Annotated in this window: 57 protein-coding genes and 3 pseudogenes; 35 read left to right on the top strand and 25 right to left on the bottom strand. The window is 64.8% G+C overall.

Annotated elements, in window-relative coordinates; genetic code table 11:
* Positions 1-81 precede the first annotated feature (81 nt).
* Both RM2_RS17670 and RM2_RS17665 read left to right on the top strand, forming a co-directional pair.
* On the top strand, positions 82-375 hold the full coding sequence (locus tag RM2_RS17670; RefSeq protein ID WP_072690860.1) for a putative quinol monooxygenase: 294 nt from the start codon (positions 82-84) through the stop codon (positions 373-375).
* Positions 376-495: 120 nt separating this feature from the next.
* Positions 496-1,896 carry a DUF7159 family protein gene (locus RM2_RS17665; protein WP_139277818.1) on the top strand — a complete coding sequence of 467 codons (1,401 nt, stop codon included), beginning with the start codon at positions 496-498 and terminating at the stop codon, positions 1,894-1,896.
* A gap of 63 nt (positions 1,897-1,959) precedes the next feature.
* On the opposite strand, the pseudogene RM2_RS25340 reads toward RM2_RS17665, so the two are convergent.
* Positions 1,960-2,082, bottom strand: a pseudogene (locus RM2_RS25340) (histidine phosphatase family protein); the annotation flags it as partial.
* Between the two features lie 21 nt (positions 2,083-2,103).
* Between RM2_RS25340 and RM2_RS25335 the strand changes: the two are divergent.
* From RM2_RS25335 to RM2_RS17650, 4 genes and pseudogenes are all read left to right on the top strand, one after another.
* Positions 2,104-2,220 (top strand): annotated as a pseudogene (locus tag RM2_RS25335) (acyl-CoA thioesterase); the annotation flags it as partial.
* A gap of 17 nt (positions 2,221-2,237) precedes the next feature.
* A complete protein-coding gene (locus tag RM2_RS17660; protein WP_072690842.1) occupies positions 2,238-2,735 on the top strand; it encodes a hypothetical protein in 498 nt (165 codons plus the stop codon).
* Positions 2,736-2,812: 77 nt separating this feature from the next.
* The gene (locus tag RM2_RS17655; protein ID WP_072690841.1) at positions 2,813-3,115 is read left to right on the top strand and encodes a putative quinol monooxygenase; all 303 of its coding nucleotides are present in this window, start codon (positions 2,813-2,815) and stop codon (positions 3,113-3,115) included.
* 10 nt (positions 3,116-3,125) lie between these two features.
* Entirely contained in the window at positions 3,126-3,809 is a 684-nt protein-coding gene (locus RM2_RS17650; RefSeq protein ID WP_072690858.1) for a dienelactone hydrolase family protein, read from the top strand.
* A 100-nt stretch (positions 3,810-3,909) separates the two neighbouring features.
* Here RM2_RS17650 and RM2_RS17645 read toward each other — a convergent pair whose 3' ends face one another.
* From RM2_RS17645 to lysX, 3 genes are read right to left on the bottom strand one after another with little or no spacing between them, the layout of a single operon-like run.
* Positions 3,910-4,509, bottom strand: coding sequence for a histidine phosphatase family protein (locus tag RM2_RS17645; protein ID WP_072690857.1), 600 nt, complete (start codon positions 4,507-4,509; stop codon positions 3,910-3,912).
* 38 nt (positions 4,510-4,547) lie between these two features.
* Positions 4,548-5,384, bottom strand: a complete 837-nt coding sequence (locus RM2_RS17640) for an alpha/beta fold hydrolase (protein WP_245814027.1) — start codon at positions 5,382-5,384, stop codon at positions 4,548-4,550.
* A gap of 40 nt (positions 5,385-5,424) precedes the next feature.
* Entirely contained in the window at positions 5,425-8,766 is a 3,342-nt protein-coding gene (lysX, locus tag RM2_RS17635) for a bifunctional lysylphosphatidylglycerol synthetase/lysine--tRNA ligase LysX (protein ID WP_072690855.1), read from the bottom strand.
* 104 nt (positions 8,767-8,870) lie between these two features.
* On the opposite strand from lysX, the gene RM2_RS17630 reads away from it, so the two are divergent.
* Complete coding sequence (locus tag RM2_RS17630) at positions 8,871-9,098, top strand: RNA-binding S4 domain-containing protein (protein ID WP_072690840.1); 228 nt, start codon at positions 8,871-8,873, stop codon at positions 9,096-9,098.
* On the opposite strand, the gene RM2_RS17625 is transcribed toward RM2_RS17630, so the two are convergent.
* Both RM2_RS17625 and rraA read right to left on the bottom strand, forming a co-directional pair.
* Positions 9,089-10,444, bottom strand: a complete 1,356-nt coding sequence (locus tag RM2_RS17625; RefSeq protein ID WP_072690854.1) for a dipeptidase — start codon at positions 10,442-10,444, stop codon at positions 9,089-9,091. The genes RM2_RS17630 and RM2_RS17625 overlap by 10 nt on opposite strands.
* 79 nt (positions 10,445-10,523) lie before the next feature.
* Positions 10,524-10,994, bottom strand: coding sequence for a ribonuclease E activity regulator RraA (gene rraA, locus RM2_RS17620; protein ID WP_072690839.1), 471 nt, complete (start codon positions 10,992-10,994; stop codon positions 10,524-10,526).
* Between the two features lie 404 nt (positions 10,995-11,398).
* Here rraA and RM2_RS17615 point away from each other — a divergent pair, with 404 nt between their 5' ends.
* Together RM2_RS17615 and RM2_RS17610 are read left to right on the top strand one after the other, a co-directional pair.
* Complete coding sequence (locus RM2_RS17615; RefSeq protein ID WP_072690838.1) at positions 11,399-12,214, top strand: mycofactocin-coupled SDR family oxidoreductase; 816 nt, start codon at positions 11,399-11,401, stop codon at positions 12,212-12,214.
* Positions 12,215-12,381: 167 nt separating this feature from the next.
* Complete coding sequence (locus RM2_RS17610; protein WP_072690853.1) at positions 12,382-13,260, top strand: NAD(P)H-binding protein; 879 nt, start codon at positions 12,382-12,384, stop codon at positions 13,258-13,260.
* On the opposite strand, the gene RM2_RS17605 is transcribed toward RM2_RS17610, so the two are convergent.
* From RM2_RS17605 to RM2_RS17595, 3 genes are all read right to left on the bottom strand, one after another.
* Positions 13,237-13,638: a hypothetical protein gene (locus RM2_RS17605; RefSeq protein WP_072690837.1), complete on the bottom strand. Its 402-nt coding sequence runs from the start codon at positions 13,636-13,638 to the stop codon at positions 13,237-13,239. The two genes, RM2_RS17610 and RM2_RS17605, sit on opposite strands and share 24 nt — an antisense overlap.
* Positions 13,639-13,774: 136 nt before the next feature.
* Positions 13,775-14,680, bottom strand: coding sequence for an oxygenase MpaB family protein (locus RM2_RS17600; protein ID WP_072690852.1), 906 nt, complete (start codon positions 14,678-14,680; stop codon positions 13,775-13,777).
* 120 nt (positions 14,681-14,800) lie between these two features.
* Complete coding sequence (locus RM2_RS17595; protein WP_072690836.1) at positions 14,801-15,187, bottom strand: DUF5313 family protein; 387 nt, start codon at positions 15,185-15,187, stop codon at positions 14,801-14,803.
* Positions 15,188-15,373: 186 nt separating this feature from the next.
* Between RM2_RS17595 and RM2_RS17590 the strand changes: the two genes are divergently transcribed.
* Positions 15,374-15,922 carry a nucleoside deaminase gene (locus tag RM2_RS17590; RefSeq protein WP_245814026.1) on the top strand — a complete coding sequence of 183 codons (549 nt, stop codon included), beginning with the start codon at positions 15,374-15,376 and terminating at the stop codon, positions 15,920-15,922.
* Positions 15,923-15,935: 13 nt separating this feature from the next.
* Here the strand turns inward: RM2_RS17590 and RM2_RS17585 are convergent, their stop codons facing one another.
* Together RM2_RS17585 and RM2_RS17580 are read right to left on the bottom strand one after the other, a co-directional pair.
* A complete protein-coding gene (locus RM2_RS17585) occupies positions 15,936-16,697 on the bottom strand; it encodes a MerR family transcriptional regulator (protein ID WP_072690834.1) in 762 nt (253 codons plus the stop codon).
* A gap of 39 nt (positions 16,698-16,736) precedes the next feature.
* Positions 16,737-18,593, bottom strand: coding sequence for an AMP-dependent synthetase/ligase (locus RM2_RS17580; protein ID WP_072690833.1), 1,857 nt, complete (start codon positions 18,591-18,593; stop codon positions 16,737-16,739).
* A gap of 550 nt (positions 18,594-19,143) precedes the next feature.
* Here RM2_RS17580 and RM2_RS17575 point away from each other — a divergent pair.
* Together RM2_RS17575 and RM2_RS17570 are read left to right on the top strand one after the other, a co-directional pair.
* Complete coding sequence (locus tag RM2_RS17575; protein WP_218017240.1) at positions 19,144-20,037, top strand: beta-propeller fold lactonase family protein; 894 nt, start codon at positions 19,144-19,146, stop codon at positions 20,035-20,037.
* A 233-nt stretch (positions 20,038-20,270) separates the two neighbouring features.
* A complete protein-coding gene (locus tag RM2_RS17570) occupies positions 20,271-21,362 on the top strand; it encodes a beta-propeller fold lactonase family protein (RefSeq protein WP_245814025.1) in 1,092 nt (363 codons plus the stop codon).
* A gap of 734 nt (positions 21,363-22,096) precedes the next feature.
* On the opposite strand, the pseudogene RM2_RS17565 reads toward RM2_RS17570, so the two are convergent.
* The 3 genes and pseudogenes from RM2_RS17565 to RM2_RS17555 form a co-directional block, all read right to left on the bottom strand.
* Positions 22,097-22,654, bottom strand: a pseudogene (locus RM2_RS17565) (GNAT family N-acetyltransferase).
* A gap of 128 nt (positions 22,655-22,782) precedes the next feature.
* Positions 22,783-23,970, bottom strand: coding sequence for an RtcB family protein (locus RM2_RS17560; protein ID WP_245814024.1), 1,188 nt, complete (start codon positions 23,968-23,970; stop codon positions 22,783-22,785).
* Between the two features lie 524 nt (positions 23,971-24,494).
* The gene (locus tag RM2_RS17555) at positions 24,495-25,751 is read right to left on the bottom strand and encodes an MFS transporter (RefSeq protein WP_174553874.1); all 1,257 of its coding nucleotides are present in this window, start codon (positions 25,749-25,751) and stop codon (positions 24,495-24,497) included.
* 381 nt (positions 25,752-26,132) lie between these two features.
* On the opposite strand from RM2_RS17555, the gene RM2_RS17545 reads away from it, so the two are divergent.
* The 3 genes from RM2_RS17545 (at position 26,133) to ftsW (ending at position 28,991) form a co-directional block, all read left to right on the top strand.
* Complete coding sequence (locus tag RM2_RS17545; protein WP_072690828.1) at positions 26,133-26,789, top strand: TetR family transcriptional regulator; 657 nt, start codon at positions 26,133-26,135, stop codon at positions 26,787-26,789.
* Positions 26,789-27,451, top strand: coding sequence for an enoyl-CoA hydratase-related protein (locus RM2_RS17540; protein WP_072690827.1), 663 nt, complete (start codon positions 26,789-26,791; stop codon positions 27,449-27,451). The genes RM2_RS17545 and RM2_RS17540 overlap by 1 nt, the downstream gene beginning before the upstream one ends.
* Positions 27,452-27,581: 130 nt before the next feature.
* Positions 27,582-28,991, top strand: coding sequence for a putative lipid II flippase FtsW (gene ftsW, locus RM2_RS17535; RefSeq protein WP_072690826.1), 1,410 nt, complete (start codon positions 27,582-27,584; stop codon positions 28,989-28,991).
* A gap of 46 nt (positions 28,992-29,037) precedes the next feature.
* Here ftsW and RM2_RS17530 read toward each other — a convergent pair whose 3' ends face one another.
* Positions 29,038-30,045 carry a LacI family DNA-binding transcriptional regulator gene (locus RM2_RS17530; RefSeq protein WP_174553873.1) on the bottom strand — a complete coding sequence of 336 codons (1,008 nt, stop codon included), beginning with the start codon at positions 30,043-30,045 and terminating at the stop codon, positions 29,038-29,040.
* A gap of 199 nt (positions 30,046-30,244) precedes the next feature.
* On the opposite strand from RM2_RS17530, the gene RM2_RS17525 reads away from it, so the two are divergent.
* The 3 genes from RM2_RS17525 (at position 30,245) to RM2_RS17515 (ending at position 33,665) form a co-directional block, all read left to right on the top strand.
* A complete protein-coding gene (locus RM2_RS17525) occupies positions 30,245-31,183 on the top strand; it encodes a dihydrodipicolinate synthase family protein (RefSeq protein WP_072690850.1) in 939 nt (312 codons plus the stop codon).
* A 405-nt stretch (positions 31,184-31,588) separates the two neighbouring features.
* Positions 31,589-32,764 (top strand): Nramp family divalent metal transporter, encoded by a 1,176-nt coding sequence (locus RM2_RS17520; RefSeq protein WP_072690849.1) that lies wholly within the window; start codon positions 31,589-31,591, stop codon positions 32,762-32,764.
* Between the two features lie 241 nt (positions 32,765-33,005).
* Positions 33,006-33,665 (top strand): ScbR family autoregulator-binding transcription factor, encoded by a 660-nt coding sequence (locus RM2_RS17515; RefSeq protein WP_072690824.1) that lies wholly within the window; start codon positions 33,006-33,008, stop codon positions 33,663-33,665.
* Between the two features lie 41 nt (positions 33,666-33,706).
* Here RM2_RS17515 and RM2_RS17510 read toward each other — a convergent pair whose 3' ends face one another.
* Entirely contained in the window at positions 33,707-34,015 is a 309-nt protein-coding gene (locus RM2_RS17510; protein ID WP_072690823.1) for a hypothetical protein, read from the bottom strand.
* 53 nt (positions 34,016-34,068) lie between these two features.
* A complete protein-coding gene (locus RM2_RS17505) occupies positions 34,069-34,497 on the bottom strand; it encodes a PPOX class F420-dependent oxidoreductase (RefSeq protein ID WP_072690822.1) in 429 nt (142 codons plus the stop codon).
* 151 nt (positions 34,498-34,648) lie between these two features.
* Here RM2_RS17505 and RM2_RS17500 point away from each other — a divergent pair, with 151 nt between their 5' ends.
* The 9 genes from RM2_RS17500 to RM2_RS17465 all read left to right on the top strand — a co-directional run bounded on the left by RM2_RS17500 (position 34,649) and on the right by RM2_RS17465 (position 43,031).
* Positions 34,649-36,202: a succinic semialdehyde dehydrogenase gene (locus tag RM2_RS17500; protein WP_072690821.1), complete on the top strand. Its 1,554-nt coding sequence runs from the start codon at positions 34,649-34,651 to the stop codon at positions 36,200-36,202.
* 124 nt (positions 36,203-36,326) lie between these two features.
* The gene (locus RM2_RS17495) at positions 36,327-37,127 is read left to right on the top strand and encodes a crotonase/enoyl-CoA hydratase family protein (protein WP_072690820.1); all 801 of its coding nucleotides are present in this window, start codon (positions 36,327-36,329) and stop codon (positions 37,125-37,127) included.
* A gap of 518 nt (positions 37,128-37,645) precedes the next feature.
* Positions 37,646-38,263, top strand: coding sequence for a TetR/AcrR family transcriptional regulator (locus tag RM2_RS17490; protein ID WP_245814022.1), 618 nt, complete (start codon positions 37,646-37,648; stop codon positions 38,261-38,263).
* A gap of 115 nt (positions 38,264-38,378) precedes the next feature.
* Positions 38,379-38,531 (top strand): hypothetical protein, encoded by a 153-nt coding sequence (locus RM2_RS24610; protein WP_169846758.1) that lies wholly within the window; start codon positions 38,379-38,381, stop codon positions 38,529-38,531.
* A gap of 56 nt (positions 38,532-38,587) precedes the next feature.
* Positions 38,588-38,986, top strand: coding sequence for a beta-ketoacyl-[acyl-carrier-protein] synthase family protein (locus tag RM2_RS17485; protein WP_169846757.1), 399 nt, complete (start codon positions 38,588-38,590; stop codon positions 38,984-38,986).
* 12 nt (positions 38,987-38,998) lie between these two features.
* Entirely contained in the window at positions 38,999-40,516 is a 1,518-nt protein-coding gene (locus RM2_RS17480) for a carotenoid oxygenase family protein (RefSeq protein ID WP_072690817.1), read from the top strand.
* 66 nt (positions 40,517-40,582) lie between these two features.
* On the top strand, positions 40,583-41,521 hold the full coding sequence (locus RM2_RS17475; RefSeq protein ID WP_072690816.1) for a winged helix-turn-helix transcriptional regulator: 939 nt from the start codon (positions 40,583-40,585) through the stop codon (positions 41,519-41,521).
* Positions 41,522-41,746: 225 nt separating this feature from the next.
* Complete coding sequence (locus RM2_RS17470) at positions 41,747-41,926, top strand: hypothetical protein (RefSeq protein ID WP_139277815.1); 180 nt, start codon at positions 41,747-41,749, stop codon at positions 41,924-41,926.
* Positions 41,927-42,023: 97 nt separating this feature from the next.
* Positions 42,024-43,031 (top strand): class I SAM-dependent methyltransferase, encoded by a 1,008-nt coding sequence (locus tag RM2_RS17465; protein WP_072690814.1) that lies wholly within the window; start codon positions 42,024-42,026, stop codon positions 43,029-43,031.
* A 342-nt stretch (positions 43,032-43,373) separates the two neighbouring features.
* Here the strand turns inward: RM2_RS17465 and RM2_RS17460 are convergent, their stop codons facing one another.
* Both RM2_RS17460 and RM2_RS17455 read right to left on the bottom strand, forming a co-directional pair.
* Positions 43,374-43,745, bottom strand: coding sequence for a hypothetical protein (locus RM2_RS17460; protein WP_072690813.1), 372 nt, complete (start codon positions 43,743-43,745; stop codon positions 43,374-43,376).
* 333 nt (positions 43,746-44,078) lie between these two features.
* Entirely contained in the window at positions 44,079-44,399 is a 321-nt protein-coding gene (locus RM2_RS17455; protein WP_169846756.1) for a hypothetical protein, read from the bottom strand.
* 50 nt (positions 44,400-44,449) lie between these two features.
* Here RM2_RS17455 and RM2_RS26080 point away from each other — a divergent pair, with 50 nt between their 5' ends.
* The 3 genes from RM2_RS26080 to RM2_RS17440 all read left to right on the top strand — a co-directional run bounded on the left by RM2_RS26080 (position 44,450) and on the right by RM2_RS17440 (position 46,865).
* A complete protein-coding gene (locus tag RM2_RS26080) occupies positions 44,450-44,755 on the top strand; it encodes a NucA/NucB deoxyribonuclease domain-containing protein (protein ID WP_072690811.1) in 306 nt (101 codons plus the stop codon).
* A 74-nt stretch (positions 44,756-44,829) separates the two neighbouring features.
* Positions 44,830-45,597 (top strand): hypothetical protein, encoded by a 768-nt coding sequence (locus tag RM2_RS17445; protein WP_072690810.1) that lies wholly within the window; start codon positions 44,830-44,832, stop codon positions 45,595-45,597.
* 944 nt (positions 45,598-46,541) lie between these two features.
* Entirely contained in the window at positions 46,542-46,865 is a 324-nt protein-coding gene (locus tag RM2_RS17440) for a hypothetical protein (RefSeq protein ID WP_072690809.1), read from the top strand.
* Between the two features lie 808 nt (positions 46,866-47,673).
* Here RM2_RS17440 and RM2_RS17435 read toward each other — a convergent pair.
* Positions 47,674-47,979, bottom strand: a complete 306-nt coding sequence (locus RM2_RS17435; protein ID WP_072690847.1) for a helix-turn-helix domain-containing protein — start codon at positions 47,977-47,979, stop codon at positions 47,674-47,676.
* A gap of 5 nt (positions 47,980-47,984) precedes the next feature.
* Complete coding sequence (locus tag RM2_RS17430; protein ID WP_072690848.1) at positions 47,985-48,335, bottom strand: type II toxin-antitoxin system RelE/ParE family toxin; 351 nt, start codon at positions 48,333-48,335, stop codon at positions 47,985-47,987.
* Positions 48,336-48,412: 77 nt separating this feature from the next.
* On the opposite strand from RM2_RS17430, the gene RM2_RS17425 reads away from it, so the two are divergent.
* Positions 48,413-48,763 carry a Rid family hydrolase gene (locus RM2_RS17425; RefSeq protein ID WP_072690808.1) on the top strand — a complete coding sequence of 117 codons (351 nt, stop codon included), beginning with the start codon at positions 48,413-48,415 and terminating at the stop codon, positions 48,761-48,763.
* A 344-nt stretch (positions 48,764-49,107) separates the two neighbouring features.
* Here RM2_RS17425 and RM2_RS24605 read toward each other — a convergent pair whose 3' ends face one another.
* The 3 genes from RM2_RS24605 to RM2_RS17415 all read right to left on the bottom strand — a co-directional run bounded on the left by RM2_RS24605 (position 49,108) and on the right by RM2_RS17415 (position 51,212).
* Entirely contained in the window at positions 49,108-49,269 is a 162-nt protein-coding gene (locus tag RM2_RS24605; protein ID WP_169846755.1) for a recombinase family protein, read from the bottom strand.
* Positions 49,270-49,410: 141 nt separating this feature from the next.
* On the bottom strand, positions 49,411-49,773 hold the full coding sequence (locus tag RM2_RS17420; RefSeq protein WP_072690807.1) for a DUF2933 domain-containing protein: 363 nt from the start codon (positions 49,771-49,773) through the stop codon (positions 49,411-49,413).
* Positions 49,774-50,012: 239 nt separating this feature from the next.
* Complete coding sequence (locus tag RM2_RS17415; protein WP_084721858.1) at positions 50,013-51,212, bottom strand: prolipoprotein diacylglyceryl transferase family protein; 1,200 nt, start codon at positions 51,210-51,212, stop codon at positions 50,013-50,015.
* 185 nt (positions 51,213-51,397) lie between these two features.
* On the opposite strand from RM2_RS17415, the gene RM2_RS24600 reads away from it, so the two are divergent.
* On the top strand, positions 51,398-51,643 hold the full coding sequence (locus RM2_RS24600) for a hypothetical protein (protein WP_072690806.1): 246 nt from the start codon (positions 51,398-51,400) through the stop codon (positions 51,641-51,643).
* A 72-nt stretch (positions 51,644-51,715) separates the two neighbouring features.
* Here RM2_RS24600 and RM2_RS17405 read toward each other — a convergent pair whose 3' ends face one another.
* Complete coding sequence (locus tag RM2_RS17405; protein WP_072690805.1) at positions 51,716-52,003, bottom strand: hypothetical protein; 288 nt, start codon at positions 52,001-52,003, stop codon at positions 51,716-51,718.
* 490 nt (positions 52,004-52,493) lie between these two features.
* On the opposite strand from RM2_RS17405, the gene RM2_RS17400 reads away from it, so the two are divergent.
* The 3 genes from RM2_RS17400 to RM2_RS17390 form a co-directional block, all read left to right on the top strand.
* Positions 52,494-55,028, top strand: coding sequence for a heavy metal translocating P-type ATPase (locus RM2_RS17400; RefSeq protein ID WP_072690804.1), 2,535 nt, complete (start codon positions 52,494-52,496; stop codon positions 55,026-55,028).
* Positions 55,025-55,738 carry a response regulator transcription factor gene (locus tag RM2_RS17395; protein WP_072690803.1) on the top strand — a complete coding sequence of 238 codons (714 nt, stop codon included), beginning with the start codon at positions 55,025-55,027 and terminating at the stop codon, positions 55,736-55,738. Before RM2_RS17400 ends, RM2_RS17395 begins: the two co-directional genes overlap by 4 nt.
* On the top strand, positions 55,719-56,838 hold a 1,120-nt coding region (locus tag RM2_RS17390), incomplete at its 3' end, for a HAMP domain-containing protein (RefSeq protein ID WP_072690802.1). The genes RM2_RS17395 and RM2_RS17390, both read left to right, overlap by 20 nt.

Below are 56,838 nucleotides of genomic sequence, written 5' to 3'. Positions count from 1 at the left end.
TCGGCTACGGGTTCCTTCCCTGAGCCAACTGTGCTTACGTGGTACGAGCCACATCGGGTGGCACTTCAGAAAGAGGAGTCGATGTCAGATCTGCATGTTGTCGCCACCATTCCCGCCAAGCCAGGGTCGGAGGACACCGTCCGCGACGGTTTGTCCTCGCTCGCCGCGGAGAGCCGCAAGGAGGAGGGGTGCGTCTCGTACGAGTTGTTCGAATCCGCGGCGCAGCCGGGCACCTTCGTTACCGTTGAAGTATGGGCGAGCCAGGCTGCAATCGATGCACATATGCAGTCGCCACACTTCCAGTCGGCCGTCGGCATCTTCGGTGAGCACCTCGCGGGTGCGCCGGCGATCCATCCCTTGAAGCCGGTTTCCTAGGGTCGCAATCCTTGAGGCATTCGGCGCGACGGGGCACGCTTCGGACGTCGGACCAGGCGCCTTTCCCCCGTGTAATTCCGTCTGCCCTCCTCGTGATCGAACCGATATATTCTCGGTTCTATGAGTTCCGTACTCGGTGTGTCGGTCGGTGCCAGCGCCGTGCGCTTGATGTCCCGGGGGCAGGGCGTCAATTCGCTGACCGTGGACGCAGCGCTCGACCCGCCGGAAGACCTGGCTGCCGAAAGCATCGGAACACTGCTCGCCGAGCGGGTGGGCGAAGAACGAGTCCAGACAATCGGCATTGCATACCAGGACGAGGCGCAGGCCGGTGCGGTACGGGCCGCTTTGGCGTGTCAACAGATCGACAACTACCGTCTGGTGCCCGAGGTGATTGCCGCATTGGGGAAACTGGACGTGTCGGGAGAACTCGGGGGCTATTCGACCCTGTTGTTCTACGACCTGGGTAGTTCCGGGCTGACCGTCACCGTGGTCGATCGATCCACCAGAATGGTGTTGAGCGCGGCACGCACGGACGAGATCAGCGGTGACCTCATCGACCACCTGATCCGCGACCGTCAACTTGCACTGCACCACATCGACCGGCCCGCCGACCAGGCTGCGGAACGGGCACTCGACACTCAGTGCCGGGAGGCCAAGGAGGGGCTGTCCACCGGCGGTACGGTGTGCATGCCCGGCGACGGCGGTCTACTGGTGCTCTCGCTTGACACTCTCGATTCGCTGATCGAAGGCGCCGTCGAGAAATCGATGCGCCTGGCCCGTAAAGTAATCGGTCGGTCGGGGCGCACGCCGCACGTCGCGGTGCTCATCGGCGGCGGCGCGCACATTCCCCTGGTCACCTCGGTGATGGAGTCGCTGCTCGACCTCCCGGTGATCGTGCCCGACCAACCCGAACTGGTGGCAGCCGAGGGTGCCGCACTGCTGGCCGAGTCGGTATCCGATCCCACACCGCGAACTCTCGCCGACGACTCTTCTGTACCGCCGATCGCCGAAACCACTACGAAGCCGTGGCGAAAGGGTCGAGTCCTCATCGGCGGCGGCCTGGCCGTCCTTGTGGTGGTGGGGTTGGGGCTGGGCGTCGGCGTAAAACTGAGTTCGGGGTCGCAAGACTCGCCGCAAGTCGGCGTAACCCAACCGGACACTTCGCCGCCGATTGCCGTGGTGCAGTCACCGGCAGTGCCGCCAGCGGCAGAGCAACCACAGGTGCTGTCACCGCCGGGGCCGTTGCCGCCGGAAACGGCCCCGGCGGCAACGGCTCGACCCTCGCCGTCGGCGCAGTCGGTGGCCCCGACTACAGGGGAGGCTGAAGGTCCCGCAGCACAGGACTCAATTCCGGGCCCGCCCGAGGAGGATGCGCAAGTCCCGCCACCCGAGCAGGAGCCGGCACCAGGACCGCTCATTCCCGGGTTGCCGGTGATCCCGTTGCCGGTGATCCCGTTGCCTGCGATCCAGCTTCCGCAATTCCCACCGCCCCCAGAGCTTCCCCTGGTACCGGGCCCATAGCTCGACTCGTGTGGCCACTGCGCTGCCTGCGCAACATGTCCACTGCGCAACATGTCCACTGCGCTACCGGCGCAGCATGTCCCGGATGTGGCCGGTCTCGTTGACGGACGCGACTTGGCGTTCGCGGGTTCGTGAAACGAGCACGCGAGTCAGCGACACGTACTCGATCGGGAACACCAGCGGACGTACTCACCAGGACTAGAGGCCCACTCGGACAGCCCGCTGCGCGTCACAATGTGAATCGCCAAGCACCGGGCCGTCGACTTCACCATTGGGTACGAGGTCCGGGGCGCGCCGGCTGCGCTCACGGACCCGCCTGCGGTCGGGGTACGGTCGGTTGTGTGTTGATCTGGTACGTCAGCTATGGATCGAACATGGCGACGTCGCGACTGGCGTGCTACCTGCAGGGCGGGTGCCCGGCGGGTGGTCGTCACACGAACCCGGGGGCGCGTGACCGGAGCGCGCCACGCGCGTCGATGCCGGTGGAGATACCCGGGTCGATCTTCTTCGCGGGGGTGTCGCGGGTGTGGGGTGGTGGTCGTGCTTTCTACGACCCCGACGCGCCGGGGACCGTGGCGGCCCGTGCCTTCCTCGTGACGCAGGAGCAGTTCGAGGACATCCGTGCGCAGGAGCCCGCGTGTGACGACCGCCTGGTCGTGCTCGGACACCGGGCGGGAGTGACGATGTGCACGTTCACTACTCGGGCGCGTGGCGACGTGGTGAGCCGTAATCCGCCGACGCAGGCGTATCTCGCGACGATCGCCGACGGGCTGCGGGAGGCACACGACTGGGACGACACGCAGGTGATGCAGTATCTGTCCCGGCTCCGGGCTTCGTAAGAGCCGCGCATGCAGCCCGTGGCTATGCTTTTTGTTGAACCGCCCACATCTGGTGGCTGTGTCGAGAGAGGGCGCCGATGTCTAATCTGCATGTCGTAGCGACTGTTCAAGCCAAGCCGGGCTCCGAGGATGTAGTGCGAAACGGATTCCCGCCACTGGTGGTGGCGACCCGTGAGGAGGAGGGCTGCGTATCTTACCAGATATTCGAATCCACCGTCTCCGCGGGAACCTTCGTCGTGGTCGAGGTGTGGAAGAGTCGGGAGGTCCTCGACGAGCACATGCAGACGCCGCACTTCCAACACTGGGTGAGCACCTTCCAGGAGCACCTCTCAGGCTCCCCGGTGATGCATACGCTGAAGCCGATCTCTGAATCCGCGTAGGTTGGATTCCGTGACCACACCACTGACCAGCATCACGCCCGACGGACCGGTCCGCGGGGGCGTCGTTGTCATCCAGGAGGCGTTCGGCGTCACCGAGCACATCACCGACGTCTGTCGTCGGTTCGCGGCGGCCGGATACCACGCTGTCGCACCGCACCTGTTCCATCGGAGCGGAGACCCGGTGGTGGCATACGACGACCTTGAAAAAGCCATGCCGTTGATGGGGAAGCTCGAGGCCACCGCTATCGACGAGGACGTCGACGCCGCACTCGAGGCGCTGTCGGCAGCCTCGATCGGTCCCCTCGACACGGCGATCGTGGGGTTCTGCATGGGTGGGACCGTCGCCTTCCACACCGCCGTGCGGCGTGAGCTCGGGGCGGCGGCCACGTTCTACGGTGGCGGCATCGCCCAGGGCCGCTTCGGTTATCCGGCGATGCTCGAGGTCGCGGCCGATGTGAAGACCCCGTGGCTGGGCTTGTTCGGCGACCGCGACAAGGGAATTCCCGTCGAGGAGGTCGAGGAGCTACGCAAGGCGGCGGCGAACGCGGCGGTGGCCACCGAAGTCGTGCGCTACCCCGGTGCCGACCACGGATTCCACTGCGACGACCGTCCGGCCGTGTTCAACCGCGACGCGGCGGCCGGAGCCTGGTCTCAGACCTTGGAGTGGTTCGGCGCCCGCCTCGGGCAGTCGTAGCGGCCGCCGCGCTACCGTTCCCGGCTCCCGAGCGGGATAGGCGGTCAGAACCGCCACCGGCGTCCGGAGAATCGCTGATGAACAACTCTCGAAAGTCCCCTTAGCGGCGCAGCATGTCTCGGATGTGGCCGGTCTCGTTGACGGACGCGACTCGGCGTTCGCCGGTGCGTGATACGAGCACGCGCGTGAGCGACACGTACTCGATCGGGAATACCAGCGGACGGTCGAGTCCGAGCAGTTCCTGCAGGTAAACGTTGATGACGCCGCCGTGCGCGAAGACCGCGACGGTGTCCTCGTGATCGGAGTCGTCGACGACTGCGCCAATCGCCTCGAACACCCGGGTCCGGAACGCCTCGGGATCGACGAAGTCCGGGAATTGTCCGGCGCGGATACGGGCGAACGCCTCGGGTACGCGGGCCTCGGCCTCGTGGAATGGGATGTAGACGCCTAGGCCGTAGTCGTATTCGGCGAGCCCGAGGTGTTCGACGACGGGAAGATTCAGCGCGCCGGCGAGGGGAGACGCAGTCTCGAGTGCCCGGCGCTGCGGGCTGCTCGCGATCCGTGCAATGCGATACGGGGCCAGCGCTGCGGGAAGGCGCGCGGACTGGGCGTGGCCTTCCTCGGTCAGCGCGGGGTCGGCGTGCCCGTCGGACGTGGTGACCAGTTCGGGCAGCGCGTGGCGGATCAGTAGCAGTTGCACGTCGAACACCATGCCACGACGAGCCGACGCGGCGCGCATCACCCCGACAACCCCCGTACCAGTGCTGCGACCTGGCCGGGTTGGTCGATCATGGCGTGATGTTTCGCTGGCCGGACCACCCGGAACTCGGCGCCGAGGAACTCCGCGAAGCGTCGTTGCATCCTGATCCACACCCACCCCCAGGGTGTGCGGACACCGGTGTCGGCGGCTGCGACGACGACCGGCGCGGTGAGCCTCGTCCCTTCGCGCAGGTCGACCAACTGGTGGACGAGTTCGGGATACGACGCGTTCTCCACGATCGCCGCCTCGAGGTAGGCGGGCTCGCGGACGATACGGTCGATCCATGCCTGCATGGGCGGTGGTATCCCGCCGGGTGGCGTCGAATGATTCAGTAGCCGTCGAACGGTCGGGCCCAGTGCGCGCTGGAAGCCAAGCAGGCTCGCGGTGCGAGCAACTCTCCGGCCGATATGGACCCTCCACCGCGTCGGCACCAGCGGCCGCCGCTGCTTCGATACCGTTGCGTCGAGCAACAGCACCGCCGAGGTCTGCCGGGGATACAGGCGTGCGAATGCCTCGGCATAGATCCCGCCGAGGGAGTGGCCTACGACGACCGCGGGTTCGGTGATGTCGAGTTCCGCGAGCACGTTGGTGATGCGCCGGGCCTCACCCCACGTGGACAGCAGTTCATACGACGCGGGACTCAAACCGTATCCGGGACGGTCGATCCGGACGACGCGGTGGTCTCCGGACAGTCGAGCGGCGACACCGTCCCAGTCGAACCAGTTGGCCCCCAGGCCGCCGTAGAGGACGACCGGTGGGCCCTCACCGTCGACCACCACATGCACCCCCACGACCAGTTTCCCTGGACGTTTCACGTGGAACCATCGCCCTCGAGGGTGTGGTGACGTCGGGACCTCATTGCCTGGGCTTGGCCAGGGGGAAGGCGAGGGTTTCGCGGATGCTGCCACCGGTGATGAGCATGACTACCCGATCCACGCCCATACCGAGTCCGCCGGTCGGAGGCATGGCATGTTCGAGGGCCTCCAGGAAATCCTCGTCGAGGTCCATCGCCTCTTCGTCACCGCCTGCGGCGAGCATCGACTGCTCGGTGAGCCGCCTCCGCTGATCCACCGGGTCCGTCAACTCGCTGTAGGCCGTGCCGAGTTCGACGCCCCACGCCACGAGGTCCCACTTGGCTGCGACCCCGGGAATCGTGGGGTGGGGGCGCGTCAGCGGCGACATCGAGGTCGGGAAGTTCGTGTAGAAGGTGGGGAACTCGGTGTAGTCCTCCACCAGATGCTCGTACATCTGCTGCGCGACCGCCCCGGAGTCCCAGGTGGACTGATACGGGATCTCGTGTTCGTCGCACAGACGTTGCAATTCATCGAGGGGAGTCGCGGGTGAGACATCGGCATCGACCTTCTCCGCAACGGCTTGGTGCATGGTCTTTACCGGCCACTCGCCGGAGATGTCCACCTCGACCAGGGCGCCGCCCGGTCCCGGCCGCTTGGCGATCTCGCGTCCATATGCGGCCCTTGCTGCCGCCTGAATGAGTTCTCGGCACAACACCATCATCTTTTCGTAGTCGCTGTGTGCCTCGTATGCCTCGAGGATCGTGAACTCCGGGTTGTGTTTGTAGTCGACGCCCTCGTTGCGGAAGACACGGCCGATCTCGAACACCTTCTCCATGCCCGCCACGCACAGTCGTTTGAGGTACAGCTCCGGTGCGATCCGCAGGTACAGGTCGAGGTTGTAGGCGTTGATGTGTGTCAGGAACGGTGCCGCGTTGGCGCCGCCGTGCACCTGCTGCAGGATCGGGGTCTCCACCTCGAGGAACCCGCTATTGCCGAGCGAGTCGCGCAGCGACTTCACGATTGCGCTGCGGGCCTCGAGGAGACGTCGGGCTTTGACGTTGATCGCGAGATCGATGTACCGCTGTCGCACGCGAGTCTCGGGGTCGGATAAGCCCCTCCACTTGTCGGGTAACGGGTGTAGGCACTTGCCGGTCATGCGCCACTCGTTCGCCAGCAGCGACAGCACGCCCCGGCGGCTGTATCCGATGACGCCGGCCACTGCGACCAAGTCGCCGAGGTCGAACTCCGCGGCGAACGCCCGGATGCGGTCGGTACCGACCCTCGCCCCGTCGACGAGAATCTGAATGTCTCCCGACCAGTCCCGAATCACTACGAACACGACACCGCCGTAGTCGCGGATCCGGAGCAAACGGCCGGCGATTCGAACCGTCGTGCCTTCCGGGGACTTCGCCGCTGCCGCCACCGAATGGGTGGGCGGATAGGCCACCGGGTAGGGATCGATTCCCTCCTCGGCCAGGGCTTCGAGTTTGTCGAGTCGCACGCGCACCTGCTCGGGGCGCTTCGGACCGGACGTCGTGGGCATGACCACTCCGCGCGGTGCGCTGCCATCCGCGCGCAGTCCCTCTGCCGCGACAAGTGCCGCGGGGACCGATGCGCGAGTGCCGGTGTGCGCGATGGCGTCCCGAGTTCCGGACCGGCCGAACCGCGGCAGGGTCACGAATCCTTCCGCGATGGCCGATGCGAATCCGACGCGCAGCAGTTCGCGGTTGTCCTCGAAGCACAGGTAGCGCGGCACCCATTCGGGCTGATACTTCACATTCGACCGGTACAGCGCTTCGAGCTGCCACCACCGGGAGAAGAAGACGAGGATCGACCGCCAGATCCGCAAGATGGGCCCCGCGCCGATTCGGGAACCTTCCGCGAACACCGAGCGGAACACCGCGAAGTTCAGCGACACCTTGGTGATGCCGAACTGCTCGGAGGTAGCGGCGAGTTCGGTCACCATCAGTTCGACCACACCGTTGGGTGATGTCGGTTTGCGGCGCATCAAATCGAGCGAGACACCCATCGGGCCCCAGGGGACCAGCGACAGGATGCCGACTATCTGGTCACACTCGTCGATCGCCTGCACCAACAGGCAGTCCCCGTCGAGGCGGTCGCCGAGGCGACCGAGAGCCATCGAGAAGCCGCGCTCGTTCTCGGTGTCGCGCCAGGCGTCCGCGAGCCGGATGGTCTGGGCCATCTCCTTGGCGGGCACGTCGCGATGCCGCCTGATGCGGACGATGATCCCCTGGCGCCGCACCCGGGTGACGGCCTGCCGCACCTGCCGCATGTCGCGTCCGTTGAGACTGAATTCGCGGGTGCGAAGGATGGCCTCGTCGCCGAGTTGGAGCACGGTGAGACCCGCCTTGTCGTAGGCGGTGGCACCGGCTTCACCGGCGCCCATCACGGCGGTGGCCCAACCGTATCGGGAGGCGAGCGCCTGCCAGGCCGCGATCGCGTGGGGCCAAGCCTCCGGGTCGCCGATCGGATCGCCGCCGGCGAGGCAGACACCGATCTCGACGCGGTAGGTGATGGCCGCCTTCCCGCTGGGCGCAAAGACGACGGCCTTGTCGCGGCGAGTGGAGAAGTAGCCGAGAGAGTCGTCGGCACCGTACTGCTGCAGGAGTCCGCGCAGCGCCGACTCGTCGTTTCCGGTGAGTGCGTTGTGGGAGCGTTGGGCCCGGAACAGGGTGATAACGGCAGCGAGGAGCGCAACCGCGCCGAACAGGCCGAGCAGCGTGTTGACGAAGCCGTGCGGTCGGCCGGTGAACTGTGCGTTGTCGATCGAGGCCAGTGCGGTGACCCGGTTGAACGCCCACAGGAAACGTTCGCCGGAGTCGAGCGTGCCTGGGAACAGTTCGACGAGCCCCCAGCCGACGACGGTACCCACCACGAGACCGACCAGCAGCACCCCGAGCGCCTTCCAACCGGCGCCGCGGCGGACGCGGGTGTAGAAGTCTGGCCGCGCGGAGACGAGGACTCCGATGATCGCCAATTGCACGGCAGCCGCGACGGCAGCGTTCGGGTTGCGGTCGACGATCGCCACGCCGATGTTGAGCGCCATGAAGAGCACCAGATACGCCGTGAGCAGCCACCACGCGATGCGTTTGCGGCTGGCCAGCGCCGCCGCGAGCAGTCCGACCACCAGCGCCCAAGACAGGCTCGTGTCCGGAGCGTCGAAGTAGTAGGTGTCGACGTAGTCCCGCGGACCATTGACGTAGTAGCGCAGGACGGGGGAGACGCTCCACAGGAACACCAGCACCGAGAAGACGCCCAGGGTCAGCCCCGCAATGTGCGGAACCTGGTGGAGGCGTCCGTTCTTCGAGCTCGGAATGGGCCGGGCCTGCGGTTCGATGTGGACGGCCTCGAACTCGCGGTCTGTCTCGGTGCTAGCTGCCATCGAGTGTTTCCTTCCGGCGAGATGTGAACCGATCACTGGGCTAATTTACAGTTTCCAGTGTGAGCCGTGAGGATGCGATTTGGGTGGAGAGGGAAGATAGAGGCATGTCCGACACCCATGACACCGTGCCGATCCGCGACGAATCCATCCGTCTCGGCCAGTTCCTCAAACTCGCCAACCTCATCGAATCGGGGGCCGAGGCGAAAGAGGTGATCGCCGACGGCCTGGTGTCGGTGAACGATGAGGTCGAGGTACGGCGGGGCCGGCAGCTACGGGACGGCGACGTCGTGGAGATCGGCGGGATGACTGCGCGGGTGAGTTCTCAGCTTTGACGGTCGGCGGTCGCGAATCGCTGTAGGAACAGCGCTTCGGCGACCGCGAGGTTCTCGATCTCGCTCGGGTCGACACTTTCGTTGGGCGCGTGGATGAGGCACCGTGGTTCCTCCACCCCGATCAGGGCGATCTCCGCGTTCGGCACCACGGCGGACAAGGCGTTGCACAGCGGGATCGATCCGCCGTGCCCGACGCTGCCAAGTTTCTTCCCGAACGCATCCTCCATTGCCGTGCGGAGGGCGGCATAGCCGCGACCGTCCGTGGTGGCCCGAAACGGCGACCCGATCGCCTCGCGTTCCACCGTCACCCGCGCCCCCCACGGCGCGGCATTCTCGAGATGCGCCGCAAGCGCGTCCTGCGCCTTCCGCGGATCCATGCCGGGCGGCACACGAAGATTCAGGCGAGCCGACGCGCGTGGTTGGATGGAGGCCGCGGATCCGACGACCGGCGGGCAGTCCATGCCGAGAATCGTCAGGGTCGGCCGTGCCCACACGGTGTCAGCGACAGACCCCGAACCGGCCAGTCCGACGCCGTCCAGAACGCCTGCGTCGGTCCGGAACTGGGCCTCGGGGTAGTCCACCCCCGTCCACGTCTGGTCGCACTCCAAGCCGTCGACGACGGTGTCGCCGTCCGCGTCCCGCAGGGTGGCGAGCATCTGCACCAGCGCCGCGAGCGCGTCCGGGGCGGGCCCACCGAACATGCCGGAGTGTACCTCCCCGGCAAGGGTCTCGACGTGCACCACGACGTTCGCGATGCCGCGCAGCGTGGTGGTAACGGTCGGGCTCCCGACCTCAGCGTTTCCGGTATCGCCGACAAGGATCATGTCGGCGTCGAACAGTTCCGGCCTGGCCTCGACGAGGTTCTCCAGACCGCCGGTGCCCATTTCCTCGGATCCTTCGGCGACGATCCTGATGCCGACGGGTAGCGGTGTGCCGAGCGCACGCAACGCCAGCAGGTGCATCACGACGTTGCCCTTGCAGTCGGCCGCGCCGCGGCCGTACCAGCGTCCGTCTCGTTCAGTGAGAGTGAAAGGATCTGTGTGCCAGAGCTTCTCGTCGCCGGGAGGCTGAATATCGTAGTGGCAGTAGAGTAGAACCGTGGGTGCCCCCTCGGGTCCGGGCTGGTACCCGATCACCGCGTGTGAACCGTCGGAGGTCTCGAGCAGGTCGACCTGTCCGATTCCGGCGGCGATGAACGCGTCCTTCACCCATTCGGCCGCGCGAGTACATTCCTCCGGCGGGAACTGTCGCGGATCGGCCACCGAACGCATGCCGACCAGCGTGGCGAGTTCCTCACGCGCCGTGGGCATCTGTTCGGCCACTCTGGACCGGATTGCGTCCGACATCATCTCCTCCTCGAAAGCCACGACGGGCTGCGTCGATTGTCCTCCATCAATTTCGGATAAGCCACAGCGCACCGGCGAATCAGCGGACGACGACGCCGTCCTGGTCGCTGAAGACAGTCTCGCCGGGGTTGAACGTCACTCCACCGATCTCGATCGGCACGTTCTTCTCGCCCGCCCCGGTCTGCGTGCTCTTACGGGGATTCGTGCCCAATGCCTTGATGCCGATGTCGAGGGTCTTCAGGATCGCCGAGTCGCGGACGGCGCCGTTGACGATCACCCCGGCCCAGCCGTTGTCGACGCCGCGCCCGGCGATGATGTCTCCGACCAGTGCAGTGTGGATGCCGGCGTCACCGTCGACCACGAGGACGCCGCCGTCGCCGGGCTCGCTCAGGGTCTGCTTGACCAGCAGGTTGTCCTGGAAACACTTGATGGTGGTGACGGGGCCGGAGAACACCTCACGTCCGCCGTACTGGATGAGCTGCGTATCGCAGCTCCGAATCTCGGGTCCGATCTCGTCTGCCAGGTCAGCGGTTGCTACGGGTTCAGTCATACGGAACAGGGTAGAGGTGAGGATTCTGGGAGAAGAGCAGTGATCGAACTTGTGGAGAACTCTCGGGCTGGTGGCGTCATGGGGAACACATCGACATCACGCCACAAGCGCCAATCAGCGGGCCACCCACTCCCATATCGGAGGTCACCCGAAAACACCCAATCCACAATCCTTGACGATTCCTCACGTCCTCACGGTCTTGGCCGATTCTGCATGCGCTTCCGGGAATTCCCCGCTGAGCTGGACGGATGCCTCCTCTCTGCCCGACATCCGATATCTCGTTATGCTCGGAAGCTACATCACAGCTCAACCACAGCGCTCATGTGTGAGGCTCTCGAATTTCGAGGTATCAGTGCGCGGGAGACCGGACCTAGACGGCAATTGAGGACGAAGGAAGCCACGCAATGAGCACTCTCGAAGGCAAGGTCGCACTCATCACCGGTGGTGCCCGCGGTCAAGGTAGAAGCCACGCCAGGACGCTTGCCCAGGCCGGCGCCGATGTGATCGTCATCGACATCTGCGCCGATCTGGCCACCGTGCCCTATCGGCTCGCCAGCGAGGCTGAACTGGCGGAGACGGCCGGTGAGGTGCAGGCGAGCGGCCGCAAGTGTGTCACCAAGATTGCGGACGTCCGAGACAGCGCCGCAGTGGTGACTGCTGTCGATGAGGCCGTCGCCGAGCTGGGCCGACTCGACATCGTCGTTGCGAATGCCGGCGTGCTCTCGTGGGGACCCGTCGACTGCACACCCCAGCAGGTCTTTGACGACACGATCGCCGTCAATCTGATCGGTGTGTGGAACACCTTCGAAGCTACGGTTCCTCATATCCTCGAGCACGGTGACGGTGGATGCATCGTGGTGATCGGATCGACCAACAGCAATTCGGCCAAAACTCTGGAGGTCTCGACTGCGGCGCGCGCCTACGTCGCGAGCAAGCACGGCGTCATCGGTTTGATGCGCAGCTACGCGCTGCAACTCAGCCCGTTGGGTATCCGCGTCAACGCCGTCGAACCATGCGGTGTCGACACTATGATGCTCACCAATGACGCTGCCCAAAGGATCATTGAGCAGGGGGGGCCGTATGACATGTTGAACCCTATGGGCATGGAGAGGATCGAACCGGAGGATGTCAGTGCGGCAATCGAGTTCCTGGTCTCCGACAGAGCGCGCTACATCACCGGAATCGAATTCCCGGTCGACGCAGGATTCGGCGTGAAGTAGGCGCTAGGGTCTGCACCAGACATCGATTTCGGCCGCGCACCGCGTATCTACCGCGCCGAAACAGGCCCCGAGCGATCGGTCGATATCAGCCCATTCAGACGACGCCCAAGTCTTCCTGGCAAGGCCTCGTCCACAACTGTCGAAATTATTCTGGGAGGATGCGGGCCATGACTATTGCAGTGACTGGAGCCACCGGCTCGATCGGCGGCAAGGTACTCGAGAGGTTGGGCGGGGGCGCCGGTATCCGCCTGATCGGGCGAAACACGCAGCGCCTCGAGCCGCTGGCCGAGCACTTCGACTCCGCGTTCGCCGTGGCTACATACGCCGACGAAACCGCGATGACCGCCGCGTTGGACGGTGTCCGATTGCTGTTCCTCGTTTCCGGACAGGTGAGCGCCACCCGACGAGAAGAGCACGCCGCAGTGATCGACGCAGCCTGCGCCGCCGGGGTAGATCGGATCGTCTATCTGTCGTTTCTTGACGCGGTGCCCGACTGCACGTTCACGTTCGGGCGTGACCACTACTTCGCGGAACAGCACATCCGACAAAGCGGGCTGAAGTTCACATTCCTGCAGGACAGCTGGTATCAGTCGATGATCCCGATGATGGTGGACGATCAGGGCGTCATCCGCGGCCCTGCTGGTGACGGCAGGGTTTCCGCCGTGGCGCCCGACGACGTCGCCGATGCCGTAGCGGCGGTCCTCACGACCGGGAACGGCGACCACGATGGCGCGACCTACCGGTTGACCGGACCGGAAGCGTTCACCCTTGCTGATGCTGCCGAGACGATGACGACTGTGACCGGCCGGTCGGTGCGGTTCGAGAACGAGACCCTCGACGAGGCGTACGCCTCCCGCGCGCACCACGGGGCGCCGGACTTCGAGGTCGCAGGCTGGGTGACCTCGTACGCAGCGATCGCGGCGGGCGAGTTGTCGCCGGTGACCGGCGATGTCGAGACTCTCATTGGTCGACCGCCGCAGGCATTTGCCGACTATCTCGAGTCTGCGATGAAGACGGTGCGGTCAGCTGCTTCCCGAAAACGGTGACGGGACGACGTCGAACTCCATCGTCGCCTCGGCCGGGGTGCCGTTCGGGGGGTCGAACGTGAACACGGCGGTGTACCGGCCGGCCTCGTGGGTTCTGGTTGCCACCGTCCCGAGACCGAAAGTCAGCGGGATGGTCCGCGTATTCACATCGCCGTCAGGTTCGGTGATCTCGAGAAGGACAGGCGACGTTCCATCCCCGCTCGCTGGGGTGGGAGTGACCAGCGCGCCGAGCGTCACCAGATTGTTCGCGTAGACAGTTCCGATCAGCGGGGTCGGGTTGATCTGATAGATGGTTGAAGCGGTTGCGACGGGTGCGAGAGCAAGAGATGCGGCTCCAGCCAGCGCGGCAACGGCCAAGGTCCCTCGAGTGAAGTTCACGCGTAATCCCTTCCGTTCGACGGTCTTTTCGCGCAGCAACGTTACGGCAAGCTGGGCGCATTGCCGTTGCCATTCCTCGTGTGTTCGAGAACGATTCGAGCACAACTCTTTCCGCCGATGGGGACGTCAAAGCGGTTCAGGATGAGGTGTTCTCCGGCGCGACCGTACCGGTGGTGTGCTTCACCGGGCAGGTTTTGGGGAAGGTGCCCAGTTTTTCCACCTCGTACCCGGCCGGGTAGCTGCGAATGTTGGGTAGGTCGCGGGCGAACTTGGGCTCGGTCCGCACCGGGTAGAAGCGAACGAGTCGTGCACGCGCCTTCAGTGCGCCGCGGGCCAGACGCCGCACGAGAGGTGAGGGGCGGGCGTAGGCGAATGCGTCGAGGAGCGGATCGTCCATGATTGCCCAGGAGAATCGCTTGATCAGGGCCGCGGGTGCGAGGTTGTTGGGCGGGAAGGTGCAGAGAAGATCGAGGGTGGAGTCTGCGACGGCGCGGGCGCCCTCGTCGAAGAGGAAGTGGTCGCGCTCGTAGTCGTCCAGGAACTGTTCGAACGCCTCGAAAGTTTCGGGGATCTGTTTGATTCCCATGAGGGCGCCCAGAGTCCGGTAGTAATTCGTGGATCCGATGATCTCGTTGCGGGTGAGTTTGCGCCAGCCGAAGTCGTCGATCCAGCGGACGGGTGTGACAACGAACGTCGACAGGACATATCGCATGTCGTCATCGGAGATCTTGTAGGAGCCGTGCATCTGGTTCATTCGACGGATCCCGGCCCGGCCACGGTCGCTGTGCATGCCGTGTTCGAGGACGGCGTCGAGGATCAGCCCGGTGTCGTCATAGCGCTTCTGCACGCGTTCGGTGAACTCACCGGTCTCGAACAACAGGTGCCCGATGCTGGGTACGGCATACGTCCTGAACAGTGCGAAGCTGAGAGCCTGGTTGATGTCCCAGGGAAACTCCTGCGTGGCAAGAATGCGGGAGATCTCTTCGTGCTGCGTCTCGGGATCGAGTTGATCGGTCCGGCGACGAAGATCGAAGCGTTTCATGAGCTCGACTTCCAGCAGCGGCGATTGCAAGCAGGCAATTCAGCGATTCTTTCAGACAATTCGACTGTATCGCCCGTCGCACCGCGATGCCAGAGTGCGGCGCTATTCCAGGGTGCGGCGCTATTCCAGGGTGCGGCCGTGACGCTTCTCGTAGTCCTCGCGGGTGCGGTTCGCGCGGCGTGTCGCCTTCTCGTTCAGGAGCCCCGGATCGAGACCGTGAATGAGCAAGCGGTGACGCCGGTAGTTGTTCATCAGAGCGACCGCGAAGTAAAGAAGCGGGATCAGCAGCAGGGCCATCATCGCCAGCGGAATCCACACCGGACCTGGGATGAGTAGAAACAGCAGCAGCACCACAACGACGGGAAGCATGAACCGCGTGACATACCGCACCGAGGCGCCAGGTCCGACCAGGTCGTTGCGGACCCAATCCTGCATCGAGTCGGGTAGAGTGCGACCGAACAAGTATCCGACGTACTGGCTGAGGCTGGGACGCTGCAACGTGGACATAGGTTCAGGATAGTCCCGACATGCGGACCGGAGGCCGGTGAGGGTGTGTCATATAGTTCACTCCGCCCTGTGCCGGCGCATACTTTGGGAGACCACAGGCCAACGCGCGCAATGACATCAGATCGACCAGGCGAGCGGTCGGTGATGCGATGCAGATCGGGACGAATTGTGACACGGGATGAACTCATGGCAGAGGCATGCCGACTGGCCGAGGAATCGGTCAGGAACGATTGGGGCGGGCCGTTCGGCGCGGTGATCGCGAGGGGCGGCGAAATCGTGGCGCGTGGCCAGAACCGCGTCCTGCTGACCGGCGACATCACCGCACATGCGGAGATCGAAACGATCCGAAAAGCGGTGCAGGTGTTGAATTCGGAGGCGCCGTCGATTGCGAAGAACCGTCGCCGCGATTCGACGCTCGAGTTGGTTCCGCGCCCGGAGGGATCGGCAGACAAGGTCCCGGAGCGCGCGAAGATGTTGATGGGCATGGAAATCTACATCAGCGGCGCACCTTGCCCGATGTGTATGAGCGCCATCTACTGGGCGAGGCTCGAGGCGGTACATTTCTCCAGCGATCTCGAGGCCACCAGCGCGATCGGGTTCGACGACGCGTTCCAGTACGAAGACTTCAACCGGCCGTTCGAAGAGCGCCGCATCAAGATCGAGCAATTCCGGCCGGACCTCGGAGCCGAGGTCTACGACGTGTGGCTGGCGAAGTCCGACCGGCATCCGTACTGACCCGGCGAACGGGTTATTGCTGCTTCGCGTTGGCGACGATGACGTCCCGCACGTACTGGGCGAGCCCCTGGGCAACCTCGTCGTAGTGCCTTCGAAAGCGGTCGTCGGCGACGTACATCTCGGCGACGTTCACCTGCATCGCGTGGTCACAGTCGTAGAACTTCGAGACCCAGGCGCGATGTTCCTCAGCGAGCGCGTTCGCCCGATCGGACCCAGGTTCGGCGCCCTCACCCATTGCTTGCGCAAGCCTCGCCTCGAGTGCGTCTGTCTCGGCCTTGATTCGCTGCCAGTCCTGCTTCTTCAGCTTCGCGGTGCGCTGCTGTGACTGCTTCCAGGCGGTGCTGTCGCCCCAGCGCTCCTCGGCCTCGGCTGCGTACTCCTCGCTGCGCCAGTTGTCGCCGAAGATCTCGTGCTGCTCTTCGGGGGTGAGCGCAATGTCCATGCTTTTTGCCTCCATCATCTTCTCCACGGCTGCAGCCATCTGGTGTAAGCGATCGATGCGTTCACCCAGCAACGCGTGCTGTCGCCGCAGATGCGCGAGTGCATCCACGTCGGGGTCGTCGAGGAGGGCTGTGATCTCCTCGAGAGGGAAACCCAACTCCCGGTACATCAACACTCGGTGCAGCCGTTCCACGTCTGCATCCGAATAACTGCGGTACCCACTGGGTCTGCGGCCGGACGGCGTCACCAGACCGATCTCGTCGTAGTGGTGCAGAGTGCGCACGCTCACTCCGACCAGCCTGGCAACGACGCCTACCGTGTGTTTCTCGCTCACATTCTCTAGCGTGCAGCCTTACCTCGCGTGAGGGTCAAATCAGATGTAGAGATCCGCGAGTGCGTCGGAGAAATTTGTCATCACGACCTTGCGTTTGAGTTTCATGCTCGGTGTGATCTCGCCGTTCTCGATGGTCAGTTCCCGTTCGAGGATGTGGAACTTCTTGATCTGCTCCCACCGGTTCAGGTTGGCATTGAGTTCCTCGACGTAGCCGCCGATCAAGTTACGGGTCTGCTGAGCGTCGGCGATTTCGGCGAGCGACTTGTCGCCCATCTGGTGCTGTTTCGCCCATTCGCCGATGGATTCGGCGTCGAGGGAGATCAGGGCTACGCAGTACGACTTCCCTTCGCCGTCGACGATGATCTCGCCGACGTACGGGCAGATGCCCTTGAATGTGGCCGCGACCGCGGACGGCGCGACGTACTTGCCGTTGGACGTCTTGAACATGTCCTTCTTGCGATCGGTGATTCGTAGGTAGCCTTTGTCGTCGACCTTCCCGATGTCGCCGGTGTGGAACCAGCCGTCCTCGGTGAGCGCCTCGGCCGTGGCTTCAGGATTCTCGTGATACCCACCCATGACGCCCGGACCCTTGATGAGGACCTCGCCGTCGTCGGCGATCTGGAGCTCGGTGCCGGGGACGGGCCAGCCGACAGTGCCGAACTGGTACGCGGACGGGCGGTTGACGAACGTCGCGGCACTGGTCTCGGACAGTCCGTAGCCCTCCAGGACGACGATGCCGACAGCGTCGAACCATTGCGCGACATCACGATTGAGTGCCGCCGAACCGGAGATGAAGAACTTCAGGCGCCCGCCGAAGCGATCTCGGATGGTGCTGTACACCAGTCGGTCGGCCACGGCGTGCTGGATCGAATCCAGGGTGGACGGCTTCTTGCCCGCCTGTTTCGCCCTCGACACCGCGAGTCCGACACCGATCGCCCAGTCGAAGATCTTCTCCTTCAGTCCACCCTCCTCACGCACCGTCGAGATGATGCGCGCGTAGGCCTTCTCGAAGATCCGGGGAGCCGCGCCCATGAACGTGGGTCGCACCACAGCGAGATTCTCGACGATCTTGTCGACGCGGCCGTCGATCGCGGTCGCGAAACCGATCTGCAGGGGGAGGGTGAGCAAGAGCTTTCCGAACACGTGGGACAAAGGGAGCCAGAGGTATTGAAGGTCGTCGGCGTCGAGAATGCCGGTGGAGTCGACCGCCGCGACCTCGTACGTCCACGCGGAGTGCGACAGGCGCACTCCTTTCGGTCTGCCCGTGGTCCCCGAGGTGTAGATCAGGGTGGCCAGGTCGTCCGGCTTGATCGCCTCGATCCGCTGGTGCACGGCTTCGGGTGTCCGGGCGAGTAGTTCGGCACCGAGGTCGTGCAATTGCTCGAAGGCGATGACCCAGCCGTCGTCGTTGGCGCCGGGGCTGCCGTCAATTAGCACGACCTTCTCGACATGGCCGAGTTCATCTCGCCGCTCCCGCAGCTTGGCCAGTTGAGTCGGATCCTCCGCGAAGACGATGCGGCTGCCGGAGTTGGCGACGATGTAGGCGACGTCGTCGGCCTTGGTGGTCGGATACACCGTAGTGGTGGCCGCGCCGGCGCACATCACCGCCAGATCAGCCAGTGCCCATTCGTACCGGGTGGACGAAGCCAGCGCCACCCGTTGCTCGGCCTGCACGCCGAGTCCGATGAGTCCGGCGGCGAGGTTGAGCACCCGTTCGCCTGTCTCGGACCACGTGATGCTGTTCCACCGGCTCGGGTTCCGGGGGTCGACGTAGCGGAACGCTTCACGGCCCGGTGACTGCGCCACCCGATCCACGAACAATGCGGCTACCGACGGGGCCCGGTTCTCGATCCTGGACCAGTCCACAACCTCTTCCGACGCGCGCTGTGCTGTCATGCGTCGATCTTAGGAAGCGGCGCCGCCCGGCGGAGCGGTTTCGCAAGGCGGCCTCGAAAGTCCGGTGGTGTTCTCCGCGACGGCCGTCTGATTGCTTGACTTCGGGTCGCGGTGGCCAGCGCACGGGTCCCCTGTTGTAGTGCTCGGCGACCATCGTGAGCACTCATTCAGAGCGGAGATCGAGCCTGTTGAGGTAGTGAGCGCCGTCGTCGATCGGATTGTCCGGCGGAAGGAACCCCTCGCCGACCCACCCCTACTCTCGTCGCCGACCGAGCACCGCACCTGCGCTGCGCTCCGTTCCCGGTCCAGAACGACTCGGCACGGGATACGAGTGGCATTCTGGCCGTGAGGAGTTCGGCGGATCTGGAGTCGCGATCAGAATCTTGCTGTTAACCTCCGATCGGCTGGTGGTCGGATCCGGGGCGCCGGTTTTCCCACTGAAAGGTTGATCCGTTTTGTTCCTCTGAGGCAGGAGAAAAATGTGAATCGCCGCAGTAGTTTTCGCAGTTGTCCCAGGGTCGGCGCGCGCAGCCAACGTGTCATGCTGAGGATGACAGCCGCTTTCACGATGGTGCTCGGCATGGCCGGAATGGGGGCGGCGGCCGCGGCGGCAGATTCCGTCATCGCTACCGTTCCGGTCGGAGACAGCCCATCCTGGGTGGCGGTCACCCCGGACGGGTCCCACGCCTACGTCACCAACGCTCTTGGCGATTCGGTGTCGGTGATCGAGACGACCGGGAACACCGTGGCCACGACCGTTCCGGTCGGGGGCTTCCCGGTCGGGGTGGCGGTCACACCGGACGGGTCCCGCGCCTACGTCACCAACTTTGACGGCGGTTCCGTGTCGGTGATCGAGACGACCGGGAACACCGTGGCCACGACCGTTCCGGTCGGGGACGGCCCGCGTGGGGTGGCGGTCACCCCGGACGGGTCCCGCGCCTACGTCACCAACTCTCGTGACAATTCGGTGTCGGTGATCGAGACGACCGGGAACACCGTGGCCACGACCATTCCGGTCGGGGAGAGCCCGCGCGGGGTGGCGGTCACCCGGGACGGGTCCCGCGCCTATGTCGCCAACGGTGTCGGCCGTTCGGTGTCGGTGATCGAGACGACCGGGAACACCGTGGCCACGACCGTTCCGGTCGGCAACTATCCGACCGGGGTGGCGATCACGCCGGACGGGTCCCGCGCCTACGTCACCAACTTTGGCGGCGGTTCGGTGTCGGTGATCGACACCGCCGGGAAGACCGTGGCCACGACTGTTCCTGTCGGGAACGGTCCGTTCGCGGTGGCGGTCACCCCGGACGGGTCGCACGCCTACGTCGCCAACTTTGACGACGATACGGTGTCGGCGATCGCCATCGACCGGTGCACCGGATCTCTGTGCTTCGATTTCGGTTCGTTGACCGGCAGCGGTTCGGGCCCAGGCAGCGCCTTCAGCTGACACCCGCACTGGAGAGGTAGCACGCCGCCTCACCGTATGGGGGGCACTGTACGGCGGTTCGCGTGCTCGGTCGTGCATCGTATGGTCTTGTGGCCGTGAGTGCTTCGGCGAGTCCTGGGCCGAAATCGGGATTTCGGTTGTTAGTCTCTCCTGGGCTGGTGTTCGGGATTCGGACGTCGGCCATCGTGACTGCACGGTTGATCCGTTGCTCTTCTCTGAGGTAGGAGAAAAATGTGAATAACCACAGGAGTTTTCGCCGGTACGCCACGGGCGGGGGTCGCGCCCAGCGTCTGGTGCTCGGGTTGACAGCTGTTTTCGCGATGGCGGTTGGTATGGCCGGACTGGGGGCGGCGGCCGCGGCAGCGGATACGGTCATCGACACCGTCCCCGTGGGGGGCTTCCCGGTCGGGGTGGCGGTCACACCGGACGGGTCCCGCGCCTACGTCACCAACAGAGGTGGCGATTCGGTGTCGGTGATCGACACCGGCACCAACACCGTCGTGGGCGCACCCATCCCGGTCGGGAACAGGCCGTTCGGGGTGGCGATCACCCCGGACGGATCCCGCGCCTACGTCGCGAACGGTTTTGACGATTCGGTGTCGGTGATCGACACCGGCAGCAACACCGAGATCACGACGGTCCTGGTCGGGAATTTCCCGCACTGGGTGGCGGTCACCCCGGACGGGTCCTTCGCCTACGTCACCAACCGACTTGATAATTCGGTGTCGGTGATCGACACCGCCACCAACACCGAGATCACGACCGTCGCGGTCGGGAACAGGCCGCGTGAGGTGGCGGTCACCCCGGACGGGTCCTTCGCCTACGTCACCAACCGACTTGATAATTCGGTGTCGGTGATCGACACCGCCACCAACACCGAGATCACGACCGTCGCGGTCGGGAACAGACCGCGTGGGGTGGCGATCACCCCGGACGGATCCCGCGCCTACGTCACCAACGCTAGTGACGATTCGGTGGCGGTGATCGAGACCGCCACCAACACCGTGGTCGAGACCGTCCCGGTCGGGGACGGTCCGCGTGGGGTGGCGATCACCCCGAACGGGAAACGCGCCTACGTCACCAACGGTGACGATGGTTCGGTGGCGGTGATCGAGACCGCCACCAACACCGTCATCGAGACCGTCCCGGTCGGGAACGGTCCGCGTGGGGTGGCGATCACCCCGAACGGGAAGCGCGCCTACGTCACCAACATCGATGGCAATACGGTGTCGGTGATCGCCATCGACACGTGCCTCGGGTCGCTGTGCATCGACTTCGGTTCGTTGACCGGCAGCGGTTCAGGCGCCGGCAGCACCTTCAGCTGACACCGGCACCGTGGAATCGGATGACACCGCCATCCTGACAATAAGGGTGGCGGTGTCTCCGGCTTGTGGACGGGCAGTCGGACATTGCCTAGATCTGCCGGCTTCTGGCAGCCACTCCTCTTCGCACAGTCGACCTGGTTCCGGGATCCGAACCATACAAGTCATTGCTCCTGAGGTCAGGAACTACTACGACGACGTGAGTAGGCGCGGAGGGATCGTCGAAAGACTCGGTGCGAGAAAGCCAAGCTGGCAGACTTCGGCGACTACATCCCAATCATCTTGCACAGCATCATAATAACCGAAAGAGACGTACTCCTTGCTCGGCGTTGCCGAATCTGCATCTAACACGAGAATGTTTCTTGGTGAGCCTGCCGAGCTGATCCCCTGCAGAGAACAATCTGCGTCGACACTTCAGAGGGTCCCGGGGGTCGACGTACCGGAACGCTTCGCGGCCCGGTGACTGCGCCACCCGATCCACGAACAATACGGCTACCGATAGGGCCCGGTCTCAATCCTGGACCAGTCCACAACCTCTTCCGACGCGCGCTGTGCTGTCATGCGTCGATTCCAGGAAGCGGGCCCTCCGGCGGAGCGATTTCGCCACGCGGCCTTGGAAGTCCGGTTCTGCTTCCCTCGACGGTCGTCTGCATGCCGGACTTCGCGCGCCGGCTGTCGATGCCACGGCCCTCAGTTCACTATCCTCAGTTGCACTGCTTGGCGACCGTCGCGAGCACTCATTCAGAGTGGAGATCGAACCTGTTGACATAGTGGGCGCCGCCGTCGATCGGATTGTCCGGCGAAAGGAACCCCTCGCCGACTCGGTGGAAGCCGGCCTTTTCAAGCGCGCGCCACGACGCCCGGTTGGGGACGACGGCAGGGACGATGATCGCGGTGGTTTCAGGTAGGTCGACGCGGCACTTGATGGCGAAGGCACTGATCACCGCGGTGCCCAGACCCTGACCGGTGTGTCGCGGGTCGCCTACGAAGTAGTCGATCGAGATGCTTCCCGGTGGGATCTCGGTGAGGGCCGTGAGGAGTCCGAGGTCCTCGGAATAGTCGGCGATCCGCTACCGCTGGATGAATCCGAACGGCGAGCCGCCCCGCAGGACGAGAAAGTCCTCGCTGGGCTCGGTGCCGTCGATGCTGCCGCCGAAATCGCGTTCGATGTCCGCGTCCGCGGCGCTTTGGTTCCAGAACCGCGCCACGTGTGGTTCGTGGAACCATCGTTGAAGCTGAGGCAAATGCTCGCGGGTTGTGCGGACGAACTCGAAGGTGACTTCTTCGGCGCTCACGGTAGGGAAACTAGCAGTTCGAGGGTAGTGAACACCTCGAATACGGGTGCTCGACGAGCATCGGGCGTTTGCTACCAATGAGTAATAGAACGTACGATCTGCTATCGTTCGTGTCGACCTTCAATCCTCTACTCTCCCTTAACATTCAGAAACTGGCGCAGCTCGTGCAGGACCGTGACCAGGTCGGATGCGTCCTCCATTACCACGTCGATCGCCTTGTAGGCCGCAGAGATCTCATCGATCCACTCCTTGCCGTGGCGGTACTCGATGCCCGTCATCGACCGCTCGAGGTCCTCGAGCGTGAAGCGCTTGCGCGCCTCGGTGCGGGAGAACATCCGTCCTGCCCCGTGCGGGGCCGAGTGGAACGACGCGGCGTTACCCTTTCCCTCGGTGATATAGGATCGCGTCCCCATCGAGCCGGGGATGATTCCGCGCTTGCCCGGTGAGGCGTCCACGGCCCCCTTGCGGGTGAGCCACAAGGTCTTGCCGCCGATGGTTGTCTGCTCGGTGTAGTTGTGGTGGCTCTCGATCCGGTCGGACTCGATCTTGTCGGGGTCCAGGCCCATCCACTCGGCGAAGACCAGCCGGAACCGGTCGAGCATCTCGCCCCGGTTGGCCAGCGCGAACGCCTGGGCCCAGCGCAGATCCTTGATGTAGCGCCAGAACTGGTCGGTGTACTCGGGCAGGTAGGCGTGATCCCTGTCTGCGAGCGGGACGAACCACTTCTCACACAGCTGCTGCGCGATCTTGATGTGCTGCTGCGCGATCTTGTTCCCCACCCCTCGACTGCCGGAGTGCAGCGTGAGCCAGACCTGATCGTCCTTGCAGAAGCACGCCTCCGTGAAGTGGTTCCCGCCGCCGAGCGTGCCCAGCTGCTCGCGCCACCCCGGCGAGTGCGACAGGTCGACGTCGTTGTCGGCGGCCATCGTCTCGAGGGCGGCGATCCGCTTGGCGGTGAACTCGTACCGGCCGAAGCGGGTGTTGTAGTTGCCCGCGGACATGGGGATCGCGTCCTCGACCGCCTCGCGCAGCTCGGCCAGCGTGCGGCCGGACGCCAGGTTCGTGTCCACGTCCTCCTTGTGCACGTTGGTCCGGATGACCGAGCAGCCGCAGCCGATGTCGGCCCCGACCGCGGCCGGGATGACCGCACCCCTCGTGGGAATGACGGTGCCCACGCTCGAGCCCTTACCCAGGTGGGCGTCGGGCATGAGGGCGACGTGCTGGTGGATGAACGGCAGCCGGGCAAGCGCCCTGGCCTGGTCGACCGTGGCGTCGTCGATGATGGAAGCCCAGTTCAGGACCTTAGGGGCGATCATTTTGGGTGGCATGGTTCTCCAGTCGATTGGCGGTTCGGTGTCAGTGTGTCGGATCGGGTGGGGAGATTACTCAGGCATGGTGATCCCCACCGCCCGCACAGCATTGGCCTTCCGTGGGGTTCCATCGGGCTCGTTACCGTCGCCCCGCAACTCGGGGAAGACGCCTCGATCAGGGCCTCGAGGTTGCGGGCGGCGCCCCGGTCGCGATCCAGACGCAGACCGCACTCACAGGTGAAGACTTGCTTCTTCAGAGAGGGCGACCCGGGCCTGCGTGGCGAGCCACCGGTGCGGCGGCTCTTGGTTGGTGCGCTTGTCCTAACCCACTCGGCGCGGTGCGGACCATCCACCGCGCCCACGATGACCTCGACGGCATCATCTACCGGGGTCGGTTCGCTGGCAGCGCCTGCGTCGCGCTGGTCGAACGCGCCGCCGACGCGTTCCCCGATCGCAAGGTGCTGTCCACCCGGAAGTATGCGCCCGCCCGTTTCTGCTTGCTCTGCGTCGACCGCGCGTGCCCCGAGCATCTAGAGAACTGCGCCCCTTGTCTCGGGGAGCGCGTACGTACTGGCAAGGCTGACCAATATCAGGAGCGCCAGCATGAGTCCGATAGCACCGCTACCGAATGCGGCGAGGAGAGCACCTGCGACAAGGGGAGGTACCGCCCCCCCGACGATGCCGCCGAGGTTGAACGCCAGTCCGGCACCGGAAAAGCGGAAGCGGGTCTCGAACAGCTCAGGGATGAACGACGCCATCGGTCCGTAGGAGATGCCGAGGATCCCGAAGGTGCCGGCGATGCCGATGGCGAAAAGGATCGGCGAACCGGTGTCGAGGAGCGGGAGAACGGCGAAGGACCAGGGAACTCCGAGGACGAAACCGGCCAGCATGATCCTCCTGCGACCGTACTTGTCGCACATGCCCGCCGAGATGGCGGTGAAGAGAATCATGAACAGTCCGCCGAGGATGCCGACAGCCAGGATCAGGTTACGAGAATGCCCGAGTTCGGTGCTGGCGTAGCCGGTCAGGTAGGTGCCGCCCATAAAACTGAACGTGAATACACCCGTCATGGATCCCGCTCCGAGCAGAGTCTGCTTCGGCTGCTGACGGAGGAGGTCAGCCAACGGGACCTGAGCAACGGAGTGGTCCTTCTTTTCCTTACGGAAGACCGGGGTCTCTTCGATGCTCAACCGGACATACAGCGCGACGATGATCAGGACGGCGCTGAACAGAAACGGTAGCCGCCAGCCCCAGGCCATGAACTCCGAACTCTCCTCACCGATTGTCACGTTGGCCGAGAGGAACATCAGATTGCTCAGCACGAGCCCGGATCCCACTCCGAGCTGGGTGAACATTCCATACATTCCCCGCTTGGCAGGAGGGGCGTACTCGGCGCTGAGTAGCGCCGCCCCCGCCCATTCGCCGCCTGCGGCCAATCCCTGCAGTAGGCGCAGGGTCAGCAGCAGGATCGGAGCGGCGACGCCGATTGCTGCGGTACTGGGAACCAATCCCACCGCCACCGTCGACAACCCCATGATCAGCAATGTGGCGACGAGAGTTTTCTTCCGGCCGAGCCGGTCGCCGAAGTGGCCGAAGATCGCTGCTCCGAGCGGCCGCGAGAAGAAGGCCGCAGCGAAGGTGGCGAAGGATGCGATGGTCGCCAGCGTCGGTGACAGGTTCGGGAAGAACACCGCGGGAAACACCAATGCGGCGGCAGTGCCGTAGATGTAGAAATCGTAGAACTCGATAGCGGTACCGACGTAGCTCGCGAAGGCGACGCGCTTCATCGATGGGGGCGGTGAGGTTGTTGTTTTCGACGCCACAAGCGTGGGGTTGTCGTTCATGGGGTCCGCCTCGTATCGCCCGCGCTTCAATAGGACTGCCCCGAGTTCAGTGACTCGTGGGCGCGAGTGCTTCACCGCGTGACCTTCGGTGAGGCATACTCGCGCGATCCTAACGCGTTGCGTTCCGAGAACTACTCGTCCGGGGCGCTGTAGCCGACGTCAACGATATGACGACCCCATTCGGGAACCGGCTCGAGAAGCTCTCCGGTGACCTCGACGAGATCGTCCACGGCACAAGGCGCATCAACACCGATATCGGTGTTCGCGGCCGACAACAATATTACCGATGAGTAATAGAACGGTTGATCTGCTATCGTTCGCCGCATGCCCAGGCCTCGCGTCCATGATCTCGACGGTGTCCTCGACGCCGCCGAACGGCTGGCCGTGGAGGGCGGACCGAGCGCGGTGACGCTGCGCGCGGTCGCCGGGGCCACCGCGATGTCCAACGGCGCCATCTATCACGCATTCGGCTCCCGGGGCGGGCTGGTCGGGCGCGCCTGGTTGCGGGCTGCGCACCGATTTCTCGGTCTGCAACAGGAGTCGGTCGACCGGGCGCTGGGGCGTCGTCCCGTGGAAGATCGGACCGCGGCGGCGGATGCTGTCGTCGCGGCCGCCGACAGCCCCGCAACCTTCGCCGAGCGCTTCCCGCAGTCGTCACGTCTTCTTCTCACTGTGCGACGCGACGAACTACTCGGAGCGGACGTCCCAGAGGAGATCGCCGACGAGTTGTCGCGCCTCGATTCCGTCCTCGTCGAACTGTTCACCCGGTTGGCGCTGGCTTTGTGGGGGCGCACGGACGGTCGCGCAGTCGAAGTGATCGAAGCGTGCATCGTCGGACTCCCCACCGGTCTCCTCCTGCACAGCCGGCGGGATCCGGACGTCGCCATGCGCCGACGCCTGGAGGCGGCGGTGCGTGCCGTCCTCACCCTCGACCCCCCACCTCCGGGGAAACGTCACAACAGCAACACGAAAGGCCCCTGATGACTGCCACCCTCACCTCCCGGGACAAGATCGCCGTCCTTGATCTCGGCGACGACGAGAACCGTTTCTCTCCCGACTGGCTCGACACTGTCGGCGGACTCCTCGACGACGCGCAAGAGCAGGGCTCCTCGGCCCTCGTCACCACGGCGACCGGAAAGTTCTACTCCAACGGCCTCGATCTGGACTGGCTGATGGCCAACGGCGACCGCGCGGATTGGTACGTCGGGAAGGTGCAGGCCCTGTTCAGCAGAATTCTGACATTCCCCATGCCGACGGTGGCCGCGGTCAATGGACACGCTTTCGGCGCGGGAGCCATGTTCGGAGTTGCGCACGACTATCGGGTGATGCGTTCCGACCGTGGGTTCTACTGCTTTCCCGAGGTCGACATCCACATTCCGTTCACCCCGGGGATGGCCGCGCTGATCCAGGCCAAGCTGACCGCGCAGACGGCGATCACCGCCATGACAACCGGTCACCGTTACGGCGGCGCCGAAGCGCACACCAGTGGGCTGGTCGATGCGACCGCCCCGGAAGGCGAGGTCCTCGACTCCGCCGTCGACCTCATCACCCCTCTCGCAGGAAAGGACCCCGGCACTTTGGGTGCGATCAAGTCCACCATGTTCGCGTCGGCCATCGCCGCCCTTGCCTCGGGCCGATCATGACTCACTGACATGGCCGATGGGGCCACCGAGATCACTGGCATTGCGAGCCCGCTCGGTGGCCTGCCGTGTGCGTGGGACCATCGCCGATGTGAGGCCGAGCGAAACGCGAACACGACAGGACCCCGGCACGGTGAAGACGCGGTCCTCGCCTGGGCGGCGCGGTTCCGAGTCTCGGGTACCGGCGGGTGAGACGGCGGGAACGGGTGGTGGGGTGCGGCGGCCGCGGACCCGGTTCGGGGTGTGGATGGCCCGCCCGCTCTTCGACTTCCACGTCATCACAGGTGTGACGGTCGTGTTGCTGACCATCGGGTTGATGATGGTGCTGTCCTCGTCGTCGGTGGTGGCCTATCTGAATACGGGTTCGCCGTACTCGATGTTCATGCCCCAGGTGATCTACGCGCTGATCGGGTGCGTCATCTTCGTCATCGTGGTGCGGGTCCCGACGGAGTGGCTCCGCAGGGTCGCGGTGCCCGGCCTGGTGCTGTTGTGTGTGCTGCTGGTGCTGGTGCTGTTCCTCGGCGAGGAGCAGATGGGGTCGCGGGCGTGGTTCACGTTCAGCGGGTTCTCGTTCCAGCCGTCGGAACTCGGCAAGGTCGCGTTGGCACTGTGGGCAGCACATCTGATCGCCACCTTCACCGCCGCCCGGGTGGAGATCGACCGCGCCCTACCCGCCCTGGCCACGGTCAGCGTGCTGATGCTGGGCCTGGTGGTGCTGCAGAAGGACCTCGGGATGATGATCATCCTGGGGATCATCTTTATGTCCGCCCTATGGTTCGGGGGGGTAAACATTCGCTGGGTCAGCGGTATCGCCGCCGGTGCGGTGGCCGCCGCACTGATCCTGGGGTTCACGGCCGGTTATCGGTCCGACCGCATCCAGGCGTTCCTGAACCCCAGTCGCGACCCGCAGGGACTGAACTACCAGTCGAACCAGGCGAAGTTCGCGCTCGCGAACGGGGGTTTCTTCGGCACCGGCCTCGGTCAATCCGACGCGAAATGGTCCTACCTACCCCAGTCGTACAACGACTTCATCTTCGCCGTGATCGGGGAGGAGACGGGCCTGATCGGGGCGTTGTCGGTCCTGGGTCTGTTCGCCGCCGTCCTGGCGGTTGGGATGCGGATCTCCCGACGCCAACGCGACCCATTTTTGAAGGTGCTGGTCGCGGTCGCGACCACCTGGATCGTCGCGCAGGCGTTCATCAACATCGCCTGCGTGGTCGGGCTGCTCCCGGTGACCGGGTTGCAGTTGCCGCTGATCTCGGCCGGCGGCACCTCGATGCTCTCCACGATGGTGATGTTCGGGCTCATCGCACACGCTGCCCTGCGCGAACCCGAGGCCGTCGCCTCGCTGTCGAACGGTCCTCGCAATCTGAGTGTCCGGGTCTTCGGTGCACCGCGCGCACCGGTACGCCGCTCTCCCGCCCCGCGGTACGTGCACAAATCAGACGAGTCCCGGACAACTCGTCCGCGGGCTGCGCGCCGGGCGGAGACCCGCCGCACGGCGGACGTGCGGCGTTCTCAACGCAGGTCCCACAGCTCCTGACCTGCGCCCGGTCCGCATCGGCCAGTCCGGCCGTGTTGCGGGCGGCTCAGGCTGCTGGTGAGCCCGATGATCGTCGGGGGATCAGGGTGGGCATGGCACGCCGGATCGGGTCGTTGATCGGAGTCGGTGCGAGCATCAGATCAACCGCGGCGGCCGCGATCTGGTCGAAAGGCGTGCGTACCGAAGTCAGTGGGACCGAGAGTAGATGCGCCAGAGGGATGTCGTTGTATCCGACCAGTGCGACGTCATCACCGACGGACAATGACCGTTGGTGTGCCGCCGCTATGACGCCCAGCGCGAGATTGTCGTTGGCGGCGAAGACGGCGGTAGGGCGAACGGATGAACTGAAAAGCCGGCGGCCCGCTTCTTCACCGCTTTCGATTCCGAAGCTCGATTCGATGATCCAATCCGGGTTGACCGTGACTCCTGCTTCGTTCAGGGCCTTCATGCTCCCCGCGAGGCGTCCGGTCGCGGTCGAGGTGAACAAGGGACCGGGCAATACCGCGATGTGGGTGTGCCCGAGGTCTATCAAGTGCCGGGCGGCTAGGTATCCGCCCGCCTCGTCGTCACCGATCGAGGACGGGCTGATGCCGTCGGTGCGGAGCACGAGCGCGTGCGGAACGCCTTGATCACGCAGTTTCCGGGCCAGGGCATCCTCTTGCAGGCTCGAGGCGATGATCAAACCGTCGACATTTCGGCCGAGGAGCGTCTGCGCGGCCTTCTGCTCATCGGCAGGGTCGTCGCCGGTCGTCGCGACCACGGTGAAATAGCCGAGCCGGTGCGCTGCGCGTCCGATCGCCTCGAACATCAAAGCCATGACGGTATCGCTCAATCGGGGTACCAGTACGCCGATGGTGGCGGTCTCGCCGCGCCGCAGGTTGGAGGCGAACGTGTTGCGGCGGTAGCCGAGCGAGTCGGCGACCGCCCGAACGCGTTCTGCTGTCGCCGACCGCGAGGGCGGGATGCGATCGTCGAGTATCCGGCTCACCGTTGATGTGCTCACACCGGCCGCCCTGGCAACCTCACGCAACGTGACGGGCGGGGTCTTGTCCATCACTGGTCGCGGCACGTTCCGCTTCGATTCCATTGCCTACCCATCTATCTCGCCTCCCGGCATATCGCCTTGCTGAGAAACCTCGGCCACAGCTAGTTCGCTTCGTGACCCTTGACACAGCTACGACCATACCTCACGATGGGAACGTTCCCGGGAACGTTCCCATCCCATGCAGCACCTACCCATAAGCGAGAAGATTGTGACCTCACTCGACCTCCGAGGACTTGTCCCGGCCCCTATCACCCCATTCAATCGGGACGAATCCCTCGACTTCGAAGCGATCAATCGTCTCGGGTCTTGGCTGGCCCAGGTGGATGGAGTCAAGGGCCTCGTCGTCCTCGGCCATGCAGGTGAGGGCACTTTCCTCACCCAGGACGAGCAAGCAGACGTCATCACGGCGTTCCGTGATGCTGTCGGCGACCGGCTCCCGATAATCGCGGGCATCACCGGCGAAGGAACCGCGGTTGCAGCGGACGAAGCCAAGCGGGCAGTGGCCGCCGGAGCAGCGGCCGGGCTCGTCTACCCGTCCCACGGTTGGCTGCGATTCGGCTTCCAGAAGGGCGCCCCGCAGGATCGTTACCGGCACATCCACGAGGAATCCGGGCTGCCGCTGATCCTGTTCCAGTACCCCGACGTCACCAAGGCCACCTACGACCTCGATACCCAACTCGAGATCGCCGCGCAGCCGGGCGTATTCGCCACCAAGAACGGCGTGCGGAATATGCGGCGATGGGACACAGAAATCCCCGTTCTCCGCGCGGAGAACCCCGACCTTCAGATCCTCACCTGCCACGACGAGTACCTGCTCCACACGATGTTCGATGTCGATGGCGCCCTCGTCGGATACGGAGGACTCGCACCCGAGCCGCTCGTCGAGCTCATCGCCGCCGGAAAGGCCAAGGATTACGCGGCCGCCCGCGCCATCCATGACCGCCTGCTGCCGGTGACCCGCAACGTCTACCACCGTGGCTCGCACATGGAGGGCACCGTGGCGCTGAAGGAAGGCCTCGTTGCCCGGGGCATCCTCGAACACGCCACCGTTCGCTCGCCGCTTCTGCCGCTGGCTGCGGGAGCAGACGCCGAGATCGCCAACGCCCTCGCGTCGGCGGGCCTGGAGTCGGTGGCCGCTTACGCGTAACCAGAAGACCTACGACCTAGTTGTAGTTTCCGGCGACGGAAGCTGAACAACTCCCGATGTAAGCGCTGTCGCTGCGCGCGCAGCTAGCTACTAGTACAGGGGTTGTCGTGGGCCCGCGTTTAGCGGGCCCACGACAACCCCTTCGCAAAGCCCGGCACCGCACCTGCCCCCGACTCGCGGTTGCCTTTCGGCAGTTCACACCGTCAGCGGCGAATGACCCGCTCGTCCAGTTCCCTCGTCTGCGCATCACGACTGAGGTTCGGACAATAGAAAGAGTGCTCATCGATGAGACAAGAATCTCTTGCGTCAACCATTTCGCTCGAGGACGATGTAGTGATCGCCGGCGATCCTGAGCCGCACGATCGTCGGCCCAGGTCGCAGCGGAAGTGGGTTCACACACTGGCGATGGCCGGGCCGGCGTTCGTAATCGGAGCCTGGCAGTTCGGGCCCGGCGCCCTCGCCAGCTCCATTCAGGCAGGCAGTCAGTACGGCTACGCGCTGATCTGGGTACTCGCGGCCTCGGCGATCTTCTCGCTCGCCTACGCGGACATGAGTGTCCGGCTGGGTATTCGCACACCCGCGTCGATCATCAGCTCGGTAAAAGACGTGCTCGGCCGCGGCGTCGGAGTTGCTGCGGGCATCGGCGTCTTTTCGATCGCCCTGTGCTTCTCGGTCGGCAACGCGGTGGGTTCCGGTCTGGGGCTGTCGTTGGTTTTTGGTGGCTCACCGATAGTGTGGAGCGTGGTGTGTACGACCGCGGTCGGACTGATCTTGTTGTTCCGCAATGTCTACCGCGTGGTTGAGCGCGTCCTGGTGGTGGCCGTTGCTGTCATGGCGGCCACCTTCATCATCAGTGCCATCATCGCCAAGCCGGACTGGTACGAGGCGCTGGGCAGTATGGTTCCCAGCATTCCTCCGGGTGGACAGCTGCTCGTCGTCGCCATCGTCGGCACTAACTTCTCCCTCAATGCAGCATTCTTTGCCTCCTACACAACCCACGAACGCAACCGCACCGAAGCCGAGTATCGCGAGGCAACCATCGTCGGTACCATTCCGGGCATCCTCGCGCCGAGCATCATGGCATCGCTCGTGATGATCGTCTCTGCAGCTGTCCTCGGCCGCGACGGCGTCGAAGTATCAAGCTTTGCCAGCCTTGCCAAAATCTTCGAACCCCTCGCCGGACCTATCGGATCGACGATCTTTGCCGTCGGTCTCTCTGGCGCGGCGTTCTCCTCGATGGTTGCCAACGCGACCGGTGGTGGCATCATGCTTTCCGACGCGCTAGGGAAGGGGCCGACATCGAGCAGCGCCACGGCCAAACGGGCCAGCGCCGTGATCCTCGCTGTCGGCTTGGCCATCACGCTCGTAGTACAGACGAACCCGATCCAGCTCATCATCGGAGCTCAAGCGCTGACTGTGCTGGTCGCCCCGTTCCTCGGCCTCCTGTTGCTGGTGATGAGCAACAGGGCGACGTTGATGGGAACCCTCCGCAACCGGTGGTGGCAAAATGTTCTCGGTGTAGTCGGGTTCTGCTCGATACTCAGCGTTTCTGGCCTGTTCGTATACCAGCTGTTCGGCTGAGCTTGTCGTTTGTAGCTTCGCCGGCCGGTACGACGTCGGTGCGCGACGTCGACGACCACCTCACGCACGCCGGCGCCACCGACAAGTAGGGGGTAGCAGCACGCCCGGGACGAGGTCGCCGAGTGCACTACGCTGCACCGAAGCGGCTACTAGTTACCGGCTGGTACCGTCGTCCGGGCGATGGGCACGTCGTGCACGTTCGCAGTCGTTTTCGTTCCTCGTGCGAGGGAAAGGTGTGAGCGTGGTTCAGCAGGCGCGTGCTGCGGCTACCAGACGGCAGATCGTCCGTGGGGCAGCGGCGATGTTCGAGAAGTCGGGGTTCGAAGGAGCCAGGCTCGGCAACATCGTCGAGATCGCCGGAATTACGAAGGGTGCGTTGTACTTCCACTTCCGCTCGAAAGAGGATTTGGCGCGCTTCATAATCGGTGAACAACACCGCATCTCCATTGCGTCCGTCGAGGCGATCGGCCGCGAGCGGGCCCCGGCCATCGAGCAGATCGTGATGCTCTGCCATGAGATGGTCCGGCAGATCGTTCATGATCCCGTTGTGCGTGCCGGCATCCGGATCACCCTCGAACTCAGCGCCGACGAGAACGGGCCCGCTGACCCCTATCTCGACTGGATAGACAGTTGCGAGTTGCTCGCCACCAAGGCTGTTGCGGAGGGTGACCTCCGCCGCGACATCGACCCCGCGAGGTTCGCCCGCTTCGTCATCGGTGCGTTCACCGGTCTCAATACCGTCTCGCAGGTGTTGACGAGGCGCACGGACCTCGGGGAACGAGTCGACGACATGTGGGAGTTCGTGCTCCCCGGAATTATGCCTACGGGCAGGCATCAGGACATCACGAGGATTCGCCGAGCACGATGGACCCCTGTCGGGGGCCACCAGTCGGACGAATAGAACGTGCCGACACTCGTCGGTCCTATGAGCGACGAGTTCGGTTACCCAGGACGCGACAGATCGGGCCACGGCGGACGACGGAGCACAGCAAGCGTTGTGATCACCACCGCGGCCAGTCCGATGAACTCGCCGAAGAGCGCCATTCGGGTGGCGTCGAACGCAGGTTCCCACTTGGCTGCGCCGTCGTGAATGACGAATACCCCGAGCGGTGTGGCGGTGAAGCCGAGGGCGCCGCGAATCCTGGTGACGGTGATGATCGTGACTCCATCGACAGTTTCGTAGGGTTCGCCGTAGATGCGGGCATCAGTGCTGTTCATCCGCAGTTGGTCAGCAACTTCCCGAATTTTCATGACGACCCCTCTCGTCGGGTGTTCTCCTTGTCCGGTAGATGCCGACTTCACAATCAGTCAGCGAGAGCGCTGTGCGCGATCACTTTCTCGATCTGCAGACGTACCAGGAATTCGCCGGCCACGCCGTTGCGCTCACCGAACTCCTCCGCACGCTCTTCTCCCATGTATCGGCCGCCGATACGGGTGGCCCACCGCCGCAGTTCAGCAGGATCCTCCGAGACCTCGGCCTGTCCCTGAATGATCGCGTACGCGAAGGGTGGCCGCTCGTCGTCGACGCACAGCGCGGCCCGTGTGTCGCGGATCAGGTTGCGGCCTTTCACCGACGTTTTTCCCGTAGTGAAGACGAGATGGTCTCCGTCCAGAACGAACCAGACCGGTGCCACGTGTGGGCTGCCGTCGGCGCGTACGGTCGACAACTTGCCGGTGCGAGTGCCCTCGGAAACGAACCCCCGCCACTCTGCATTCGACATGCTCTTAGCCATGGGGACATCATCACACGGCGGGAGGTTCCCGCCCGGGCGAAAGCGCAAGCGGCTGGCGCGGTGCCCGTCACCGATCCACCCTGTGACATGGCACACCGAGCGGGTAGATTACGTGTAACCGAAAAAAACTACTATCCAGTAGAGGTACAAAATGCCTGTTCCGACCGCCGCTACGTTCGCGCGGCTCGCCGACCTCATTGCCATCCCAGATGCGGCGGATCGCCCGACGCGTTCCGTCGTGGAGGCGTTCACGGGTAAGGAACTTGCCACTGTCCCGGTCGGTACCGCCCAGGACGCCAAGGACGCGATCGCGCGCGCCCGGGTGGCGCAGAGGGAATGGGCCAAGCGGCCGGCCACGGAACGTTCAGCCATCTTCCATCGCTACCGCAACTTGGTACTCGAGAACCGAGACACCCTGCTGGACATGGCGCAGGCCGAGACCGGCAAGTCTCGCGCCGCTGCGCTGGAAGAGGTCCTCGACATCTCGCTCACCGCCCGCCATTATGCGCGCGTCGCCCCTAAACTGCTGCGCCCGCGGCGCGTTTCGGGCATGCTCCCGGGCCTCACCAAGACTGTGGTGCGGCACCATCCGAAGGGGGTCGTGGGTGTCATCGCTCCCTGGAATTACCCCATGACCCTCGCCGTGTCGGATGCCATCGCCGCGCTCCTCGCGGGCAACGCTGCGGTCCTCAAGCCAGACAGTCAGACCCCCTACTGCGCCCTCGCCTGCGTCGACCTGATGTACCAGGCCGGACTGCCCCGCGACTTGTTCGCCGTGGTTCCCGGCCCCGGCTCCGTGGTCGGAACGGCTCTCGTCGAAAACACCGACTACCTGATGTTCACCGGGTCGTCGGCGACGGGCCAACTCCTCGCCGAGCAGGCCGGCCGCCGGCTCATCGGGTTCTCCGCGGAACTCGGAGGTAAAAACCCGATGATCGTCACGGCGGGCGCGAATCTCCGGGAGGTCACCGACGCGGCCGTGCGTGCCTGCTACTCGAACTCCGGGCAGCTGTGCATCTCGATCGAGCGGATCTACGTCGAGGAGTCCATCGCCCCCGAGTTCACCCGGATGTTCGGCGAACGCGTCCGCAACATGACGCTGCGTGCCGGCTACGAATTCGGAATCGAAATGGGGAGCCTGGTGTCGGAGGCTCAGGTCAAAGCCGTGTCCAGTCACGTCGACGATGCCGTTGTGAAGGGTGCGACCGTGATCGCCGGCGGCAAGGCCCGCCCCGACCTCGGCCCGCTGTTCTACGAGCCGACCGTGTTGACCGACGTTCCCGAGAGCGCCGAATGCTACCGCGACGAGACGTTCGGACCGCTGGTGTCGATCTACCCGGTCGCGAACGTGGACGAGGCGGTCGAGCGGGCGAACGACACCGAGTACGGCCTCAACGCCAGCGTGTGGGCGGGAACCAAGGCTGAGGGCGAGGCCATCGCCGCGCGGATCCACGCCGGAACCGTGAACGTCGACGAGGGATACGCCCCGGCCTGGGGTAGCACCGGCGCTCCGATGGGCGGCATGGGGGTGTCCGGAGTCGGGCGCCGCCACGGCGAGGACGGGCTCCTCAAGTACACCGAACCGCAAACCATCGCGACCACCCGCATCCTCAACCTCGGTGGGCCGCGAGGGCTGCCGCCGAAGGCGTGGGCCAAGATCATGCCGCCCTTCGTGAAGGCGCTGCAATGGATCCCGGGTCGCTGATTTCTGGTTAGCGATCCCGATCCGCACCTCGTTTATGCGCGTCGCACCCCTGCGGAGGGGTGCGACGCGCACGCAAGGACCGCGGATTGCCAGCGTCAAGTTTGCCGAACCGGAGGATTGAGACGTGCCTGAGCAGAACGAGACCACGCAGTCGGCCGCACTGTGGGAACGCCGGGGGGGAGTCGGCATCATCACACTCAACCGCCCTGCCGCGCTCAATGCGGTGAACGGTGCGTTGTCGACGGCCGTCGGAACTCTTCTTGAGCAGGCCGACGCTGACCCCGAGGTGCGAGTTGTGGTGATCACCGGTTCGGGCCGCGCGTTCTGCGCGGGAGCGGACTTGAAGGCTCTCGCGTCGGGTGAGAACACGGCGGCGGACGGGCACCCCGAGTGGGGCTTCGCCGGGTACGCGCAGCACTGGGTCAGCAAGCCGACCATCGCCGCGGTCAACGGCTTCGCGCTCGGCGGCGGTACCGAACTCGTCCTCGCCAGCGACCTTGCGGTCGTGGACGAGCAAGCCAAACTGGGGCTTCCCGAGGTCAAGCGTGGACTGTTCGCCGCCGCCGGTGGCGTCATCCGACTGCAGCAGCAGATTCCGAAAAAAATTGCGCTGGAAATCGCACTGACCGGTGAACCGATTACGGCGGCGCAGGCTAGAGAATTGGGACTGGTCAACCGCGTCGCCCCAGCCGGCACTGTCCTCGAGGTCGCGCTCGATCTCGCGGAGCAGATCGCGGTCAACGCGCCGCTGTCGGTTCGCGAATCGAAGGCGATGATTCATCGCACCGCGAGTGAGTCCGACTGGGACGGGGAAGTGTGGAAGGCGAATACCGCAGCGATCGCGACCATCTTCGCCAGTGCGGACGCACTCGAAGGGCCGACGGCGTTCGCAGAGAAGCGGCCGCCGATCTGGCAGGGCCGCTGACCTCACCTCCGAAGAACCGGCGGGTGCCGAGCGTCGTAGCCGGGGTTTTGCCGTGGTAGAGGTTGCGGACGATCTCCCCGGTCGTCGGGTCCATCATGAATCCGTGGCCCGAGTAGGCGGCGGCCTTGCACGTCGACCCGCAGGCGAGTACGTCCCTTTCCAGGAGAACGACGTCGGACACACCGAATTCGGCGAGGTGGAACGCGATGCTGGCGCCGATCACGCCGCCGACAACGACCACGGACGCGTGTCCGGGAAGTTCCCTGCTCATGTCGCCGTCTGCCTTCATATTCGAGGACGGGTGATGGGCTGCCCCGGAGGCCGAAGCGTCCGCAGACCGGAGCTGAGTTGGTGGTCGGCGGACGAGTGCTCGTGCGTCGAACCTCAGAACGCGCAGGGGAGCCGAGGCGGTTCCAGAAGCGCAATGTCGTACGTGGTTGACACTAATGAACTGCGGACCGAGAATATGTGATGGCCGAGACGTCGGGCGCCGGCCCAGCCGCGAGGAGGCATGTGCGGTGCGTGAATACGGAAACGACCCAGATCGGTGTGCGTTGGTAGAAGCTGCGGGTCGGTGTTTCGCCAAACTTGGGTACGAACGGACCACGGAGGCGGTGATTGCCGACTGCGCCGGCATTTCTGCGGACGAGTTCTCTGCGTCTTTCGACTCCAGGGAAGACGCCTTCCATGCCGTCTCCGCCGCTGTATTCGATATGTTCTTGGAGGCGCAGCGCATCCCGGTCCAGCCCGGCGCGGACCCACGCGTCGTTCTGGCCGCGGCGACCGCCGCAGTTATCGAGACGGTCTACAGCGTCGGGCGGTTGTTCACGTTGATCGAGGCCCGAGCGGTCGTCGACCCGGTGGTCAGGGAGCAGTTGGAGACGGCGCACGACCGGATCCTTCACCGGTACATCCGCTTCATCGAGGGTCTCCGTCGGGCCGGGGTCGCGACCCCGTGCGCCGAGTCCTCCCGGCTCGCCAGCACACTGTCCGACGCCCAGTGGTCGGGTGCTGAGCGCCTGATTGGTGCGCCGAAGGACGAACAACGACGGTTCATCGCCGACATGACGGCGGCGTCCGAACGTTTCATCGGGCTCGGAGGCGTCACCGAACTGATATCCCGCTCGGCCAGCTGAACCAGTCGATCCGGGCGCTGGTCTTTGCAATCGAGCGGTGGAGTCTGCTGGGCGTAGCATATCTGGTGACAGTCGTCACACGACCGACTCGTCACTTTGAGCCTGGAGGACCTCCATGCCGCAGATGATGATCCACGTCGTCGGTGGCTACCAGTCCGACTTCGCCGTCAACTGGCACCGTGCCGAACTGGACTTCGACGCCCTGTTCTCCGAGACCATCGACGGCGCCCTCGAGGTCGCAGGGCTCGGCCCCACGAGGTCGAGGTGATCCACGCGGGCAACCTGCCGGTGTCCGGGCGCCTGCGTCGACAGGACTGCAGCCAGATGACCGACGGAGCGAGTGCTGTAGTGCGGGTCTCCGAACGACTGCTCGAGCGCCGACCGGAGCTGCGCGCACGACCAATGGCCACGATCACCGGGCGGGGGCACCGCACCGCCGGGCTGCCGCTCGGTCAAGAGCTACGGGCGTCCGTCGACGACGTGTACGTGCTGCCGCACGTCCACCACACCATCGCCGACGCCCTGCGCCGCTCCGGGCTCGCCGGGATCGAGCAGGTAGACGAGGTCGAGGTGCACGATTGCGTCTCGATGACCGAGTACATGATCATCGACCATCTCGGCATTACCCCGCCCGGCGCGAGTCGTTTCGCCACTCTCGATATCGGCGGTAGCGCTACGACGGTGGCCAGTTTATTCGTCAAATCAACCTCTGCCACAAAGTGATTGGAACCCGCTATGGACATGGAAGTAGTAGGCCGCGCCATCAGCACGCTGCCAGCCGATGACGATCATCCGTACCGCACCGGCGCCTGGCGACCGCAGACCACCGAATGGGATGCCCCCGACCTCGAGTTGGTAGCCGGCGAGATCCCTACCGACCTGGACGGGGTGTATCTGCGCAATACCGAGAACCCGGTCCGACCCTCGATCGGCCGGTATCACCCCTTCGACGGTGACGCAATGGTGCACCTGGTCGGCTTTCGGGATGGTAAAGCCTTCTACCGCAACCGGTTCGTGCGCACGGATGGGCTGCGCGCCGAAGAGGAGGCCGGGCACGCGCTGTGGGCGGGGATTTCCGAGCGTCCGTCGAAGTCGTTGCGGGAGGACGGCTGGGGTGCTCGGGGGCGCATGAAGGACGCTTCGAGCACCGATGTGGTGGTGCATGCCGGCACCGCGATCACCAGTTTCTACCAGTGCGGTGACCTGTATCGGATGGACCCGTTGACTCTCGAAGACCAGGGCAAGGCCAACTGGCACGGGAAGTTCCCGAGCGAGGCCGGGGTGTCCGCGCACCCGAAGGTCGACGAGAACACCGGCGAGATGCTGTTCTTCAATTACGGCACCGACGCCCCCTACATGCACTACGGGGTGGTCGACCCCGACAACCGGTTGGTGCACTACGTCGACATCGAACTGCCCGGACCTAGATTGCCGCATGATATGTCGTACACCGAGAACTACGCGATTCTCAATGACTTTCCGCTGTTCTGGGACGAGAACATACTCCGTGGGGGCGGGTACGCCGCTCGTTTCCACCCGCACCTGCCCACCCGGATCGGTGTGATCCCTCGCCGTGGAGCGTCCCACGAGATCCGCTGGTTCGAAGCCGCCCCCACCTACGTGTTGCACTGGGCGAACGCCTACGAGGACGGTGACGAGATAGTCCTCGACGGGTACTTCCAGGACAATCCCGAACCGCAGGCCCCGGTGGACGCCAGCTACTACGAACGGCTTTCGCGCTTCCTCTCCCTCGACAACATGCAGACGTATCTGCACCGGTGGCGCCTGAACCTGCGCACCGGACAGGTGAGCGAGCAACGGCTCAGCGACCGGATCAGCGAATTTCCGATGATCAACGGCCGCCGCTCGGGCCGTCGACACCGCTACACCTACGCGGCGACCGGGGCGCCCGGAGTCTTCCTCCTCGACGGGTTGGTCAAGCACGACACCGAAACCGGCAAGGAGGAGCAGTACCGCTTCGACGACGGCGTGTTCGGCAGCGAGACCGCGATGGCACCCAGCGTGGGTTCCGCTGCGGAGGACGACGGGTATCTCATCACGCTGACCACGGACGTCGCCAACGACCGGTCCGAATGCCTGATCTTCGACGCCGCGAACGTCACCGTCGGCCCCATCGCGCGACTCAGGCTGCCCGAGCGCATCGCCAGCGGCACCCACAGCACGTGGGCGGCAGGCGCGAACATCCCGAACTGGCGCACGGCCGACACCATGACTTCAGCGCTGGGATTGTGAGCGCCCGCCCTACGGTCGAGGAAGCCGACCTGGCGACGGAATTGACGGTCGGAGGCCCGAAACTCCATCGCGGTCACTCGGGGCCTCACTGGGGACGAGTGGAACCTGCGGATCGTGCGCTGCGCGATTGCCGGGGCCACCCGCTTTCAGGATTGGCTCGAGCGGCTGCACATCTCCAACTCCGTGCTCACCAGCCGGCTGGGGATGCTCGTCGATCTCGGTGTGCTTCGCAGGTCGCCGTACCAGCTACGACCATTGCGCTACGAATATCTCCTCACCAGGCGTGGCAGGGATCTTTGGACGTCACTGGTCGCGATCTGGGGGTGGGAACTGGCGTGGGTTCCCGAACACACCCCACCGATCCCGGCCCTACACCATACGATCTGCAATCACGACTTCCTGCCCGTGCTGTTATGCGCACACTGTTCCGTGGCGGTTCAGCCCAGGGACGCGGCCGGCACGTTCGGCCAGGCGGGTGAGTGGGGGCGCAGCGTCCCGAATGCCTCGACTCGACGCCGGTCCCGCAGCGGCGCGCCCGGTGACGATCCGGCGTTCCCGCAGACCTACGCTCTGCTCGGAAACCGTTGGTCTGCGGCGATGGTCGGCGCCGCGTTTGCGGGCGCCCGCCAGTTCAAGGACTTCGAGCAAATCCTCTCCGCGCCGCCGACCGTCCTGTCGGATCGGCTCAGGCACTTCTGCGAACTCAGCATCTTCGACGCGGTCCCGGTGGGAGGGCGGAGCGATCGCCCCGTGTACCAGCTCACCGACAAGGGCCGCGCGTTCTTTCCGGTGATCATGCTGATCGTCGCCTCGGGGCAGCGGTGGTTCCACTCTCCAGAGGGCCCGGCGATGATCTTCCGGCACCGTCCACCTGCTTCTGAGCTCGACCATCCCTTCGCTCCACGTCTCGCCTGTGGGCACTGCGGGGGCGAACTACGCGGCGCCGACATCGCCGATGCCGACACCGACGTGCAGGCTCCGACCTCCTCCCACTCGACGCAGTGAAAGTTGGTAGTACGTAGGGAAGCCTGCCCATGGGAGGACATGAACACTGCCCGTTGGTGGCCAATGAGAACTGCGCCTTCTCACACCGGGCAAACCGAAGCGGTCCCCTATTCGGGGGAACGTAGCGGGCAGACCGGATGACCCCCGGACACTCCCGTCCGCCGCCAGCATCCACCGCCCCGACATACTCCACCGCCCGACATGCTCAGGCATCACCGTGATCAGATGGCGCCGAGTTCCCGTGCCCTCGCGGCGGCCGAGGTCGTTCTCGGCGGCGGCGAGGTCGGGGCGGGTGGTGGTTCCGACCCGGTTGCGCAGCACGTCGGTGCCGGACAGGAAGTAACCCGCCCAGCCTGCGGCGCGACACCGGGTCCGCAGCCGGATGACCGGCAACACCGCTTGTGACGACCCAAGCACTGCAAATCGCGACACGGACCAGCAAGACTAGAACATGTACTAGTTTGGGTCGAGGATGCGATGACTATCACTGAAGGGCGTGCACGTGGACTGGTACCGGATCAAGACCGCAGCAACGGGAATCAAGAGGCTCGCGACCCTGTCAGACGAGGACAAGCAGTCGGCCATCGACGCTTTTCAGTTCTTCCAACGCATGCAGGCGGGCGAACCCACCGAAACCGCTGATGAGACCAAGGCTGTGGCGGATTACTACAAGGTCCTCAACAACATGCTGTCGGTGTTCGACCTCGAGAAGCTGTACATCCCACCGATGCTCGATGCGAAGAAGGGGCTCTACGACAACCAAATTTTGATCGAGAAGGCAATACTGAAGGAACTGGCTCTGAAGGACCCCGCCAACTCCCAGCTACTCGACATGGGGTGCGGGCGCGGACGGATCTCCCACCACTTCGCCACCCTGACCGGGGGGCAGGTCTCGGGCTACAACATCGATCCGAATCAGCTGGAGAACGCCGACGAATGGGCGGCCCAATGCGACATGAGCGATCGGCTGCACTTTCAGTTCGGAGATCACCACCAGCCCCTCGACTACGAGTCCGAGTCCTTTGACGGCTGCTTCTCCTTCCAGGCCGTCTGGCCATTCTTCAAGAAGGACGAGCTGGATGCCCACGCTCAGGAGATGTATCGGGTCCTTAAGCCTGGAGCCCGCTATGCCTGCTCGGAGTACCTGCTGACACCCTTCTTCGATTGGGACAACGAAGAACACGTGGCTTTGCACAAGCTCTTCCTGCCCACACTCGCAGCGACGCAGTCGCTATATCCCACAGACGTGTGCGCAGCGTTGGAGCGAGCTGGCTTCCACATCGTGCTGTCGGCACCGTCGAAGAGTGAGGCATGGCCCTTGTGCGATCAGAAGTCCAACCTCATCCGTCGGGGCCGCAAGGCGATTCGCGGACTGGAAAAAATACGGGTCATGCCGCCGTGGGTCGAGGAATCGCTCGAGCTGCTTCAGACCGGCGGCGAGGCATGGAATCACGCCGAGCAGGCGAAGATCGCCGACCTCAACTGGCGGATCGTCGCCGAAAAGCGCTAGCTGGATCCGCCCCTGAGAAGTAGAAATCGGGGGCGGCTCGGGCACGTTGTTCGACCGATCACCGATGTCCCCACCAGGCGTCGCTCACTCGGCATTGGGAAGGCGATCGGGTCTGATGCGCATCAGCCGAGGTCGATCTCGGTGTCGAAGCGTGCGCGTGCCCGGTCTATTTCGGGACGAGAGAAGACCGACCCCGGGACCGGACCAAGGAACCCTGTTCTGATCGGCTACCGCTCGTACCCGGAATCCGTCTTACACCAGTCGAGTATGAGATCCCAATCAGGTCCTGCTCGCGGCGTGAACCTCTACACCCCGCGAGTCAACTGAACACGGTGCAGTCCCTCAGGTTAGGTCGAAAAACGTTGCGGCTTCCTCGAGAGTGAACGGGTGTCGCAATTTGCAGGCGGCATTCTGATTGGCGAACAGTCCCACCTTCCGAAGAGCGTCGGTTTTGTCGACGCTCTTGATCCACGACACCGGCAGCACCCACTCGTCGTAATCCTCATCGTCGGAGGGGTCATCGACCGAGTGCGTATACCGGCCCAACAAATCCATCTCGGAAAGCTTCCGCTCGTGGTCGTCGATCCTGACGGTGGCAGCCTCGAACGGTGTAGCCGCGCCGGTGACAGGTCGTAGCCGGGCATCTTCATCGCGTTGACCAGGAAGAACGGTTCGAGCGTGGCGGTAATGGTGGCGTCGGACACATCTTGCCATTCCTCGAGATCCAACGCGGGTTCGCCGCTCACGACCTCTAGATCGATCGTGCAGGGACCGGATTCCACGCCGGTCATCAATCGGATGTGCCCGACGCCCACCGCAATGATCTCGTTAGAACCGGTCGCATCGAGGATCCACCTGTCGGCAGACTCGGTGTAGATGTCAATCATATGATTTACCCCGTAGGCGATTCCGCGCCGAGCCCATCGCCTCTCCATGTGGACAACCTATCCCGATGCCACCTGCGTCGAGGTAAACGCGATGCGCGCCCAGGAAGAGAAGCCATTTCCAGGGCGCGCATCGTTCAGTCAACTCGAGGTGATGAACGGCTTATCGATCCGGGCCGGCCTCCGTAGTCCATCCCTCACCCGATACTGCTGGTCCTGACAACCTCGTCCACTTGCCGCCATCAGAGACGCCGACTTCTGAGTCCCGGACGTAGTCCGCAGCGCTTCGTGGTGGTTCATCGGTGATGAACGGCTCTTCCAGGTCGTCGATGTCGGCGAACTGGTCGTCGAGGGGTTGATCTTTGTTGGTCACCGAGTACTCCTCTGTGGTGCTTGGCTTGCTCGTCGAACTCGCAACCGCCACCGATGCGGCAACAGCCGCGATCAGAACAGCAGCGGTGAGAGCAATCGTCGGCATTCTCATGTGCTGAACACCATTCAGCTACAGGTGGATCCACAGACTATGGCGGAACGGTGGCGCAGCAGAACCGCAACAACACGTGCAACCTCTACAAGACGAAGCGGCCGGCGGGTAAGGACTGTGACGAGTACCCGTTCGCCACAACAATCCAGGGTGGATCGACGGACAACCGTCGAACATGGCAAGGGAGTGCGGTCGACCTCCCGAACACACAAACCCTGAATCCAAACGATCCCGCGGTGATGCCAAATCCTGGCATGAGCCTGAGCTTGATCAGCAGCCGTGCGAATCGGAGCGGCGGCGGTGTCCTGACGTGGTTCTTCCGAAAGAATCGGATGATGGACGGAGAGAACTTCTAGGTGAAGGGAAATTAGCCTGACACCCAGCAAGTACCGTCAGGTCTTCTGACAACCACAGTCGAGAAGGGTTCCGTGTGAAGCGATCCGAAGGTATCGTCTCCGTCGACCACCACCAGTTCGTGGTGGGTGAACGCGGCGCCGAGTACCTCGAAACCGTTTCACATGGAACCCTTCTCGAATCCGGACCCGGGTTCGTCTCCTTCTACACCGGAATCGCCTACGGTCCCGCCCACATCACCGTCTCGCTGCTCGACCACGCTCCAGCAGACCCGAATCAGGCGGTGTGGGAGGTCGCCGAGGAGACTACCCTGACCGCGGCATCGGAGATCGTCGTGTCCGCCACCGACGGCACCGTCGCCGACCTGCCACCGGTTCCCGCAGGGCGCTACCGGGTGCGCGCGCACGCCCGCGGCCGCGACCGCCACTACGGGCAGGAAGTCGACCACCCGGTCGAGGACTACCTGCTCGAGCTGTGGCCCGGCACCAACGCCGACACCACCGTGGCCACCCTCCACAAGTCCGACACCGCATGGTCCCCGCAGACCCAGGTCGACGAGTCGAGCCTGAACAAGGACCGCGTATACATCCGCGCCGGCTCCGGTGCCGTGGTGACGGTGCCGGCGCAGAGCCCCGAAGCCAACGCCGTCCGCGCGAAGCTGAAGGAGTTCGGCGGCAAACCTTTGACCGTGGCCCTGGAAGCGGTTTTCTCCAGCCGGTACGTCGCCGGACTCGACCGTGATCTCATCGACCGGGTGGAGGCCGCCGCACCGCAGCAGCAGCTCGCTTTTGCCCGGTGGTGCATCCACCGGGCACCTCTTTCGGGTGCATCTGCGGGGCCATGAAGACACGCCACCGAGACTGCGCGGAAGCAATGTGTTTGCCGTCCATCGGGATGTACCTGTTGATGCTTTCGCCGCCGAGCTGACCAGGGCGATCGAGCGAGTTGCCCCTGTAGACGATTTCAAGCCTCCCGCACCCAAGGGCTATCGGCCGGCGCGCACCGGTAGAACGAATGGAGACACTCCGTTCCTGGACTGGTTGCAGGGCTGACCCGCTAACGCCGCCCTTGACCGATCCCATCGCCCTCGGGTGGCGTCCTCGCACGAACGAAGACCCATCACCCTCGGATTCCGCAACCTCTCGACGAGATCGCCGCCACCTATCTCTAGACCCAGTGATTTAGCGCAGGTAGGGGACATAAACCTAGGTTTACGGAACAGCCTCTCCGCAGTCCCGCCCTCGCCGGCGATCTCGGCGACCGGCTGTCGACTTGCAGTGGGCCGCACTCATGCGGTTCGACCAGCCAGCGGTTAGATCTCGGCACAATGATCGGATGACCACGACCCAGTCCGGGTCCGTGCCGTCCATCCTCCAAGCACATAGGACACGGACGACGACCGCTGCTACGCCGACGTTGCCGTCACCCCACCGTTGACCGACCTGCAAATCGCCACCCAATTCCCCACCCTCGGAATCAGACTCGGCGACCCCCGCCCCCACACCCGCGGCAAAATCCGCGAATACCTCACCCTGAAAAATCCCACAACCCGGAGCACCAACCCCACCACTGGCACCCCGGAACGGTTTTCGGGAGTACCGGTTACCGGGGCGGTAAGGGTCCGTGAAGAGTCTGCGGGAAGGGTGGAGTCGTATCAGGTTCGAAATCGAATCCGTCAGACCTGTCGGCTCGGCAGGCGTGGTGTGCCCGTAGAGCCACGAAACTAGGCAGAGGGAACCTCAACACCCTAAGCTGACCCCAACCACATCAAAAGAGGGGGACAACCCAATGTTCGGACAGAAGCAAGACAACGAGCTGTATCTTCCCGTACCTCCAGCGGCCGCATTTGCTGCGCTGAAATCCGCTGTCGAACAGCGTTTCACGCTCAAGTCGGCTGAAGACTTCACCATGTCCTGCACCTTCACCAGCGGTATGAGTGCATTTACATGGGGTGAGAAGTTCAGTGCCCAAGTCGTTCCGGTCGAAGGCGGGGCCACGATCAAGGTCAGCGGTGTCGGAAAAATCGGCGCCCAGATTCAGCAGAACGCCCGAACCTCAAAGCTCACTAACCAACTGTTTTCCGATGTGACCGCAGCGCTACGTCCTTCCTGACTCAGGGTGAGGTTTCCCCCGGATGGTGGACACCGCGCCTGCCGCAGCGAGAGGCCAGTGCCGTCACGGGGACGCTGTTGCCGCGGTGTCTACAACGTCATAACGTTGGCGCGTTACGCCGTTTGGTCGCCTGCATGACCACGCTTTGCTGATAGGTGGGCCACCTTGCAGCGCGGCTTCCTTCACTTCAGGTGCCGGTACAGCGTCGTCCTTCCCACGCCAAGGATTTCGGTGGATTTTCGGCGACTACTACCGGAACCCCGGCTCGTACTCCCTGTGCACGATGGGCGATAGCCGAGGCGAACGCGGCGATCGTGCCCGGGTAGACCCCCACCGTGGCGCGGACGCGACTACCTCGTCGAGCTCGGCATCCCCGCCGACTTCCTGCCCACCACCGGCGAGTACGCGCGAAGGCTGTGCCCGGACAAAGTTGTAGAGCCGGCATACTTGCTGGGCACTTCAAGGTAGCCCTACAACAACGATCGGGTCGCCCGAACCGACGTAGGCAACCGTGAACCGGACCGAGTTTGATGCAGAACTCAGTGCGTGGCTCCGGCGAGTTGCCGGGGTTCGTGTAGAGCGTAGTGGTTTGCCTCGGACTCGGCCGGCGGAATGTACCCGAGTCGATGTGGACGTTGAGCCGTCGCGTGATCGCCGGCGGCGCGCCGGGTGTTGATCCGGTAGGTGCTCACGGTCGATTTTCGCGAGGCCGCGTTCTGCAAGGGGATTCTGCCGCAACGGATCCCGATGTGGAGAACGAGCTCGGCGGATTTGGCCTGCTGACCGACGATTCGATTACCGGTGGAGGTCAGGCGATTTGGAAGCGGTCGTCGCCGAGTTCGACCTCGACCCGCAGGGAGCCCCCGACTGCCTCGACGTACCTGCGCAGGGTTTCGATCTGGATATGCGCGAGGTCACCGCGCTCGATGTTGGAAACGCGGTTCTGGCCGACGCCGAGACGGTCAGCGACCTGACCCTGCGTCATCGCTGCACTCTCTCGGAGCTCCTTGAGCCGGTATGCCCGGACCTCCTCGATCATGCGGTCCTTGTGTGCGTCTACAGCGGCCCTGTTGACGGGCCGCTGGACGAGTATGTCGTCGAGACTCTTCGCCATCACATTCACTTCCCTTCCAAACTCTCGAGGTGGGTGTCGAAGCGGTCGTCGGCGATCGGGATGTTCGTCTTGTACCACTTCGTCCACTGACCTGATTTGTCCCCTGCGATGAGTAAGATCGCCTTCCTGTCGGGGTCGAAGGCGAACAGCACGCGCAGTTCCGAGCGCCCACTCGATCCCGGTCGTAGCTCCTTCATGTTCTTGTGGCGGGATGCTTTCACCGTGTCGACCAGGGGTCGGCCGAGCTGAGGTCCACGTTCTTGCAGCAGTTCGAGCGCCGCGACGACCTGCTCGTAGGACGACTGATCCAACTGGTCGAGCCATTCCCCGACGAACTCGACGTCCACGCTCCAGATCGACACAACCCAAGAATATCACTTCTGAGTGATATCACATATAGGTGTTCCAGAGGCCGTCGGCGGCCTGAAACTGACTGCGCAGCTGCGCGTGTTGGGGTCCGGTAGTAATCGCCGGGATCGCCCGTCTCACCGACGGAACCCCGGTGTCCCCTGGGGATCTGGCCGGACAGGTCACCCAAGCGCTCCGCAACACCGCCGCCGGTCTCGCCGGGGCAGGCGCAACCTTCGGCGACTTGCTCCGGCTGACCTTCTACGTCACGGGCTGGCAGCCCGAGAAGATCGGCGAGTTCATGGCAGGCGTCGAGCAAGTTGCCGAGGAGATCGGGCTTTCGCTACCGATGCCACCGGCCTCCCTCATCGGCGTGGACTACTTGTTCGAGCCGGACGTGCTGGTCGAAGTTGGAGCAACAGCCATCCTCGACTGATGTCCCACCACCGCTGCGGACGCCGTGGTGGGCGATGCGGCCGCCCGCAAAGTCACGACGAAACCGCCGTTCACGGTGAGCGGCGTCCGCTAGGGGGATTCATTCACAATTGCACCTACAGGTCTGGGATTGAGGTGGGTGGACTGGGTGGATCGTCGAGGTCGTACTCGCAACAATCGACAGTTGCCAGTTGACATCTACTTGTTGTTTTCCCTGCCATCACTGTCGAGTTGCACTGAGGATTAGCGGGACAAACTGCGGTACTTTGACGGAACTCGGGCGGGTCGAAAGGGCTCGCTAATCTGGGTGCAACGGGTGAGCGAGCAGCAATGCAGCGAGGGGGATCACCCGAGCGCCGGCATGATCCTTGTACGCGCCACCATCACGCAGCTGGTCAGAGTGATGGTCTTGCTCGAGATCGTGTCGACGAACACGTTCTCGACGTCGATCTGGTGATCGGGGTTCTGGTCCCAGGTCGAGACGCGGGCGTACGCGTACTTCGCCATGAATGAGTCTCCAAAAGAGTTTTGGATCGTTTATCGGACGGTGAATGCGAGACCAAGTTGCAAGACCCATGTGACCTGCGGGGGAGTGGTCGCCGGTAATGGGTCTTGAAAACGATCTTGCGTCGGCTTCCCTCCAGTGGGTCATGGACGGGTGTCGGCCTCGTTGTTCTTGGTCATCTCGACCGAGGGGAGCTGCGGCGCGGAGCTGCGTTGGGCGTTCACGGTTTTGAGCAGACGCAGCTCGCTTTGCAGGCCCGTGATCTGCTTGCCGAGGTCGGCCTCCGTCGCCGTGGAAGGGCCGGCCGGCTGGGGCTTCGCCGCCGCGTCGCCGGAGCCGCGATCAGCTTCCCGGCCCTTCATACCGCGCATCATGAAGATCATGGTCAGTGGGCAGACGGCGAGGATCAACAGCGGCAGCGCCACGACCGCCCACCCGGGTTCTAGGAGGAGCAGGCCGACAGCGACGGCGCCGAGGCCGATGAGGACTTTCTTGTTCAGACACATGAAGAACACTCCAAGAGGGTGACCCCGGGCGTTCCCGGGTACGGGCTTCTATAGGGAAAAGTTAGGCGTGACCCGTGAAGGGGTGATGAGCACGCAATGAGCGGCCCATGTGGTTACCCGACCGCCGGATCCGGGTGCTTGTAGCGGCCTCAGTCAGGACGAAGACGGGCGAGGCGCCACCGGATGTTGTATTCCGGGTGGGGGACTCGCAAGCATGCACCCTGGGGTGCCCGCCCAGCCTATCCAAGCGCGATCAGCGCGACGTCGGCGGCGATGATTGCGATGCAGGTGGCGATGGTCGTGTGCCGCCCTCGCCGGGTGTGCGGATCTGCCCGGAAAGGGAACAGCCATTGACGGACCAACGTATAGGTTGCGGTGGCCCCGACGAAAAGTGTGCCGGCGACCGGCAGGTCGAGGGTGAGCGCCATAGCCAGCGTCGCGCTACCGATGATCAGCGCCGCGACCGCTTCGATCAGCTGGACGGGTATGCGTGTGACCGCGACCCTGCGATCCGAGGACCACAGTCCCCATCGTGACACCGTCGGCCTCCCCGAACAGCATCCGGTCAGGAAGCAACCCGGCCGTCCGATCGCCATGCCGAGGAACAGTCCCGGTGTGGTGGCGTCGAGCAACGTGCCAGCGCCCAAGCCCATAAGTGCTCCGCCCGCCACCAGAACGCTCAGTGCGACGAGCAGGAATCCCTGGATGCAGGCGCCGGCGTGCACGAAGTTTCGCGGGTGCTGTCGGTGCAGCACGAGGTACCACACTTTGGCTCCGACGTATCCGAGCAGGCATCCGACAATCGAGATGGACACCGCGGCTGCGGGATTGACGTCCGTTCGGGCGAGGAGGAGTGCTTGGATCAGGATGGCCACGACGGCGCCGGACCCGACCAGCAGGGGCCAGGTCCACAAGCGCACGCTGGGCCCGTGGGCGAGCGGAGCGATGCCCGTGGTGATGACGGAAGTCTGGGGCTGCTGATCGGTCCGATCCGACGCGTAGGGATCTATTCGTGATGCGCTGACATGCCATTGTCCGGTCGGGATACCGTGCACCCTGCCGGTGACGGCGAATCGCCCGCTACCCGCGGGAATGTCGGAGGCGAGAGTGGTGTGCTCGAATCGGGGACGCTTGTCCGGTGGGGTGTCGGAATCGATACGCACCCCGGTGAATCGGATCGATATATCCTGCGCCGGTCCCTCGGGTGGAGCCTCGCCCCAGTAGGTGGCAGCAAGCCCCTGAGGCTCGATGTCGGCGAGCGCCTCTGCGCATCCGCCGCCAGGAGTTGCCGAGTCAGCGGTATCGTGCACGGGCGGTGGCTGCGGCACCGGGGAAGTGTTCGTCGGCTTCGCTTGCGCCGTCGTGGTGCCGGCGCTCCTGCTGCGGAGGTAGTCGGTCGCGACAGCACTAACCGCGTCGCTGACCTTGTCCTCTGACATCTCTTGTGTAGCAAACGGTGTAGCTAGATCGATGACGCCTGCCCTGTGTCCCGACCGGGCCCTGGGTGGCCGTGCGCCGGATGTATGAGCCGTGCGTTGTGTGCCTCGTTGTCCGGGCGCTGACGAACGTTGTTTGGTTCGTGCCTTGTTGGGCCTCTTCCCCACTTCAATGGCCCCCATCTCGTGTGATCGGTCGCGATGCAGCAGACACCAGACCCTTCGGTGCTGAACTGCGCGGCGCATCGTGCACCGACGGCGGTGAGGGCCGGGTCAACGCCCCCATATCCGGGGGCGTCGATCCGGTCAAATACGGCGTCGGTGCGAAAGCCGTCGCGTCGGCGAGGGCGGTGAAGTCGATATTGCGGCGGCGGGCGATCGAAGCGCCGACCGCCGCGTACCGGTGGTACATCAGCGGGACGAGGGTCGGGTAAGGACTGAATCGACTCGGGCAGGAGGCGAGCGTGATCGGATCACGAGTCGGCGTCGTCACTTGGCGCCGCCCATCATGCCGTCATCGATTCGCCCGCACCCATCATCGAGTGCATGGACGCGCTGTCATGGCCTGCCATCATCTCGCGCATCGTGGTTTCGGCTGCGCCGCGCTCGGCTTCGGGCAGTTGGTCGGTGCACTGCCGGATCATGGTGTCGGTGGCCGGGTCAGGCTCAGCCGCCGGGACGGTTGCCGAGGTTGGCGTGGCTGGCGTCGGCTGTGCGGCGACGGCGGTGGCGGCACCGAGGCCGCCGAGCAGGGCGGCGGCTACGGCCACCCCGATGGTGATGCGCCTGATCATGATCGCGGTTTCCCTTCTGTCACTTTACGGTTCGATCCCGAAATTAGATGGGCGCTGTGAAGGACCGATGAAGCCGCCATGTGGGGATGCTGTGGTCTGTCGTGGTCCGAGGGGCGAGCGGTGGCCTTACCCCTGCGACTGCCGAACATCCCGGATCGGGCCCTGACCTGTGAGATCGACCCGCGTCCGGTGGGTATTGTCGGCGGTATCGCGCCCGCGTCGCACATTCCACTGCACCAAGCGGCCATTGTTACCCCCAGGGGGTAGTCGTAGGGTGCAATGCAGGAGGTAGTGATGAAGCATCCCGAGTCGTGGAACAAGTGCCGTCGGGTCGACGAAGCCCAGGCGCCGCCGTGACGGAGGCGTCGGTCGTGGACGTGAGCACATTGACTCGGCCCGCCGAAGAAACCGGGGATGTTTCGCGCGGTCTCGGCTCGGCAAGTGAACATTCCGGTTATGTAATGGCAAGTCGGTTGACGAGGAGAATGTCATGAGCACAGCGGACATCGGGGTCCTTGCCGGAGCGGTCGCGCTGATCGCATTCCTGGCCTGGTATTTTCTGGGCCCGAAGAAGTCTTGGGACGCCGAACTGCGCGGCGGCGTCCAGGGAATCGAGATCGTGGTCAAAGGCGGGTATTCCCCCGACGTGATCCGGGTCCGCCAAGGGGTTCCGGTCCGCCTGGTCTTCGACCGGAGGGAGGGCGGGGACTGCACATCCCGGGTCGTCTTCCCCGATTTCGCGCTCACCGAGTCGCTCCCAGCGTTCGGTCGGGCCGAGGTCGAGTTCGTGCCCGACACGGCGGGCCGGTTCGGGTTCTCCTGCGGGATGAACATGGTGCACGGCACACTGCTGGTCGAACCGGGTCCCGGAGACGGTGCGAGTGCCGCGACCGGTGTCTCAATGCCCCCGGTCACCGAAGCGGAGCGGGCCCCCGGCCCCCCAGGTCCGAGTGGTGGGGCGCAGGAGGATACCGAGGCCGTCGACCGGCAGGCGGAGATCGCTGACCTGACCCGGCGGGTGATCGTCGGTGTAGTCCTTTCGCTGCCCGTGGTGGCGGCGGTCATGCTCCACGAGGTCTTCGGCGCCGACGTTCCCGGTCTGCTGCTCAACCACTGGTTTCAATTCGCGCTGATCACACCGGTGATGTTCTACACGGGCTGGCCGATCCACCGGACCGGGTGGCTGTCCCTGCGTCACCGCAGCGCCGAGATGAATGCGCTGATCACCCTTGGCACCTGCGCGGCGTACGGCTACAGCGTGCTGGTCACGGTGGCGCCCCGCCTGCTGCCCGAAGGCGTCCGGGAGGTGTACTTCGAGGCGGTGGGGGTCATCCTCACCCTGATCCTGCTCGGGCGCCTCGTCGAGTCAAAGGCCAAGGCCGGCACCGGGCAGGCGATCCGCGCCATGCTGGGCCTGCAGGCGCGAACGGCCCGGGTGGTGCGCGGCGGCACGGAGGTCGAGGTACCGGTCGAGCAGGTCGTCGCCGGGGACACCGTCATCGTCCGGCCGGGCGAGAAGGTTCCGGTCGACGGTGTGATCGTCGACGGCCACTCCACGCTCGACGAGTCCATGGTGACCGGAGAGTCGCTGCCGGTGACCAAGGGAGTCGGCGACCAGGTCGTGGGCGCGACCATCAACCAGACCGGCGCCTTCCGGCTGAAGGCCACGAAGATCGGCGCGGACAGCGTGCTCGCCCAGATCATCAAACTGGTCCAGCAGGCGCAGGCATCCCGGGCCCCCATCCAGCGCATCGCCGACCTGGTGGCCGGGTACTTCGTCCCGGCGGTGGTCTTCATCGCCATCGTCACCTTCACCGTGTGGTTCGTCGTCGGTCCCGAACCGGCCCTGACCCTGGGGCTGGTGTCCGCGGTGTCCGTGCTGATCATCGCGTGCCCCTGCGCGCTGGGACTGGCCACACCACTGTCGGTCATGGTCGGCACCGGCAAAGGCGCCCAGGCGGGCATCCTCATCCGCTCCGCCGAGGCGCTCGAAACCGCGCACCGGCTGGACACGATTGTGCTGGACAAGACCGGGACCATCACCCAGGGCCGTCCCGCCCTCACCGACATCATCGCGGGCGACGGATTCACCGAGATCGAGGCGCTGCGGCTGGTCGCCTCGGCCGAGCACCTCTCCGAGCACCCCCTGGGGCAGGCGGTCGTGCGCGGCGCGGCCGAGCGCGGCATCGAACTAGCCGAGGTCACCGACTTCGACTCACTCACCGGACACGGCATCACCGCCACCGCCGACGGGCACCGTCTACTCGTCGGCAAGGCCGCGCTGCTCGCCGATCAGGGCATCGACCCGGCGCCCCTTCAGGCGGCGGGGGACCGGCTCGCCGCCGACGGCAAGACGCCCCTCTTCGCCGCGGCCGACGGGCGGCTGCTCGGCGTGCTCGCGGTCGCCGACACCGTCAAGGACGACTCGGCCGCCGCGATCGCCGAACTGAAGCGTCTCGGCCTCGAGATCATCATGATCACCGGCGACAACCGGCGTACCGCGCAGGCCATCGCCGCTGAGGTAGGCGTCGAGCGGGTCCTCGCCGAGGTACTGCCCGAACACAAGGCGAGCGAGATCCGCCGCCTGCAGGACGAGGGCGCACGCGTCGGGATGGTCGGTGACGGAATTAATGACGCGCCGGCGCTCGCCCAGGCCGATGTCGGCTTCGCCATCGGCACCGGCACCGACGTCGCCATCGAGGCCGCCGACATCACCCTGATCTCCGGCGCGTTGGCGGGTGTGGTCACGGCGGTGACGCTGAGCCGGGCCACCCTCGGCAACATCCGCCAGAACCTGGTCCTGGCGTTCGTCTACAACACCGCCGGCATTCCGCTGGCCGCCGGTGTCCTGTACCCCGTCACCGGCTGGCTGTTGAGCCCGATCGTCGCCGCCGCGGCGATGGCGCTGTCCTCGCTGTCGGTGGTGAGCAACGCCAACCGGCTACGCAGGTTCACCCCGCCCGAGCTCCCCGCCCGGCCGCGCACCCAGCCCGCCGATACTGCGCCGATGGCGGGGCGGTCATGACCACCGCGACCGTGCTGATCGTCGACGACGAGGTGAAACTGCGCGCCCTGGTGCGCGACTACCTCGAGCGTGAGGGCTACACCGTGCTCGAGGCGGGCGACGGCCGCCGCGCCCTCGACCTGGCCTGGCAGGCCCATCCCGATCTGATCGTCCTCGACCTCGGACTGCCAGGACTGCCCGGAGAAGAGGTGGCCCGGCTGCTCCGCAAAGCCGGCGACGTACCCATCGTGATGCTCACCGCCAAGGCGGGTGAGAACGACCGGGTGATGGGTCTGCGGCTCGGCGCCGACGACTACGTCGTCAAGCCGTTCAGCCCCCGCGAGCTGGTCGCCCGGATCGAGGCGGTGCTGCGCCGGACCCGCGGCTCGCGGACCGTGCTCGAGGAGGCCACCTCCTACGGGCAGGGCCGACTGCGGATCGACAAGGAACGCCGCGAAATCTACGCCGATGCCGAACAGGTCGAACTCACCCGCATGGAATTCGATCTGCTCGCCGCGCTCGCCTCCCGCCCCGGCCGCGTCTGGAGCCGAACCGAGCTCGTCGGCCGACTCCAGGGCCACACCTTCGAGGCGTACGAGCGCACCATAGATGTGCACGTGAAGAACCTGCGGCGCAAGCTCGGCGACGTCCCGCCCTCCCATCTGGTCGTCACGGTGCCCGGCGTCGGCTACAAACTGGGAGTCGATCGTGATGTGGACCGGAATGCGTGAGCTGCTGCACGGCCGCTTCGCCCGCCGCCTCGCCCTGGCCTTCGCGGCGCTGGGCATCGGCACCGCGGTGCTGACCGCGGTGCTCGTCAACACCGCATTCACCGCACGGTTCGAGGACTACCTCGGCGAACAGCAGAGTACGAGCCAGCAGCGGCTGGTCTCGTTGTTCGTCGCGGACTACGCCGACGCCGGGGGCTGGAACTCGGCCTCGTTGGACCAGCTCGCGCCGACGGTCACCATGACCGGATCCGAGGCCGAGTTGCTCGACCACACGGGCCGGCCCGTGTGGTCACTCGCCGACTCCAACGTCGATGCCACCACGCTGGCCATGCACCGGCAGATGATGGGCTCCGGTGACCTCGGCCCGCCCCGCGAATTCCCCATCATCGTGAACGGGCAGCAGGTCGGCAGCCTGCAAGTCCGCGTCCCTCAGGGTGTGATTCCCGCCGTCGACAAGGACTTCCAAACGTCCGTCAACCGCCTGCTCGCGGGCGGAGCCTTCGCCGCCGCACTGGTCGCCCTGATCGTCGGCCTGTTCATCGCCCGCCGCGCCACCGCCCCGATCGCCGAACTCACTCGCGCCGCCGACGATTTGGCCGCCGGCCAGCGCGAGCGCCGCGTGAGCACCATCCCCAACAACGAGATCGGCCGCCTGGCCATCGCCTTCAACACCATGGCTGACCGTGTCGAGCAGGAGGACGAACTGCGTCGCTCCTTCGCCGCCGACGTCGCTCACGAATTGCGCACCCCGCTCGCCATCCAGCGCAGCCAGATTGAAGCCGTCCAGGACGGCATCAGCGAACCCACCGAACAGGTCATCGCCTCCCTGCACGAGGAAACGATGCGCCTGAGCCGTCTCGTCGCGGACCTGGAGACCATCGCCTCGGCCGACGCCGCCGCCTTCACCCTGCAGCGCGAACCGCTGTCGCTGACCGCGCTGGTGCACGACACCCTCTTGGGGCTGGCCGGCTCCTTCACCGAGGCGGGGCTGACCGTGGGCACCGACCTCGACGACGTCCGAGTCGACGGGGATCCGGTGCGGCTGCGGCAGATCATCACAAATCAGCTGACCAACGCCAGCAAATTCGTGCCTGCCGGCG

Origin of the sequence: Rhodococcus marinonascens NBRC 14363, from assembly GCF_001894885.1 — a bacterium.
GTDB classification, from domain to species: domain Bacteria; phylum Actinomycetota; class Actinomycetes; order Mycobacteriales; family Mycobacteriaceae; genus Rhodococcus_F; species Rhodococcus_F marinonascens.
The sequence above is the reverse complement of the archived record's forward strand: the minus strand, read 5'-3'. Positions and strand labels throughout refer to the sequence as shown.

Coding starts and splice junctions, on each gene's coding strand:
- RM2_RS17670 (WP_072690860.1), top strand. CDS start 82: ATGTCAGATCTGCATGTTGTCGCCACCATTCCCGCCAAGCCAGGGTCG.
- RM2_RS17665 (WP_139277818.1), top strand. CDS start 496: ATGAGTTCCGTACTCGGTGTGTCGGTCGGTGCCAGCGCCGTGCGCTTG.
- RM2_RS17655 (WP_072690841.1), top strand. CDS start 2,813: ATGTCTAATCTGCATGTCGTAGCGACTGTTCAAGCCAAGCCGGGCTCC.
- lysX (WP_072690855.1), bottom strand. CDS start 8,766: ATGGCAGCTAGCACCGAGACAGACCGCGAGTTCGAGGCCGTCCACATC.
- RM2_RS17630 (WP_072690840.1), top strand. CDS start 8,871: ATGTCCGACACCCATGACACCGTGCCGATCCGCGACGAATCCATCCGT.
- RM2_RS17625 (WP_072690854.1), bottom strand. CDS start 10,444: ATGTCGGACGCAATCCGGTCCAGAGTGGCCGAACAGATGCCCACGGCG.
- rraA (WP_072690839.1), bottom strand. CDS start 10,994: ATGACTGAACCCGTAGCAACCGCTGACCTGGCAGACGAGATCGGACCC.
- RM2_RS17615 (WP_072690838.1), top strand. CDS start 11,399: ATGAGCACTCTCGAAGGCAAGGTCGCACTCATCACCGGTGGTGCCCGC.
- RM2_RS17610 (WP_072690853.1), top strand. CDS start 12,382: ATGACTATTGCAGTGACTGGAGCCACCGGCTCGATCGGCGGCAAGGTA.
- RM2_RS17600 (WP_072690852.1), bottom strand. CDS start 14,680: ATGAAACGCTTCGATCTTCGTCGCCGGACCGATCAACTCGATCCCGAG.
- RM2_RS17595 (WP_072690836.1), bottom strand. CDS start 15,187: ATGTCCACGTTGCAGCGTCCCAGCCTCAGCCAGTACGTCGGATACTTG.
- RM2_RS17590 (WP_245814026.1), top strand. CDS start 15,374: ATGGCAGAGGCATGCCGACTGGCCGAGGAATCGGTCAGGAACGATTGG.
- RM2_RS17580 (WP_072690833.1), bottom strand. CDS start 18,593: ATGACAGCACAGCGCGCGTCGGAAGAGGTTGTGGACTGGTCCAGGATC.
- RM2_RS17575 (WP_218017240.1), top strand. CDS start 19,144: ATGACAGCCGCTTTCACGATGGTGCTCGGCATGGCCGGAATGGGGGCG.
- RM2_RS17560 (WP_245814024.1), bottom strand. CDS start 23,970: ATGATCGCCCCTAAGGTCCTGAACTGGGCTTCCATCATCGACGACGCC.
- RM2_RS17555 (WP_174553874.1), bottom strand. CDS start 25,751: ATGAAGCGCGTCGCCTTCGCGAGCTACGTCGGTACCGCTATCGAGTTC.
- RM2_RS17545 (WP_072690828.1), top strand. CDS start 26,133: ATGCCCAGGCCTCGCGTCCATGATCTCGACGGTGTCCTCGACGCCGCC.
- RM2_RS17540 (WP_072690827.1), top strand. CDS start 26,789: ATGACTGCCACCCTCACCTCCCGGGACAAGATCGCCGTCCTTGATCTC.
- RM2_RS17530 (WP_174553873.1), bottom strand. CDS start 30,045: ATGGACAAGACCCCGCCCGTCACGTTGCGTGAGGTTGCCAGGGCGGCC.
- RM2_RS17520 (WP_072690849.1), top strand. CDS start 31,589: ATGGCCGGGCCGGCGTTCGTAATCGGAGCCTGGCAGTTCGGGCCCGGC.
- RM2_RS17510 (WP_072690823.1), bottom strand. CDS start 34,015: ATGAAAATTCGGGAAGTTGCTGACCAACTGCGGATGAACAGCACTGAT.
- RM2_RS17505 (WP_072690822.1), bottom strand. CDS start 34,497: ATGGCTAAGAGCATGTCGAATGCAGAGTGGCGGGGGTTCGTTTCCGAG.
- RM2_RS17500 (WP_072690821.1), top strand. CDS start 34,649: ATGCCTGTTCCGACCGCCGCTACGTTCGCGCGGCTCGCCGACCTCATT.
- RM2_RS24610 (WP_169846758.1), top strand. CDS start 38,379: ATGCCGCAGATGATGATCCACGTCGTCGGTGGCTACCAGTCCGACTTC.
- RM2_RS17485 (WP_169846757.1), top strand. CDS start 38,588: ATGACCGACGGAGCGAGTGCTGTAGTGCGGGTCTCCGAACGACTGCTC.
- RM2_RS17480 (WP_072690817.1), top strand. CDS start 38,999: ATGGACATGGAAGTAGTAGGCCGCGCCATCAGCACGCTGCCAGCCGAT.
- RM2_RS17470 (WP_139277815.1), top strand. CDS start 41,747: ATGGCGCCGAGTTCCCGTGCCCTCGCGGCGGCCGAGGTCGTTCTCGGC.
- RM2_RS17460 (WP_072690813.1), bottom strand. CDS start 43,745: ATGGCAAGATGTGTCCGACGCCACCATTACCGCCACGCTCGAACCGTT.
- RM2_RS17455 (WP_169846756.1), bottom strand. CDS start 44,399: ATGAGAATGCCGACGATTGCTCTCACCGCTGCTGTTCTGATCGCGGCT.
- RM2_RS17440 (WP_072690809.1), top strand. CDS start 46,542: ATGTTCGGACAGAAGCAAGACAACGAGCTGTATCTTCCCGTACCTCCA.
- RM2_RS17435 (WP_072690847.1), bottom strand. CDS start 47,979: ATGGCGAAGAGTCTCGACGACATACTCGTCCAGCGGCCCGTCAACAGG.
- RM2_RS24605 (WP_169846755.1), bottom strand. CDS start 49,269: ATGGCGAAGTACGCGTACGCCCGCGTCTCGACCTGGGACCAGAACCCC.
- RM2_RS17420 (WP_072690807.1), bottom strand. CDS start 49,773: ATGTGTCTGAACAAGAAAGTCCTCATCGGCCTCGGCGCCGTCGCTGTC.
- RM2_RS17415 (WP_084721858.1), bottom strand. CDS start 51,212: ATGTCAGAGGACAAGGTCAGCGACGCGGTTAGTGCTGTCGCGACCGAC.
- RM2_RS17405 (WP_072690805.1), bottom strand. CDS start 52,003: ATGATCAGGCGCATCACCATCGGGGTGGCCGTAGCCGCCGCCCTGCTC.
- RM2_RS17400 (WP_072690804.1), top strand. CDS start 52,494: ATGAGCACAGCGGACATCGGGGTCCTTGCCGGAGCGGTCGCGCTGATC.
- RM2_RS17395 (WP_072690803.1), top strand. CDS start 55,025: ATGACCACCGCGACCGTGCTGATCGTCGACGACGAGGTGAAACTGCGC.